Origin of the sequence: Streptomyces sp. JJ36 (assembly GCF_021696945.1) — a bacterium.
In the GTDB taxonomy this organism is placed as follows: Bacteria; Actinomycetota; Actinomycetes; order Streptomycetales; family Streptomycetaceae; genus Streptomyces.
This window is the reverse complement of sequence record NZ_JACYHE010000004.1, coordinates 1-57,671: the sequence shown is the minus strand read 5'-3', so window position 1 is coordinate 57,671 and position 57,671 is coordinate 1. Positions and strand designations below refer to the sequence as shown.

42 protein-coding genes and 5 pseudogenes (1 of these 47 running past the window's edge) are annotated in these 57,671 nt (G+C 73.5%); 22 read left to right on the top strand and 25 right to left on the bottom strand.

What is annotated here, in order from left to right; genetic code table 11:
- Positions 1 to 74, top strand: the final stretch of a protein-coding gene (locus tag HOY81_RS02705) for an alkyl hydroperoxide reductase (protein WP_237317644.1). The gene continues 460 nt to the left of window position 1, outside the view; the window shows 74 of its 534 coding nt (coding positions 461–534); the start codon falls outside the window, past its left edge; the stop codon is at positions 72 to 74.
- Between the two features lie 270 nt (positions 75 to 344).
- Here HOY81_RS02705 and HOY81_RS02700 read toward each other — a convergent pair whose 3' ends face one another.
- From HOY81_RS02700 to HOY81_RS02680, 5 genes are all read right to left on the bottom strand, one after another.
- Positions 345 to 2,783, bottom strand: coding sequence for a SpoIIE family protein phosphatase (locus tag HOY81_RS02700; RefSeq protein WP_237317642.1), 2,439 nt, complete (start codon positions 2,781 to 2,783; stop codon positions 345 to 347).
- Between the two features lie 63 nt (positions 2,784 to 2,846).
- Positions 2,847 to 3,527 (bottom strand): class I SAM-dependent methyltransferase, encoded by a 681-nt coding sequence (locus HOY81_RS02695; RefSeq protein WP_237317640.1) that lies wholly within the window; start codon positions 3,525 to 3,527, stop codon positions 2,847 to 2,849.
- Between the two features lie 154 nt (positions 3,528 to 3,681).
- Complete coding sequence (locus HOY81_RS02690; protein ID WP_237317638.1) at positions 3,682 to 4,428, bottom strand: DUF402 domain-containing protein; 747 nt, start codon at positions 4,426 to 4,428, stop codon at positions 3,682 to 3,684.
- A 186-nt stretch (positions 4,429 to 4,614) separates the two neighbouring features.
- Complete coding sequence (locus tag HOY81_RS02685; protein WP_237317635.1) at positions 4,615 to 6,045, bottom strand: aspartate ammonia-lyase; 1,431 nt, start codon at positions 6,043 to 6,045, stop codon at positions 4,615 to 4,617.
- A 1,335-nt stretch (positions 6,046 to 7,380) separates the two neighbouring features.
- On the bottom strand, positions 7,381 to 9,075 hold the full coding sequence (locus HOY81_RS02680) for a fumarate hydratase (protein ID WP_237317634.1): 1,695 nt from the start codon (positions 9,073 to 9,075) through the stop codon (positions 7,381 to 7,383).
- 275 nt (positions 9,076 to 9,350) lie between these two features.
- On the opposite strand from HOY81_RS02680, the gene HOY81_RS02675 reads away from it, so the two are divergent.
- Positions 9,351 to 10,103 carry a DUF1707 domain-containing protein gene (locus tag HOY81_RS02675; RefSeq protein ID WP_237317631.1) on the top strand — a complete coding sequence of 251 codons (753 nt, stop codon included), beginning with the start codon at positions 9,351 to 9,353 and terminating at the stop codon, positions 10,101 to 10,103.
- A 196-nt stretch (positions 10,104 to 10,299) separates the two neighbouring features.
- Positions 10,300 to 10,662 (top strand): WhiB family transcriptional regulator, encoded by a 363-nt coding sequence (locus HOY81_RS02670; RefSeq protein ID WP_237317628.1) that lies wholly within the window; start codon positions 10,300 to 10,302, stop codon positions 10,660 to 10,662.
- 164 nt (positions 10,663 to 10,826) lie between these two features.
- Here HOY81_RS02670 and HOY81_RS02665 read toward each other — a convergent pair whose 3' ends face one another.
- From HOY81_RS02665 to HOY81_RS02645, 5 genes are all read right to left on the bottom strand, one after another.
- A complete protein-coding gene (locus HOY81_RS02665) occupies positions 10,827 to 11,735 on the bottom strand; it encodes a DMT family transporter (RefSeq protein WP_237317626.1) in 909 nt (302 codons plus the stop codon).
- A gap of 39 nt (positions 11,736 to 11,774) precedes the next feature.
- Positions 11,775 to 13,058 (bottom strand): glycosyltransferase, encoded by a 1,284-nt coding sequence (locus HOY81_RS02660; protein ID WP_237317624.1) that lies wholly within the window; start codon positions 13,056 to 13,058, stop codon positions 11,775 to 11,777.
- Positions 13,055 to 14,020 carry an SDR family oxidoreductase gene (locus HOY81_RS02655; RefSeq protein WP_237317622.1) on the bottom strand — a complete coding sequence of 322 codons (966 nt, stop codon included), beginning with the start codon at positions 14,018 to 14,020 and terminating at the stop codon, positions 13,055 to 13,057. The genes HOY81_RS02660 and HOY81_RS02655 overlap by 4 nt, the downstream gene beginning before the upstream one ends.
- Before the next feature lie 226 nt (positions 14,021 to 14,246).
- Positions 14,247 to 15,113: an SDR family oxidoreductase gene (locus tag HOY81_RS02650; RefSeq protein WP_237317620.1), complete on the bottom strand. Its 867-nt coding sequence runs from the start codon at positions 15,111 to 15,113 to the stop codon at positions 14,247 to 14,249.
- A gap of 142 nt (positions 15,114 to 15,255) precedes the next feature.
- On the bottom strand, positions 15,256 to 16,773 hold the full coding sequence (locus tag HOY81_RS02645; RefSeq protein ID WP_237317618.1) for a PLP-dependent aminotransferase family protein: 1,518 nt from the start codon (positions 16,771 to 16,773) through the stop codon (positions 15,256 to 15,258).
- Between the two features lie 172 nt (positions 16,774 to 16,945).
- Between HOY81_RS02645 and HOY81_RS02640 the strand changes: the two genes are divergently transcribed.
- The 6 genes and pseudogenes from HOY81_RS02640 to HOY81_RS02615 all read left to right on the top strand — a co-directional run bounded on the left by HOY81_RS02640 (position 16,946) and on the right by HOY81_RS02615 (position 21,818).
- The gene (locus HOY81_RS02640) at positions 16,946 to 17,758 is read left to right on the top strand and encodes a methyltransferase domain-containing protein (protein WP_237317616.1); all 813 of its coding nucleotides are present in this window, start codon (positions 16,946 to 16,948) and stop codon (positions 17,756 to 17,758) included.
- Between the two features lie 1,178 nt (positions 17,759 to 18,936).
- Positions 18,937 to 19,530: an RNA polymerase sigma factor gene (locus tag HOY81_RS02635; protein WP_237317614.1), complete on the top strand. Its 594-nt coding sequence runs from the start codon at positions 18,937 to 18,939 to the stop codon at positions 19,528 to 19,530.
- Complete coding sequence (locus HOY81_RS02630) at positions 19,527 to 20,207, top strand: response regulator transcription factor (protein ID WP_237317612.1); 681 nt, start codon at positions 19,527 to 19,529, stop codon at positions 20,205 to 20,207. Before HOY81_RS02635 ends, HOY81_RS02630 begins: the two co-directional genes overlap by 4 nt.
- Before the next feature lie 49 nt (positions 20,208 to 20,256).
- The gene (locus HOY81_RS02625) at positions 20,257 to 20,493 is read left to right on the top strand and encodes a hypothetical protein (protein ID WP_237317610.1); all 237 of its coding nucleotides are present in this window, start codon (positions 20,257 to 20,259) and stop codon (positions 20,491 to 20,493) included.
- Positions 20,494 to 20,587: 94 nt separating this feature from the next.
- Positions 20,588 to 20,815: pseudogene (locus tag HOY81_RS02620) on the top strand (Uma2 family endonuclease); the annotation flags it as partial.
- A 50-nt stretch (positions 20,816 to 20,865) separates the two neighbouring features.
- Positions 20,866 to 21,818, top strand: a pseudogene (locus HOY81_RS02615) (IS481 family transposase).
- Between the two features lie 64 nt (positions 21,819 to 21,882).
- Here the strand turns inward: HOY81_RS02615 and HOY81_RS02610 are convergent.
- A pseudogene (locus HOY81_RS02610) lies at positions 21,883 to 22,478 on the bottom strand (hypothetical protein); the annotation flags it as partial.
- A gap of 207 nt (positions 22,479 to 22,685) precedes the next feature.
- Here HOY81_RS02610 and HOY81_RS02605 point away from each other — a divergent pair.
- Complete coding sequence (locus tag HOY81_RS02605; protein ID WP_237317805.1) at positions 22,686 to 23,084, top strand: hypothetical protein; 399 nt, start codon at positions 22,686 to 22,688, stop codon at positions 23,082 to 23,084.
- A gap of 104 nt (positions 23,085 to 23,188) precedes the next feature.
- On the opposite strand, the pseudogene HOY81_RS02600 reads toward HOY81_RS02605, so the two are convergent.
- The 5 genes and pseudogenes from HOY81_RS02600 to ychF all read right to left on the bottom strand — a co-directional run bounded on the left by HOY81_RS02600 (position 23,189) and on the right by ychF (position 30,367).
- A pseudogene (locus HOY81_RS02600) lies at positions 23,189 to 23,937 on the bottom strand (transposase).
- Positions 23,938 to 23,983: 46 nt separating this feature from the next.
- A pseudogene (locus HOY81_RS02595) lies at positions 23,984 to 24,766 on the bottom strand (IS5 family transposase).
- A gap of 129 nt (positions 24,767 to 24,895) precedes the next feature.
- The gene (locus HOY81_RS02590; RefSeq protein WP_272892269.1) at positions 24,896 to 27,313 is read right to left on the bottom strand and encodes a DEAD/DEAH box helicase; all 2,418 of its coding nucleotides are present in this window, start codon (positions 27,311 to 27,313) and stop codon (positions 24,896 to 24,898) included.
- A 50-nt stretch (positions 27,314 to 27,363) separates the two neighbouring features.
- The gene (locus HOY81_RS02585; RefSeq protein ID WP_237317606.1) at positions 27,364 to 28,974 is read right to left on the bottom strand and encodes a site-specific DNA-methyltransferase; all 1,611 of its coding nucleotides are present in this window, start codon (positions 28,972 to 28,974) and stop codon (positions 27,364 to 27,366) included.
- 304 nt (positions 28,975 to 29,278) lie between these two features.
- Complete coding sequence (ychF, locus tag HOY81_RS02580; RefSeq protein WP_237317604.1) at positions 29,279 to 30,367, bottom strand: redox-regulated ATPase YchF; 1,089 nt, start codon at positions 30,365 to 30,367, stop codon at positions 29,279 to 29,281.
- Positions 30,368 to 30,783: 416 nt separating this feature from the next.
- Between ychF and HOY81_RS02575 the strand changes: the two genes are divergently transcribed.
- Positions 30,784 to 31,236: a DUF6542 domain-containing protein gene (locus tag HOY81_RS02575; RefSeq protein ID WP_237317601.1), complete on the top strand. Its 453-nt coding sequence runs from the start codon at positions 30,784 to 30,786 to the stop codon at positions 31,234 to 31,236.
- 12 nt (positions 31,237 to 31,248) lie between these two features.
- On the opposite strand, the gene HOY81_RS02570 is transcribed toward HOY81_RS02575, so the two are convergent.
- Positions 31,249 to 32,241, bottom strand: a complete 993-nt coding sequence (locus HOY81_RS02570) for a 4-hydroxy-3-methylbut-2-enyl diphosphate reductase (protein ID WP_237317599.1) — start codon at positions 32,239 to 32,241, stop codon at positions 31,249 to 31,251.
- Positions 32,242 to 32,508: 267 nt separating this feature from the next.
- Between HOY81_RS02570 and xseA the strand changes: the two genes are divergently transcribed.
- The 3 genes from xseA (at position 32,509) to HOY81_RS02555 (ending at position 34,740) form a co-directional block, all read left to right on the top strand.
- Entirely contained in the window at positions 32,509 to 33,723 is a 1,215-nt protein-coding gene (xseA, locus tag HOY81_RS02565; protein ID WP_237317597.1) for an exodeoxyribonuclease VII large subunit, read from the top strand.
- A 9-nt stretch (positions 33,724 to 33,732) separates the two neighbouring features.
- Positions 33,733 to 34,011, top strand: coding sequence for an exodeoxyribonuclease VII small subunit (locus tag HOY81_RS02560; RefSeq protein WP_237317595.1), 279 nt, complete (start codon positions 33,733 to 33,735; stop codon positions 34,009 to 34,011).
- Between the two features lie 135 nt (positions 34,012 to 34,146).
- Positions 34,147 to 34,740: a malonic semialdehyde reductase gene (locus HOY81_RS02555; protein ID WP_237317593.1), complete on the top strand. Its 594-nt coding sequence runs from the start codon at positions 34,147 to 34,149 to the stop codon at positions 34,738 to 34,740.
- Between the two features lie 72 nt (positions 34,741 to 34,812).
- Here HOY81_RS02555 and HOY81_RS02550 read toward each other — a convergent pair whose 3' ends face one another.
- Positions 34,813 to 35,415 carry a DUF4245 domain-containing protein gene (locus HOY81_RS02550; RefSeq protein WP_237317591.1) on the bottom strand — a complete coding sequence of 201 codons (603 nt, stop codon included), beginning with the start codon at positions 35,413 to 35,415 and terminating at the stop codon, positions 34,813 to 34,815.
- A gap of 196 nt (positions 35,416 to 35,611) precedes the next feature.
- On the opposite strand from HOY81_RS02550, the gene glpX reads away from it, so the two are divergent.
- From glpX to HOY81_RS02525, 5 genes are all read left to right on the top strand, one after another.
- Positions 35,612 to 36,646, top strand: a complete 1,035-nt coding sequence (gene glpX, locus HOY81_RS02545) for a class II fructose-bisphosphatase (RefSeq protein ID WP_237317589.1) — start codon at positions 35,612 to 35,614, stop codon at positions 36,644 to 36,646.
- Between the two features lie 176 nt (positions 36,647 to 36,822).
- Positions 36,823 to 37,575, top strand: a complete 753-nt coding sequence (locus HOY81_RS02540) for a GntR family transcriptional regulator (protein ID WP_237317587.1) — start codon at positions 36,823 to 36,825, stop codon at positions 37,573 to 37,575.
- Positions 37,576 to 37,669: 94 nt separating this feature from the next.
- Complete coding sequence (locus HOY81_RS02535; RefSeq protein ID WP_237317585.1) at positions 37,670 to 37,873, top strand: SPOR domain-containing protein; 204 nt, start codon at positions 37,670 to 37,672, stop codon at positions 37,871 to 37,873.
- 89 nt (positions 37,874 to 37,962) lie between these two features.
- Entirely contained in the window at positions 37,963 to 40,581 is a 2,619-nt protein-coding gene (locus HOY81_RS02530) for a SpoIIE family protein phosphatase (RefSeq protein ID WP_237317583.1), read from the top strand.
- Between the two features lie 171 nt (positions 40,582 to 40,752).
- Positions 40,753 to 42,606: an ATP-binding SpoIIE family protein phosphatase gene (locus HOY81_RS02525; RefSeq protein ID WP_237317581.1), complete on the top strand. Its 1,854-nt coding sequence runs from the start codon at positions 40,753 to 40,755 to the stop codon at positions 42,604 to 42,606.
- A gap of 121 nt (positions 42,607 to 42,727) precedes the next feature.
- On the opposite strand, the gene HOY81_RS02520 is transcribed toward HOY81_RS02525, so the two are convergent.
- The gene (locus HOY81_RS02520; RefSeq protein ID WP_237317578.1) at positions 42,728 to 44,512 is read right to left on the bottom strand and encodes a serine hydrolase domain-containing protein; all 1,785 of its coding nucleotides are present in this window, start codon (positions 44,510 to 44,512) and stop codon (positions 42,728 to 42,730) included.
- 237 nt (positions 44,513 to 44,749) lie between these two features.
- On the bottom strand, positions 44,750 to 45,739 hold the full coding sequence (locus tag HOY81_RS02515; RefSeq protein ID WP_237317576.1) for a formylglycine-generating enzyme family protein: 990 nt from the start codon (positions 45,737 to 45,739) through the stop codon (positions 44,750 to 44,752).
- 340 nt (positions 45,740 to 46,079) lie between these two features.
- On the opposite strand from HOY81_RS02515, the gene HOY81_RS02510 reads away from it, so the two are divergent.
- Positions 46,080 to 48,200 (top strand): glycosyltransferase, encoded by a 2,121-nt coding sequence (locus HOY81_RS02510; RefSeq protein WP_237317573.1) that lies wholly within the window; start codon positions 46,080 to 46,082, stop codon positions 48,198 to 48,200.
- A gap of 113 nt (positions 48,201 to 48,313) precedes the next feature.
- Here the strand turns inward: HOY81_RS02510 and HOY81_RS02505 are convergent, their stop codons facing one another.
- From HOY81_RS02505 to HOY81_RS02490, 4 genes are all read right to left on the bottom strand, one after another.
- Positions 48,314 to 49,180, bottom strand: coding sequence for a succinate dehydrogenase/fumarate reductase iron-sulfur subunit (locus HOY81_RS02505; protein WP_237317803.1), 867 nt, complete (start codon positions 49,178 to 49,180; stop codon positions 48,314 to 48,316).
- Between the two features lie 152 nt (positions 49,181 to 49,332).
- Positions 49,333 to 51,273, bottom strand: coding sequence for a fumarate reductase/succinate dehydrogenase flavoprotein subunit (locus HOY81_RS02500; RefSeq protein ID WP_237317571.1), 1,941 nt, complete (start codon positions 51,271 to 51,273; stop codon positions 49,333 to 49,335).
- 58 nt (positions 51,274 to 51,331) lie between these two features.
- Positions 51,332 to 52,183 carry a hypothetical protein gene (locus tag HOY81_RS02495; protein WP_237317570.1) on the bottom strand — a complete coding sequence of 284 codons (852 nt, stop codon included), beginning with the start codon at positions 52,181 to 52,183 and terminating at the stop codon, positions 51,332 to 51,334.
- 180 nt (positions 52,184 to 52,363) lie between these two features.
- Positions 52,364 to 52,657, bottom strand: a complete 294-nt coding sequence (locus HOY81_RS02490; RefSeq protein ID WP_237317801.1) for a hypothetical protein — start codon at positions 52,655 to 52,657, stop codon at positions 52,364 to 52,366.
- A gap of 574 nt (positions 52,658 to 53,231) precedes the next feature.
- On the opposite strand from HOY81_RS02490, the gene HOY81_RS02485 reads away from it, so the two are divergent.
- Positions 53,232 to 53,987, top strand: a complete 756-nt coding sequence (locus HOY81_RS02485) for a dihydrofolate reductase family protein (RefSeq protein WP_237317568.1) — start codon at positions 53,232 to 53,234, stop codon at positions 53,985 to 53,987.
- Between the two features lie 345 nt (positions 53,988 to 54,332).
- On the opposite strand, the gene HOY81_RS02480 is transcribed toward HOY81_RS02485, so the two are convergent.
- Positions 54,333 to 54,671: a hypothetical protein gene (locus HOY81_RS02480; RefSeq protein WP_237317566.1), complete on the bottom strand. Its 339-nt coding sequence runs from the start codon at positions 54,669 to 54,671 to the stop codon at positions 54,333 to 54,335.
- Between the two features lie 438 nt (positions 54,672 to 55,109).
- Here HOY81_RS02480 and HOY81_RS02475 point away from each other — a divergent pair, with 438 nt between their 5' ends.
- Positions 55,110 to 57,653 (top strand): ABC transporter substrate-binding protein, encoded by a 2,544-nt coding sequence (locus HOY81_RS02475; protein WP_237317564.1) that lies wholly within the window; start codon positions 55,110 to 55,112, stop codon positions 57,651 to 57,653.
- Positions 57,654 to 57,671: the final 18 nt, after the last annotated feature.

The window sequence follows — 57,671 nt, the reverse complement described above, 5'->3', positions numbered from 1 at the left end:
AGGCGTTCAAGATCGCCTCGGTGATCCAGGCCGTGGCCACCACGCTGGACGCGGAGGCGGCGCTGGAGGGCTGACCGCACCGGCCGCCGGTGCCACGGTGCCGGCGGTGCCACGGTGCCGGTGCGGACCCGTCGTACCCGCGGCCCGCACCGGCCCGCACGCCACGCGACGGGGCGCGCTCCCGGGAGACCCGGGAAGCGCGCCCCTCGTACGTGTCGGTGCGTCCGGCTCCGAACCCCTGACGTCCCCGTCTCCGGTATCCGTACGTCCGGCTTCGGGCGCCTGACGTCCGTGCTCTGACGTCCGTGCGCCCGCCTGCCGCGCGGCCCGTGCCGGTGGGGGCGTCACTCGCCCTCGGACGGCCCCGGGGGAAGCGAGAGCTCGAACCACACCACCTTGCCGGTGGAGAGCCGGGTCGCGCCCCAGCGCCGGGCGATCCGGTTGACCAGGTACAGCCCGCGGCCGCCCTCGTCCGTCGCCCGCGCCTGCCGCAGCCGCGGGAGCTGCGGCACGTCGTCCCCGACCTCGCAGCGCAGCCGGTCCGTCCGCAGCAGCCGCAGCGTTATCGGCCGCTCCGCGTACCGCACCGCATTGGTGACCACCTCGCTCACCAGCAGCTCCAGCGAGTCCGACAGCTCGTCCAGCCCCCACCGGGACAGCGCCCGCCGCACCAGGCGGCGCGCCTGCCCGGCGGTCTGCGCGCGCGGATCCAGATACCAGTACGCCACATCGCTCGGCGCGATCCCGTCGAAGCGGGCGGCCAGCAGGGCGATGTCGTCGTCGCGGTCGCCCGGCCCCAGGATGTCCAGCACCTCGTCGCAGAGCGGCTCCAGCGGAGGCGCGGTGCCGGGACGGGTGAGCCGGGCCGTCTCGGTCAGCTTCTCCTTCAGGAACTCGATGCCCGTCCACACGTCCCGCTGCCGGGACTCCACCAGCCCGTCGGTGTAGAGCAGCAGGGTCGCACCCGCCGGCGCGTCCAGCTCCACCGCCTCGAAGTCCACGCCGCCCACGCCGATCGGTGCGCCGGCCGGTATGCGCAGCACCTCGGCCCGTCCGCCCCGGTGCAGCATCACCGGCGGCGGATGCCCGGCGTTGGCCACCACGATGCGGTGCGCGACCGGGTCGTAGACCGCGTACAGGCAGGTCGCCATCCGGTCGCTGCCCAGCCGCTGCGCCTGCTCGTCCAGGTGGTGCAGCACCTCCTGGGGCGGCAGGTCGAGCCCGGCCAGGGTCTGCGCGGTCGTCCGGAGCTGACCCATGATCGCCGCGGAGGTCATGGAGTGGCCCATCACGTCGCCCACCACCAGCGCCACCCGGCTCCCCGGCAGCGGGATCGCGTCATACCAGTCGCCGCCCACCCGCGCGGTCTCGGCCGCCGGCAGATACCGGCTGGCCAGGGTGCAGCCGGTGGGCTGCGGCAGCGCGTCCGGAAGCATGGTGCGCTGCAGCTCGTCGGCGATGTACGCCTCGCGCCCGTAGAGCACCGCCTTGTCCACGCCCAGCGCGGTGTGCGTGGCGAGCTGGGCGGCGATCAGCAGGTCGTCCTGTTCGAAGCAGGTGCGCTCGGGCCGGCGCAGAAAGACCGCCGCGCCGATCACCCGGCGGCGGCCGCGCAGCGGGGCGAGTATCGCCCGGTACCCCTCGGGCACCTGGCAGCCGGGGCCGAGCAGCTCGGGCAGCGCCTCGCTGGCCGCGTCGCTGTCGGCGAAGACCGGCCGGACACCGCGGAGCACCTCCGCCAGCGGACCGCCCGCCCGCACCTCCACATGCTCGGCCGCGCCCTCCGCCGTGCCCCCCAGCAGCGGCAGCCGCCCGCCCGGGCGCTGCTCCTCCGGGATGCGGTCGCTGCGACGCAGCCGCAGCACCACCGGGTTGGCCGGGCGCTCGTCGCCCACCGGCAACGGGTCCCGCAGATAGACCAGGATGGCGTCGCAGTACGCCGGCACGCTCGCCCGGCACAGGCCCAGGACCGTCTCGTCCAGGTCGACGCCGCGCGCGACCCGGCGGGTCGCCGCTCCGACGAAGCGCAGCCGGTCCCCGCCACGCCGCTCGCGCTCCGCGCGTTCCCCGGCCTCCGGGTCCGCGGCCCGCTCGGTGACCGGACCGGCGACGGGCTCGGCGGCCGGACCCGCGCCGGGGCCGGCCGCGGCGTCCGCCGGGCCGCCGGTGCCGGGGGCCCCGTCTGCCGGACCGGCCGCACCGGGGCCGGCGGGTCCGGACGGAGCGCCCGTGCCGTCGGGTCCGTCGGGCCCGTCGTGCCGCTCGGCCTCCTGGGGCCGGCCGGAACCCTCGGGCTGCCCGGGGCCGGTGGTCGCGCCCGTCGCGGCAGCCGCCGTCGCCGGGTCGTCGCTGCCGGGCTGGTGCGGGCGGTGGCGCACCGCGTCCTCCTCGTCGACCGGTTCGCCGTCCGCCGTCCGGCCCGCGGCGTCGTGCCGCGGGGAACCCGCGGCATCGCCCGTACCCGGCCCGCCGGTGGGCCGGGCGTCCGGCGGTCCCGACGCCGTACGGGACGGGCCGGTCTGCGGACCGCGGCGACGGGCCGGCCCGCGGGCGGCGTGCCGGTCCGGGCCGGTGGCGTCGTCCGGGCGCCGTCTGCTCACCTCGCCGGACGCGCCCGCTCCGGACGCGTCGGCGCGGGACCCCCGCCCGTTCTCCCGCGCGGGGCCGTCGGCGGTGTGCTCACGCGGGTCCGGCACCGCGGCGTGCGTCGCCTCCTCGGGCGCCGCCGCACGCGGCCTCTCGGTCTCCGCTCTGCTCGCCGCAGGCGATTCGTGCTCCGTCACGCGTTGGGTTTCCGTCCGTCCGGGGCTGCGCGTTCCTCGCGCCCAGCGATCGTGGCTCGCCGGCTAGGGGCGTCGCCGGCAGTGCAGGAAGAGCTGGATCTCGGGTGGTACGTCCGTGCTGGCCGGAGCGTAGGCATACGAGTCCTCCCCGGCGATCTCGAATCCCGCGTCACTCACGACCCGGCGCAGGTCATCCCGTAGGTAGCCGGATACCCGGATCGTGTTACCCAGGAACGGTATCGAGAAATCGTTCACATCCGCCTCCACCATGCCCAGCGCGAGCGGCGCGCCCGGGCGAAGCTGACGGTGCAGCATCTCCAGGGCGTGGGGAATCTCCGCCTGCGGCAGCATCAGCAGCGAGAAGAAGGCCGCGACGCCGTCGAACGGACCGAGCGCGTGCCGCTCCAGGTCCGCGATGTCCATGCGGTGGAACTCCGCCTCGGGCACGTACTCCCGGGCGAGCGCCAGCATGCCGGGGGAGAGGTCGATGCCGGTGACCCGGCAGCCGGCCGTCACGAGCTGGCGCGCCGTCGGCAGGCCGGTGCCGCAGCCCAGGTCCAGCACGTGCGCGCCCGGAGCGAGCTGTGCGGTCAGCCATGCGCCCGCGGCGAGCTGGCCCTCCTTGTGCGGAAAGGCCTCGTCGTAGCGGTCCCCGATGGCGTCGAAGGCCTCCGCCTGCCCGGTCCGGTCGATCGCCGCCCGGTCGTAGCCCTCGTACGCGTCCTTCCGGTCCGTGCCGCTCACGTCCGGCCTCCTCTCTCGCCACCCGCCAAGTCCCCGGGAGCGGAGGGGAGTTGCGTCACACCTGGGGGTGCGGAGGTTGATCCTACGTTTTCTCCAGGGGGGCACAGCAAGAGGTCCGCACCGGTTGTGGCACGCACGTGACCGACCAGGTGTGTCATGGCAGTCCTTCCCGGTGCGGCGCCTCCCCGTCGCGGGGCGACGGAGCGCGGTCCCAGTCCTCCGGAAGCCGTGGCACCGGCCACCGCGGGTCGGGGCGCCAGTGCTCCCAGCCGTCCGCGAACGGCGACCCCCAGGCACGGATCTCGGCGACCGCCTGCCGTCCCGCCGCCCGTACGCGCGCGGCCTGGGCCGGGTCCATCAGCCCCGCCCGCTGCGCCTGCGCGAACTCGTCCTCGTCGCGCCACTCCCAGCGTCCGTCCGGGAAGACCGCGATGTCCAGGAAGTGGTCCTCCGAGTCGACGCCGCCCGCCCAGCGGAGACGCGGCTCCTCCAGATTCACGTAGAAGTTCTTGAAGCACCACCCGTGGTCCCAGAAGAGCCACACCGACCAGGGCCGGCCCGGACTCGCCAGCTTCAGCACGCCGGTGCCCGACCAGCGGGACCGGGCCGTGGTGCGGGGCTTGGTGTAGCGGGTGGCCAGCGGTTCCAGATGCACCGGCGTGCCGTCCGCGAGCTGGGGCTTCACACAGACCGTGCCCGGCGCCATCCAGACGGCCAGCAGCTCCGGGGTGTCCCGCACCACGGTCACCGGGCGGCAGATGTGCGGGTGCCCGGCGCCGTTCGCCCGGTAGCGCCAGAGGATGTGCGCCCCCGGCGCCCATCGGCCGGCGCGCCCGGCACCCGCACCGTGCCGGGCGTGGCCGGTGTCGCCCGTACGGGGGTCTGCCGGTTCCGCTGTCATGCGCAAAGCGTAGATGGCTGCCTACAGCCTCGCCGTGACCCGTGCCGCACGGCACCCGTTCGGGTGGGGCGCGGGGGCGCGCGTCACCCGCGTCCGTCCAGGTCTCGCCGGTGGGCGGGAACGGCGGCTCCGGCGGTGGCTCAGGTGGCGGTCCGGGCGGCGGTTCGGGTGGCGCCGGGTGGTGGCTCAGGGGTGGGTCATGCGCAGCACGTCGAGGGCCTCGTCGAGCTGCTCCAGGGTCAGGTCCCCGCGTTCCACGTGCCCGGCGTCGAGCACGGCCTGCCGGATGGTGGTGCGCTCGGCCAGCGCCCGCTTCGCCACCCGGGCGGCGTTCTCGTACCCGAGGTACCGGTTCAGCGGCGTCACCACGGACGGCGACGACTCGGCGTACTCACGGGCGCGCTCGGCGTTCGCGGTGATGCCGTCCACCGTGCGGTCGGCCAGCAGGCGCGCCGCGTTCCCCAGCAGCCGGACCGACTCCAGCAGGTTCTTGCCCATGACCGGCAGCATCACGTTGAGCTCGAAGTTGCCCGACGCCCCGGCCGCGGCGACCGTCGCGTCGTACCCCGTCACCTGGGCGCACACCATGAGCACGGCCTCGGGCACCACCGGGTTCACCTTGCCCGGCATGATCGAGGAGCCCGGCTGGAGGTCCGGCAGCGCGATCTCCGCCAGCCCGGTGCGCGGGCCGGAGGACATCCAGCGCAGGTCGTTGCAGATCTTGGTCAGGCCGACGGCGATCGTCCGGAGCTGTCCGGAGGTCTCCACCAGGCCGTCCCGGGCGCCCTGCGCCTCGAAGTGGTCGCGGGCCTCGGTCAGCGGCAGGCCGGTACTGCGGGCCACCTCGGCGATCACGCGGTCCGCGAAGCCCGGCGGCGTGTTGATCCCCGTGCCCACGGCCGTCCCGCCCAGCGGCAGCTCCGCCAGCCGCGGCAGGGCGTCCCGCAGCCGCTCCACGCCGTGCCGGACCTGCGTCGCGTAGCCCCCGAACTCCTGGCCCAGGGTCACCGGGGTGGCGTCCATCAGATGGGTGCGGCCGGACTTCACCACCTCGGCGAACTCCTCCGCCTTCCGGGACAGCGCCGCCGCCAGGTGCTCCAGCGCGGGGATCAGGTCGCGGGTGACCGCGGCGGTGGCGGCGATGTGGATGGAGGAGGGGAAGACGTCGTTGGACGACTGGCTCGCGTTCACGTGGTCGTTGGGGTGCACGGGAGCGCCCAGGCGCTCCGTCGCCAGGGTGGCCACGACCTCGTTCATGTTCATGTTCGAGGAGGTGCCGGACCCGGTCTGGAAGACGTCCACGGGGAAGTGCGCGTCCCAGCGGCCCTCGGCCACCTCCTCCGCGGCTGCCCGTACGGCCTCCGCCAGCTCCCCGTCCAGCACCCCGAGCTCGGCGTTGACCACCGCCGCGGCCGCCTTGATCCGCGCCAGCGCCTCGATGTGCGCGCGCTCCAGCCGCTGGCCGCTGAGCGGGAAGTTCTCCACGGCCCGCTGCGTCTGGGCCCGCCACTTCGCGTCCGCGGGGACACGGACCTCGCCCATCGAGTCCCGCTCGATCCGGTACTCCTCCCGGTGGTCCTCGCTGCCGGAGCCGATTCCCTCGCCGGTCTCGGTCATGGTCCCTACCTCCTGCGGTCGGTCGCCGGGTGTGGTGGGTGGGCTGCGTGGGCGGTGCGGTGTCGTCGGTGGTGCGGTGTCGTGGGGAGGTGTTGTCGGGGGCGGTGCGGGTGAGCCTCGGGGGACGCTACGTGGACGATACAAGGTGTGCCGGGCCACGGGGCGCCACCTGCGCGGCGGGGGTGGTGGCGGGTGCGTTGCCGGGTGCGGGGCTCGTTCTGTTGCTGTCACTGATGGGCGGGCTACGGGGGGGGGAGGGGTGCCTTGCCGGGGCGCGTTCATGCCGCGGGCGCGGGTGGCGTGGTGGGCCGGCGTTCACCCGCCTGTGACGGGGCCGGGCGGCGGGGCGGTCGGTAGCCGGTGACGGGGTTGCCGTGGCGGGCTGCTGCCGCGCGGTGGTTCCGGTTTCGTCGTCTCGCTCCGCTCGTTGCACGTGCGTGGCACTGCGGGGTCCGGCTGCGGGCCGTTCCGGAGTGGGGGTACGCCGGGGCCACCAGGCGGTAGGCCGGGCGGGTCCTCGGGGTGGCCTCGCGGGTGCCGGCTTCCGCCACCCGGCCCGGGGCAGTGAGGTCCGGGCGTCCGGCGTGCGGCCTGCCGGGCGCGCCCCATGGCCTGGCAGGCCGGCGAGGGGCCGGATCGGGGGCAGCCTGAGTTCTTTCGCAGAGTCGGGCTTCCGGCGCTCGGCCCGGGGCCGGTGAGCGCCGGCGTCCGGCGCGCGACCTGCGGGGCGTGCCACGGCCCGGGGCCGGGCTGGCGGGCCCGGGCCCGGTGTAAGGGCTGCCAGTGGGCGCCGCCCCTGACGATTTCCGGATGATCTTGTACTGGTGCACGCTTTTGACAAAAATCGGCCCGAATCTGTCAAAAGCGTGGACCAGTACATGATCACGACGCGGGCCGGCCTCCGGCGCCCCGATCGGCCGCGCGGGCAGCCGCCCGCACCCCCGCCGGGCCCGACCCGGTCCCTCGGGTCTCCGGCGCGACCCGGCCATCGGCGTACCCCCACTCCGGAACGGCCCGCAGCCGGACCCCGCAGTGCCACGCACGGGGAACGAGCGGAGCGAGAAGACGATGCCTCAGGCACCGCGCGGCAGCAGCCCGCCAGGGCACCCCCGTCACCGGCTACCGGCCGCCCCGCCGCCCGGCCCCGTCACAGGCGGGTGAACGCCGGCCCACCACGCCACCCGCGCCCGCGGCATGAGCGCGCCCCGGCGAGGCACCTCTCCCCTCGTAGCCCGCCACGCAGTGACCCCAGCCCGGCAAGTACCCGCAGCCGCCCCTTCGGGGAGACTGCCCCGGGCGTGGGCGCTCCGGGGCGTGGGCGCCCGGTACGGGCCTTCAGCCCTGCGGGCCCACCGGGATCGAGGTGACGAAGGGCTGGGCCGGGCCGGGGTCGGTGAAGAAGTCGTTGCCCTTGTCGTCCACCACGATGAACGCCGGGAAGTCCTCCACCTCGATCTTCCAGACCGCCTCCATCCCCAGCTCGGCGTACTCCAGGACCTCCACCTTCTTGATGCAGTCCTGGGCCAGCCGGGCGGCCGGGCCGCCGATGGAGCCGAGGTAGAAGCCGCCGTGTGTCTTGCAGGCGTCGGTGACCTGCTTGCTGCGGTTGCCCTTGGCGAGCATCACGAAGGACCCGCCGGCCGCCTGGAACTGTTCGACGTAGGCGTCCATGCGGCCGGCCGTGGTGGGCCCGAAGGAGCCGGAGGCGTAGCCCTCGGGGGTCTTGGCGGGGCCCGCGTAGTAGACCGCGTGGTCGCGGAGGTACTGCGGCATCTCCTCGCCCGCGTCCAGCCGCTCCTTGATCTTGGCGTGGGCGATGTCGCGGGCGACGACGAGCGGCCCGGTGAGCGAGAGCCGGGTCTTCACCGGGTGTTTGGACAGCTCGCTGCGGATCTCGGCCATGGGGCGGGTCAGGTCGATCCGTACGACGTCCTCGTCCTCGGCGAGGTCCTCCTCCGTGGTTTCCGGGAGGAAGCGGGCCGGGTCCTTCTCGAGCTGCTCCAGGAAGACGCCTTCCGAAGTGATCTTCGCCCGGGCCTGCCGGTCGGCCGAGCAGGAGACGGCGATCGCGACCGGGCAGGAGGCGCCGTGCCGGGGCAGCCGCACCACGCGCACGTCGTGGCAGAAGTACTTGCCGCCGAACTGCGCCCCGATGCCGATCCGCTGGGTCAGCTCGAACACCTGCTGCTCCAGTTCGGTGTCCCGGAAGCCGTGCCCGGCGGGGGAGCCCTCGGCCGGCAGCGCGTCGAGGTAGTGGGCGGAGGCGTACTTGGCGGTCTTCAGCGCGTACTCGGCGCTGGTGCCGCCGACGACCACCGCAAGGTGGTAGGGCGGGCAGGCGGCGGTGCCCAGGGAGCGGATCTTCTCCTCCAGGAACGCCATCATCGACGCCTCGTTGAGTACCGCCTTCGTCTCCTGGTAGAGGAAGGACTTGTTGGCGCTGCCGCCGCCCTTGGCCATGAAGAGGAAGGAGTACGCGTCGCCGTCGGCGGCGTAGAGCTCGATCTGCGCCGGGAGGTTGGTGCCGGTGTTCTTCTCCTCCCACATGGTCAGCGGCGCCATCTGGGAGTAGCGCAGGTTGAGCGTGGTGTAGGCGTCGTGGATGCCGCGGGAGAGGGCCTCCTCGTCGCGGCCGGCGGTGAGGACGTTCTGGCCGCGCTTGCCCATCACGATGGCGGTGCCGGTGTCCTGGCACATGGGGAGCACCCCGGCCGCCGCGATGTTGGCGTTCTTCAGCAGGTCCAGCGCGACGAAGCGGTCGTTCGGGCTGGCCTCGGGGTCGTCCAGGATGCGGCGGAGCTGGGCGAGGTGCGCCGGGCGCAGATAGTGCGAGATGTCCTGCATGGCCTCGGCGGCGAGCGTGCGCAGCGCCTCCGGCTCCACCTGGAGGAAGGTCCGGCCGCCTGCCTCGACGGTGCGCACGCCCTCGGAGGTCACCAGCCGGTACGGCGTCTCGTCGGCGCCGAGCGGCAGCAGGTCCGTGTAGTGGAACTCGGGGCCGGAGCCGGACGGGCGGGGGCTGGAGGCCATGGGTCCTCTTCCTCTCGACGGTGAGCGCGCCTCACAGGGTAGAGCGCCCGGGGCCCCGGCCTGCCGCGGGGCCGCCCCGGGCGGCCCCGCGGCAGGCCGGGTGCGACCGGGACCCGTCGGATGAGGCCCGGGGCGGCCGGGAGCCGGGCGGCCGGCGGGCGCTGCTGCCGGAGGCCGCGGTTCCGGAGGCCCGCGGTCCGGAGTCCGGGAAGAGCCTGCGGAGAAGGCCCTGCGGGGGTAGTCGCGATCTATCGCGTTTGGGTAGGGTGAGGGGCGTGACCGACTCACCGCTCGAGAAGAAGACTTCCCTCGAGAAGCCCGCCCGTCAGCCCGCCGGGGAGCCCGGGCCGCAGCGCGAGCAGTCCGGACGGCAGCCCGCCACCCGGCCGGCGGCCGAGGCCGAGGTCCGCGCCTCGGACGCGGACCGGGACCGCGTCGCGGACATCCTGCGGGAGGCCCTCGCCGAGGGCCGGCTGAACGCCGAGGAGCATTCCGAGCGGCTCGACGCCGTCTATGCGGCGAAGACCATGGGCGAGCTGGAGCCCCTGGTGCGGGACCTGCCGCACACCCGCCCGGGCGCGGAGCCGGCCGGGCAGCGCTGGGCGTACGCCGCGCCGGCGCAGCACGACGGCTCGGTGGACCACGCGATCGCGATCTTCAGCGGCGCCACCCGCAAGGGGCGCTGGCGCGTCGGCCGCAAGACGTTCGCGTTCGCCTGCTTCGGCGGGGTGGACATCGACCTCACCGAGGCGGTCTTCGAGCACCGGGAGATCGTGATCAACGCCATGGCGATCTTCGGCGGGGTGGACGTCAAGGTGCCGGAGAACGTCTCCCTGCGCGGCCGCGGCACCGGCATCTTCGGCGGCTTCGAGGTGCGTTCCCACGAGTCGGAGGACGCGGGCGCGCCGGTCGTGGTGATCAAGGGAGCGGCGGTCTTCGGCGGGGTGGAGGCCAAGCCGAAGCGCGGCAAGCGCCTGCGCGACCTCCGCAAGCGGCACGGCGGGGACCCGCACGGCGGCTGTCACTGACCCGTGTCCTGCGGGAGCGGTGGGAAAGCTGTGGCCCAAGCTCCAGCACCGTGTGCATAAGCGTGCGCACAGCGGGTAGGGCTGGTGCATCGTCTCTCGTACGGCGAGCAGCGCGACGTGCCGTGCGCAGCAAGACGGGTGAAGGTGCATCTGACGACAGATCGACCAGCCGTAGCCGTTGCGTCAGGAGTAGACCGTGCTGCAAACGCCGCATCAGTCCCTGCAGGCCGCCGCCGCGCCCGCCCCCCGGCCGCGAGTGCGCGACGACCAGGCGGGCCCCTGGCACTCGGAGGCCGTGTGCCGCCGGGACGAGGCGGGACTCTTCTTCGCTCCCTCCAAGGAGCCGACGGCGGCCCGGCTCTCCCGGGAGCAGGCGGCGAAGCGGGTCTGTGCGCGGTGTCCGGTGCTGATCGAGTGCCGTGAGCACGCGCTGGTGCAGCCGGAGCCGTACGGCGTCTGGGGCGGGCTGACGGCCGCCGAGCGGCGGGTCGTGCTCGCCCGCCGCCGTCGCGCGGCGGCAGGGGGCGAGCCCGGCGCTTCGGTGCGCCGCATCGCCTGAGCCGCACGGTCCGCCACCGGTCCGGTCCGCGGTCCGCTCCCGGGCGGGCCCCGAGCCGGGGCCGGCCCGGTCCTGATCCGGCGGGGAGGCCGCCGTTGCGGCGGGGCCCGTGGCCCCGCCGCAACGGCGCCCGCGCCCAGGTGCGGGTCCCCGCCGCTCACTGGTCAGGAACGGTCCGTGGGCCAGTGCACCTCGGCGTTGCGCTCGCGCTGGTGGAGGGCGGCCAGCAGCGGAGAGGTGTCCAGCAGCACGATGCCGGCGAAGAGCAGCGCCACGCCGACCGCGGCGACGGGCAGGGCCACCCAGCCCGTCTGCACGCTCTCCCCGAAGAGCCCGATGCCGAATCCGATGGCCACCGCCGGTTCGGCGGCGTCGAAGACCGGGACGCTGGCGGCCAGCGGCCCGGCCTGGAAGGCGCTCTGGATGAGCAGCAGCCCGGTGATGCTGGCCGCCACCATCAGATAGGTCTGCCAGGCGGTGAAGAGCACCCCGGGCCCCTCGTCCAGCAGGTCGATGGTGGCGTCCAGCAGGACCGACTGGGTGCCCATCACCAGCCCCCCGGCGAGCGCGAGCAGCGAGGCCCGGGGGGCCTCGCCGACGTGGCGGCTGGCCGCCAGCACGGTCAGCACCAGGCCGCCCATCACCGACAGGCTGAGCAGCCAGCCCGTGGTGCCGGCGCGCGGGTCGCCGCCCTGCGGCTGTGCGGCGTACAGCGCCGCCGTGAGGCCGACGGTGACCGCCCCCACCCCCAGCCACTCCCGGCGGCCCAGCCGCATGCGGTGCAGCCGGGCGGAGAGCGGGATGGCGAAGATCAGTTCGGTCACGATCAGCGGCTGGACGAGGGAGAGCGGCCCGTGAGCCAGGGCGACGCCCTGGAAGACGTACGCCAGCACCGCCAGCCCGATGCCGGTCAGCCACACCGGCTGCCGGGCCAGGTGCAGCAGCAGTTGGTAGGAGAGCGACTCGCGCTCGGGGCGGGCGGCGGCCGAGTGCTGCTGCAGCACGCCGGCCAGGGCGAAGCAGCTCCCGGCCGCCAGCGAGGCGGGGACCGCGATCAGCAGGGTGTCACTCACGTGTGTGGTCCACAGGGGTAGACGAGGGCGGCAGCGGGGTCACGGGCGCGGCGATGGGGCCACGGGCGGGAGGAGGACGGGCGGGGTCACCGCCCGCCAGACCGGAAGCAGGTCCTCCGTCAGCACCTCCGTCCAGGTGCGGAGCCGCTCCCGGCCGGTCGCCGCGGCGCGCTCGGCGATCGCGGCCCGCAGCGCCGGATCGTCCACCAGCCGTCCCAGGGCCGCGGCCCAGCCGCCGGCGGTGTCGTCCTCCACCACCACCCCGTCCGCGCCGGGCGCGGCGAGCCACCGTACGGTCCGTGCGCCGGCGGGCAGCACCACCGGGAGCCCGCAGGCCAGCGCCTCCCCGACGACGTTCCCGACGGTCTCGCTGCGGGAGGGGAAGGCCAGCACGTCGCTGGCCGCGTAGGCGAGCGCCAGCTCCTCCTGGGGGAGCACGCCGAGCAGGGTGGCCGCCGTGCCCAGGCGGTCCGCCACCCGCGAGGCGTCCGGCCCGTCCCCGGCGACCAGGAGCTGCACCCGCCTGCCGCGGGCCAGCAGGCGCCGCACCGCCTCGGTCAGCAGCAGCACCCGTTTCGAGGCGTCGGCGCGGCCGGCGAAGAGCACCAGCGTGCGCCCCGGCGGCACGTCGTGGCGACGCAGGAAGGCGGCCCGCGCCGACGCGTCGGCGTGGAAGCGGCCCCGGTCCACGCCCCGCCCCAGCAGCGAGACCCGGTGGGCGCCCACCACCGAGGCGAGCTCGGCGCGTTGCTCCGGCTCGGCCACCAGGGTGTGGTCGCAGGCCCGCAGCAGCCGGTCCCGGCGGCGCCGCAGCACCGTGCCCGCCAGCCGCCCGGCGGCCGCGCTCCGGCCGCCCAGGAAGGCGGTCGCCAGCTCCGGCACGTCGGTGTGGACGGAGGCCACCAGGCCCGCCCGGCTGGACCGCCGCAGCCGGACGGCGGTCCCGGCGAAGGCGAAGAGGTGCGTCAGGTGCCAGACGTCGTGCTGCTGCCGGAGCCGGCGGGCGAGCAGCGGGCGCCACGGGGCCAGGTCGGAGGCGTCGACCCCGCCGTGCCGGGTCAGCGGCGCCGTGCTGACCACCGGCCGCAGCGCCACGAAGCGCACCGCGGGGGAGAGCGGGTGCAGCCCGGGCCGCGGCCCCAGTACGTAGACCGTCAGGTCCACGCCCAGCTCGTCCGGTTCCAGCTCGGCGGCGGCCTCGGCGAGCCGCTCCCAGCACTTCACCTGGCCGCCCGCGTGCGGGGTGCGCATCAGCTCCATGAGCACCGCGACGGAGGGCGTACGGGCGCCGGGGCGCCGCACGCCCGGCTCGGGTGCGTTCACGAGCGCGCCCCCGGGGCCGCCCGGCCGTCACCCGGCGCGTCCCGGTCTCGCGTGGTGGGTCCGCCGGTGCCCGGCGCGCGGGAGCCGGGCCCGCCGGTTCCCGGTCCGCCGTCCCCCGGCCCGTCGTCGCCCGGCCCGCCGTCACCCGGCCCGCGGGTGGTCGCCTCTCCGGCGCGGGACGCGTGCCGCGGGGTGCTCTGCCGCCGCACCAGCCGGTGCAGCAGCTCCGGGCTCACGGCGCCGAGCAGGTCCAGCACCCGGTAGTGCCGCGGTACGCAGCGCTGCAGCCGGGGCCGGTCGAGGAGCCGCACCACCGCGCGGGCCACCCGCTCCGGCGGCACCAGCCGCCGCTCCACCCGGCCGCGCAGCGCCTCCAGTTCCGTACGGCGGAAGTACGCGGTGTCCACCAGGCCCGGGTGGACGACGCTGAAGCGCACGCCGGCCGGCCCGTACTCGGCGGCGAGGCTCTCGGTGAGCGCGGTGAGCGCGGACTTCGCGGCCACGTAGCCGCTGTGGCCCCACGGGCCCATCTTGGTGGAGATGGAGGCCACGTTGACCACGTGACCCGTGCCTCGTGCCCGCATCGACGGCAGGACGGAGCGGATCGCCGCCGCCGGGCCGAAGTAGTGCACCTGCATCAGGGCGTGCAGGGTGTCCGGCTCGGTCTCCAGGAACGTCTCGTACTGGCCGTGGCCCGCGCAGTTCACCAGGGCGTCGACCGGGCCGGCGCGCGCGGTCACCTCCGCGAGGCGCGGTGCCACCTCGGCCTCGCGGGACAGGTCGAGCGGGAGCGGCAGGCTGGGGGCGTGGCGGCCGAGCTCGTCCGCGAGTTCCTCCAGCCGGCCGGACCGGCGCGCCACGAGGACGGTGGGGAAGCCGCGCCGGGCGAGCGCGCGAGCCGTCGCCTCCCCGATCCCGCTCGAGCTGCCGGTGACGATGGCCAGCCCTCGGTTCCGTGCCATCCGCCCAGCACAGCAGAGCCCACGCCCCGGGCGGCCGATTCCCCCGAACAAGGGCGCGTTGCGGCGAGCGCGCGGCCCGTCCGCGCCGGGCGCGCGCTCTGGGGCGCCGGCGCCCCTCGTACGGACCGCGGCCCGCGACGTACGGGCTGCGGCCCGCGACCGCCGGGGGCTCCCCGTCCGGCAGGCTCCGCCCGGCTCGCCGTGCCGCGGCGGCCGGGGCGCCCGCCTACCCCGCGTGCTCACGGCGCCGCCGGGTCGGCTTGGCCACCAGCCGGTGCGCCGCCGCCTTCACCCGGTCCGGCAGCACCGCACCGGCGGCCCCCTGCAGCCGGGTCGCCGGTGACCCGGCGATCACCTTGCCGCGGCCCGCCATCAGCGCCTGGTAGCCCTGCCGGGCCACCAGCCGGGGGTCGTCCTTCGGCGCCCGCCCGAGCGGGGTGTCCGCCATCCCGGCGCGCCGGAAGAAGTCCGTATCCGTCGGGCCCGGCATCAGCGAGGTCACGGTCACCCCGGTGCCCCGCAGCTCCTCCGCGAGGGCCTGCGCGAACGACTGGAGGAAGGATTTGGAGGCGTTGTAGACGGACTGGAAGGAGCCCGGCATGGTGCTCGCCACCGAGGAGGTGATCAGCACCCGACCCGCGCCGCGCTCCACCATGCCCGGCAGCAGCCGGTGGGCGAGGTGCACGGTCCCGGAGACGTTGAGGTCGATCACCCGTGCCTGGTCCGCCAGCTCGGTGTCCAGAAAGGCGCCGCCCTGCCCCACCCCGGCGTTCAGCACCAGCACGTCCACCGGGCGGCCGGTCGCCCGTACCGCCGCGCAGAGCTTCTCCACCCCGTCGTAGGTGGCCAGGTCGGCCGGCACGGCCTCGGCGTCCGCCCCGCCCGCCCGTACGGTGGCGGTCGCGAGGTCCAGGGACGTGTTGCCGGAGCCCCCGGCGGCTCCCGGGGCCGCCGCGGCGCCCGCGGCGGCGTCCTCGTGGTCCTCGGCGTTCAGTATCAGGTCGTGGCCGTGCGCGGCGAGCACGCCCGCGAGCTCCAGGCCGATGCCGCGGGAGGCGCCGGTGACGACCGCGAGGGGCCGCTGTGCGTTCATGCCCGGCGGGTGTCCCGCGGTCGGCCGTCCACACCTTTCCTGCGGTCCGGCCCCGGGGCGTGCCGCTCACCCCGTGCCTGCGGCCCCGTGCCCGGTCCCGTGGTCTTCCCGTGCCCTGCGGCTCGCTCCCGGGCCCTGCCGCTCACCCCGTGCCGCGAAGCCGGCGCACCTCCTCGCCGAGCACGGCGACGCCCTCCGCGAGGACCGCGGGCGTCCGCGCGGCGTACCCCAGCACCAGACCCGGCGGGTGCGGGCGCTGGGCGTGCCAGGAGAGCGGGTGCACCGTGACGCCCCGGGCGAGCGCCGCCGCGGCCACCGCGGTGTCGTCGAGGTGCGAGCAGTCCCCGGGCCCTCCCGCGGGCCCCTCGAAGGTGACCATGAGGTGCAGACCCGCCGCCGCGCCGTGTACCCGGGCGCCCGGCAGGTGCCGGCGCACCGCCGCGATCACGGCGTCCCGGCGGCGCCGGTGGCGGCCGCGCAGCGTCCTCAGGTGGCGCTCCAGCCCACCGGAGTCCATCAGCCGCGCCAGGACGAGCTGCGGCAGCGCCGCGCTGCCCAGATCCGCGTACCGCTTGGCCTCGATCAGCGCCTCCCGGTGCCCGGCCGGCGGCAGGATCCAGCCGATCCGCAGCGCGGGCGCCAGCAGCTTGGAGACGCTGCCGGTGTAGCAGACCCGCTCGGCGAGGAGCGAGCGCAGCGCGGGCACCGGCGGCCGGTCGTAGCGGTGCTCGGCGTCGTAGTCGTCCTCGACGACCAGTCCGCCCTCGCCGGCCCAGCGCAGCAGCTCCCGCCGCCGTTCCCCGCCGAGCACCACCCCGGTCGGGAACTGGTGCGCCGGGGTCAGCACCACCGCGGGTGCCCCCGAAGACCGCAGGGCGTCCACCCGTACGCCCTCGCCGTCCACCGGGACCGGCGGCGTGTCCAGCCCCCAGTGCCGCAGGTGCTGGCGGGTGCCCAGCGAACCAGGGTCCTCGACCGCCGCGGCCCCGGTGCCGTCGTCCCGCAGGACCTGCGCGATCAGGCCCAGCGCCTGGGCCACCCCGGCGACGATCAGCACCTCGTCCGGGTCCGCGCGGATCCCGCGGTTCCGGGCCAGCCAGCGGGAGACCGCCCGGCGCAGGGTCTCGCTGCCGCGCGGGTCGCCGTAGCCCAGGTCGGGCGCCGAGAGGCCGTCCAGCACCGCCCGTTCGGCGCGCAGCCACGCCGTGCGGGGGAACGCGGAGAGGTCGGGCAGACCCGGTGAGAGGTCGATGCGGGCCGGCACCGCACGCAGCCGGTCGAAGACGTCGGCGCCCGGCGGCCCGTCGAACACCGGGGACCGGGCGGACGCCGCCGGCCGCTCGGCGGGCGGCGGCTGTGGCGGCGGCGCGGCGACCACCACGGTGCCGTTCCGGCCCCGGCCCGCGACGTGCCCGTCCTCGGTCAGCCGCTGGTACGCCTCGGTGACCACGCCCCGGGACACCTGGAGCTCGCCGGCCAGCACCCGGGTGGCCGGCAGCCGGCTCCCCACCGGGAGCCGGCCGTCCGCGATGGCCGCCCGTAGCCGCCGCGCCAGCCACTCGGCGAGGCCGCCGCGCGGCGCCTCCTCGGCGCGGAGCTGGAGGAAGTCGGAGCCCGGAACTTTGGACCTCTGAAAGGCCTCCGGATTGGACCTGTCCACTGGTCCAGAGTACGGCCAGGATCGAGCGCACGGCCCCGGCACCGGGGCCGCCCGGCGGGCGCGACCTTTCGGGAGCGCTTCGGGGACGAGACGGCTTCGGCACGGCTGCGCTTCGGCGGCGCTCCGAGGGCCGGTTCCGCCGGTCGGTGACGTGGTGAGGAGACGGAGAGCGATGACGGTCGACTACGTGCACGGGTACTCGGCGCACGAGACCCGCCGCCTCGGCGACCAGGCGGACACCCTGGCCGCCCTGCTGCACGAGGGCACCGCCTACCCGGCGGGCAGCCGGGTGCTGGAGGCCGGCTGCGGGGTGGGCGCGCAGACGGTGCACCTGCTGGACTCCAGCCCCGGAGCGCGGCTGGTCGCGGTCGACCGCTCCGCGGACTCCCTGACCGCCGCCCGCGCCCGGGTGGCCGCCCGGCACCCCGGGGCAGCGGTGGAGTGGCACCGGGCCGACCTCCACGCGCTGCCGTTCGGGGACGGGGAGTTCGACCACGTCTTCGTCTGCTTCGTGCTGGAGCATCTGCCGGACCCGCTGCGTACGCTCACCCTGCTCCGCCGGGTGCTGCGCCCCGGCGGCACGCTCACCGTGATCGAGGGCGATCACGGCTCCGCCTTCTTCCACCCCGACAGCCCGTACGCCCGGGCCGCGATCGACCACCAGGCGCGGTTGCAGGCCGACGTCGGGGGCGACGCGTACACCGGCCGCCGGCTGTCCCCGCTGCTGGCCGGAGCCGGCTACGCGGACATCACGGTGACCCCCTGCCCGGTCTACGCCGACCGGACGCGCCCCGGGCTGGTGGAGGGGTTCACCCGGCGCACCTTCATCGCCGCAATCGAGTCGGTCGGCGCCTCCGCGGTGGCCGCCGGGTTGTCCACGGCGGCCGACTTCGCACGGGGCATCGCGGACCTGCGCCGCACCGCAGGGCCCGACGGGACCTTCCACTACACCTTCTTCAAGGCCCGCGCCACGGTCCCGGGGTGAGGGGACGCCTGCGCGGCTGGGGTGGCGGGGGTCTTCGTCCGGGTGCGGGACCAGTCCGTGGTCGCGGTCACTGCTTGGCGGGCTACGGGGGCAGGGGTGGTGGGTGGCGGGCTCGTTCAGGCTGCCGGCGCGGGTGGCGTGGTGGGCTGGGGTTCACCCGTCTGTGAGGGGGCCGGGCGGCGGGGCGGTCGGTAGCCGGTGACGGGCGCACCGTGGCGGGCTGCTGCCGCGCGGTGCCTGAGGTTTCGTCTTCTCGCTCCGCTCGTGTCACGTGCGTGGCGCTGCGGGGTTCGTCTGCGGGCCGTTCCGGAGTGGGGGTGCGCATGATCGCGGCCTACGGGGGCGGGTCGGGCGTTCGCCCTGTCGCCCGGCGACGGGCTGCGGGTCGGACTCCACGGCGTGGCGGGCGGGCGCCGTGTCCGGCAAGGGCCTTCGGGCCGGGGGTAAGGGGCGCCATTGGGTACCACCTCTGATGAATCCCCGGTGATCTTGTACGGGTCCACATAAAGCCCAGAATGCGGCCCGAATTTGGGCTTTATGTGGACCAGTACAAGATCGTCATAGGCGCCACCCACTACCACCCCTTACATTCGGTACCGAATGAGGCCACCCGGCCCCCGAGAGGGTGCCTCGGGCACTCGGCGCGGCCCATCGGGCGCGCGCCGCGACCCGGGCAGCCTGTGGCGCAGCCCGGCCGCCCCCAGGCACCCGGCCACGCGCACCCCCACTCCGGAACGGCCCGCAGACGGACGAGGACGGGCCACCGGCGTGACACGAGCGGAGCGAGAAGACGAAACCTCAGGCACAGCGCGGCAGCAGCCCGCCACGGTGCGCCCGTCACCGGCTGCCGCCCGCCCCGCCGCCCGGCCCCGTCACAGGCGGGTGAACCCCAGCCGGCCACGCCACCCGCGCCGGCAGCCTGAACGGGCCCGGCACCCACCACCTCTCCCCTCGTAGCCGGCCAAGCAGTGACCACGGCCCACCACGCAGTCGCACTCGGCCGGGGCCTGCCACTCCTCCCGCCGCGCTGCCGTGTTCCCGCGCCGCTCCTCCCGCCGCGCTGCCGTGTTCCCGCTGTGACATGCCTCACGCCCCCGGGCTCGAACAAATCTGTAACCAGAGGTGGCCCTTCGGGCAATAACGGGTGACGCCATGGTGAAGGAAGGACGGTGAGGCAGATGCGCGAGACGACATGCGTCCCTGCCCCGGGGAGGGACCGCCAGTTCGGAACGGCCGTGGGGGAGGCCCGTTCACCCGGCGAGGGATGGCCCGGCGACGGCCTGGAGGACGTCATCCACGATGCCCTGCTGATCGAGCTGTCCCGGAACGACCCAGGCTGTTTCGCCGAGTTCTACGACCGCCGTGCGCCGGAGATCCACCGGTACGCCGAGTTCCGGCTCGGCCCGGAACTGGTGGACGACGTGGTCGCGGAGACCTTCCTCCGCGGCTTCCGTGCGCGGCACGGCTACGACGCCGGCCGGTGTGCCGCCCGGCCCTGGCTGTACGGGATCGCCGGCCGGGTGATCGGGGGGCACCGGCGTCGTGAGGCGGTGCGCTACCGCGCGCTGCGGTCGACCTCCGCGGACCCGGCGACCCGCCGGCTGGCCGGCGCACTCGGCGGGCTGCGCCGGAGGGACCGGGACGTGCTGCTGCTCAGCGACTGGGCCGGGCTCGCGCTGCCGGAGGTGGCGACGGCCCTGCGGGTGCCCGTACGAAGGGCGCAGACGGCGCTGGAGCGCGCGTACCACCGTCTCGAGGGGGAGCCGGCGTGATACGTGTGCTGCTGGTCGAGGACGACGAGGCGACCGGCGAGGCGCTCTCCACCCTGCTCCGCGGGGAGGGGTTCGAGGTGGACGGAGCCAGCACCGGCCGGGACGGCCTGCGCCGCTTCCAGGACGACGGCGCCGACCTGATCCTGCTGGACTGGATGCTCCCGGAGATCTCCGGGCTGGACGTCTGCCGGACGGTGCGTCAGGAGTCCAACGTCCCGATCATCATGGTCACCGGCAAGGACAGCGAGATCGACAAGGTGGTCGCGCTCGAGGTGGGCGCCGACGACTACGTCGTGAAGCCGTACTCCTCACGCGAGCTCATCGCCCGGATGCGAGCGGTGGTGCGGGGCCGGAGGAACGCCGGCCCCCCGCCCTCCAGAGTGCTGGAGTCCGGTCCCGTGCGGATGGACCTGGAGCAGCGCCAGGTCACGGTCTCCGGGGAGGAGGTCCCGCTGCCGCTCCGCGAGTACGAGCTTCTGGGGCACCTGCTGCGCCACGCCGGCCGGGTGACCACCAAGCGGCAGATCGCGGACGGGCTCTGGGGGGTGCACAACAAGGGCGTCGGCAGGTCGATCGACGTCCACATCCGGCGGCTCCGGATGAAGATCGAGCCCGACCCCAAGCGCCCCCGGCATCTGCTGACGGTGCGCGGCGTCGGGTACAAGTTCCAGTCCTGAGCAGGCCCGGTCCCCGAAGCTCCCAGCCCTGAGGAAGGTGTCCGGCGAGATGACCTCCGAGACCTCCGGCGACGCGTCCGCGGACGGGGCGCGGCTGATCCGTTCCGCGCGGGCGGACCGCGCCCTGCCGCGGCCCGCCCGGCTCGCGCTGCCCCGCAGCCTCCTGACGGCCGCCATCGCGGCGGAGCAGGCCAAGCCCCCGGCGCCCGGCGGCGCCGGGCGCCCCCGCCGGTTCCGTCTGCTCCGGCTGCCCCGTCTGCCGTCCCTGCTCCGCCGCCTCCGCTGACGACCCGCCCGCAGCCCGCCCGCCTCCCGCGGGCGGGCCCGGCGCCGGGCCCGCATGCGTGGTTTGTGTCGCTCCGAGTGGCTATCGTTGAGCTATGACCGCACTGCCCGACTGGATGCGCCCGCCGCGCCCCGAAGGCTGGTTCGCGGAGGACCTGGACCGTCTCCCCGAGGCACCCCGCCACACGGAACTGATCGACGGAGCGCTCGTCTTCATGATGTCGCCGCAGCGGTCCTGGCACGGCCGCCTCGTCACCGGCCTGACGACCGCGCTCATGGCCGAGGCGCCGGAGGGTTTCGAGGTGGAGCGGGAGATGACGATCCTGATTCCGGTGTGGATTGCGACGTCTACACCGATGATCAGGAGGCCCTCGTGTCCCACCGTAACGCGCCGCTGACCCCGACCGGCCGGTTGCGTCTGGCCCGCTGTGTCGTGGACGACGGATGGCCGCTGCGACGGGCCGCCGAGCGGTTCCAGGTCGCCCACACCACCGCCGCCCGGTGGGCCGGCCGCTACCGGCAGCACGGCGAAGCCGGTATGCACGACCGCTCCAGCAAGCCACGTCACTGCCCACTGCAGACCCCGCCGGCAACGGAAGCACAGGTGGTGCGGATGCGTCGCGAGCACCGCATCGGTCCGCTGCGTTTGGCAGCCCGCACCGGTCTCGCCGCTTCCACCTGCCACCGCATCCTCTCCCGGCACGGCCTGCCACCACTGGCCATGCTGGACCGCGCCACCGCGAACCCGTACGGCGCTTCGAGCGCACCCGCCCCGGCGAACTGGTCCACATCGACGTCAAGAAACTCGGCCGTATCCCCGAGGTGGCGACCCTCGGCCGCTCCGCCGGGACCGCGAACAAGGACCGCCGTAACGGAGCCGGATACGCCTTCCTGCACACCGCGCTGGACGACCACTCCCGCCTGGCATACACCGAAGACCTGCCCGACGAGCGGGCCGGCACCTGCGCCGGCTTCCTGACCCGTGCGACGGCCTGGTTCGCCGCCCAGGGCGTCACCGTCGAACGCGTACTGACCGACAACGCCTGGTCCTACACCAAGACCACCTGGCGCCGGACCTGCCGCGAACTGGGCCTATCCCCACGCTGGACACGACCGTGGAGGCCACAGACGAACGGCAAGGTCGCACGCTTCCACCGCACCCTGCTCGAGGAATGGGCCTACCATCAGCCCTACACCTCAGAAACAGAGCGCCAGGCAGCCTTCCCCGACTGGCTGGACTGGTACAACTACCACCGACCCCACACCGGCATCAGCGGCAACGTGCCAGCCAGCCGCGTCACCAACCTGTCCGGACAACACACCTAGGCGCCGCGTGAAGTCCTCGCGAAGCGCTTGCAGCACCTTCGTCAGGACGCCGGCCTCACCGGGAAGTCGGCGCGGTCATGTTGGCCCAGTTCAGGTCCGCGTGCGCCCGGCGCCCACCGCTCAACGGTCGTGTCGAAATCACCCGAGAACGCGCTGCGGATGGACTCGCTGACGAGGGTCTGCGTCATGGTGACGGTGTCCGGCGTGGCAACGCGCCTCGTGTGCTGAGCCGCAAGCGCTTCCAGTGAGGCGTTGAACGCCTGCCACCACTCATCCGACAGCTTCGGCGCCTCGCTCAGCACAGCGGTGCCGATAGACGCTCCCGGCAGGAGCTCGGTCTCGTCGGCACGCCACATCACCGGCTCACCCGCGTCCCGGCACACCACACGCCCACCCCTGCCATGCGGGCTGAGCAATCCCTTCCAGACGTGCGGCGCACTCGGTACCGTTCCACCCCTGAACGCTGATCTTGTCGAGCCCACGCCTCTCGACACGCACCCACGTAGCACGATCCGTCCGCGCCCCGACCGAGCGGCGCTTACGGACAACCGCATCCCGGTCCAAGCGGGCCTGAAGGGTCCGCTCCACTCGGTCGAGAACGTCGCCAACCGGTTCAACTCGCAAGTCGACGGCACGCGCCGAAGGTACCGAGAGCGTCATGTGGGCGACCGTAGCACTGGGACAACTTGCACAGGCTCATCTTGGCCACACCCGTCGCTGCATCCACTACCCCGGTACATCCGACTGTCGGTCCACCCCACCCTTCTACCCCTTTGCCTGGATACCTGGACACCTGGAACCTGGACGGGTATGGTCGTGTGCGCCGAACCCGATCCGACTACCCGGCCCACAGGAGGGACCTTGACCATGCGCTTCATCGAGGTTGACGACGAGGTGTACGCGCTGCTCGTGAAGGAGGCGCGGCCCCTGGAGGACACCGCGAACAGCGTGCTGCGCCGCAAATACGGCCTGGATAGCGAGACTTCCGACCCGGCGGACACGAACCATCGGAAGTCGACCCTCGCTCCCCTCGTAGACGCTGGCCAGCTGTCGAAAGGACAGCGGCTTATATGGCGGCGTCGCAACCTCGGCGAAGAGCACGTCGCGTTCGTAACGGAAGAAGGCAAGATGCGTCTGCAGGACGGCTCCGTTCACGACAGCCCTTCTGGCGCCTGTAGGGCTTCCGCCGGCATTTCCGTCAATGGTTGGTCTGCCTGGTGCACCGACGACGGGACGGCCCTGCACGTGCTGAAGGCCAGGATCTGACGGAACCAGCCTCGGCGCGTCCACCTTTTGGCAGAGCAGGACACCTCGCAAGGGTTGTCCCGTAATTGATATCGAGTCTGCTTGCTGACCTGTGGTGTTGCCGGTCAGCCGGCGAGGACCAGGTTGTGGAGGCGGGCGATACCAAGCATTGCGTGGTGCACGCCGTCGCCTTTGAGCCGGCAATCGTGGAGGATCTTCCAGCCCTTCATGCGGGCGAAAGGTGTGCTCGACGCGGGTCCGGACCTTGCTGTGGGACTCGTTGTGTTCCTCCTTCCAGCCCGGCAATTCGGCCTGGCCCGCCTCGCGGCGGTGCGGGATGGCCAGGCCGGTTCCTCGGTAGCCGCCGTCGGCGATGACCGTGGTGCGGCCGACGGCATCCTTGGCCCCGGACACCTCCCACGCCTTGCAGTCGTTGCGGTTGCCGGGAGCGGGCCGGCCGACAGCGACGACCAGGCGGGTGTTGGCGTCGATGACGACCTGGTGGTTGGTGGAGTACCGGTAGTTCTTCGACTGCTTGGCCACGGTGTGGCCCCGGGTCAGCACGGTGTCCTTGCGGAACCGCTTGCGCGGTTACAGCGCGAGCAACGGGCCCAGGTGGTCGACGACCCGGCCCGCGGCGGACTTGGAGATACCGAACAGCGGGGCGAGCTGCCGCAGGGTGAGGTTGGTGCGCCAGTAGGCGGCGACCAGCACGACCCGGTCCTTTAGTGGATGGCTCCACGGCCGGCCCTTGGGGACTGGGTCCGCGCCCTCCCGCCGCAAGGCGGGTGATGAGCTTGCCGAACTGACGCGGGCTCAGCCCGATGAACGGGGCTATCAAGGAGGGCTCCGACGCCGTGATCACACAAGCCACAGCGAGTCATCTCACGTCTGACCGGCACTTAGGGCTCGTAACACGATCATGATCGTGCCTTGTTGAGGCGTCGCCAGCAGATGAGGCTGCAGGCAAGGGAGACGAGAGCGTCGTGGAGGCCGAGGCGTCGTTCCCAGCGGACGGCCAGGCGCTTGAAGTGGTGCAGCAGCGAGAAGGTTTGCTCGACGACATAGCGGAACTTGCCCAGGCCCTGGATGTTCGGGGCGCCCTTGCGGGAGATCACCGGCCAAATCCGGCGTCAGCGCAGCTCGCGCCGGTTGGGGTCGCTGTCGTAGCCCTTGTCGCCGAGCAGGGCCTGGGGTCGGCGGCGCGGTCGGCCGGGTCTGCCGGCCACGGGCGGGAGCCCGTCGACCAGGGCGAAGGTCTGGGTGACGTCGTTGAAGGGGGTGCCGTTGCCGTCGCAGGTCAGGTGGTGCTTACTGCCCGCCTTCCCGCGGTCGACCGGCGACGGGCCTGTGGCCTCGCCCCCTTTTTCGCGCGGATGTGGGAGGCATCCACGCAGGCTCGTGACCAATCAAGTTCGCCGGCCGCATGCAGCTTCGCGAGCAGGAGGCGGTGCAGCTGGTCGAAGACTCCGGCCTCGTGCCATCGGTTCAGCCGCCGCCAGCAGGTCTGGCCCGATCCGAAACCGAGCTCCAGCGGGAGTTGCTGCCAGGTGACGCCTGGTGTAGAGCACGAACAGGATGCCCTGCAAGCATCGCCGGTCGTCCACCGGACGCGGCCCCGGCGACCGCTCGGGCCACGGCGGCAGCAACGGTTCGATCAGCTCCCACAACTCGTCGTCCACGATCCACGGTTTGTTGCTCACACATCCACGAACGGCCGAATCGGCACGCCGAACACGGCGACCAGCCACACATCACAAGATCGTGTTACGAGCTCTTAGAACCCGCGACGGGCCCCAGAATTGGCGGGCCCTTGCGGTAGTTCAGTCGTCCTATCCCCGGGCGCCTGTGATCGTCAGAAGGGTGTCCCAACTGTTTGCCTGGCTCAGGTGCTCTTCCGTGGCGAAGAGGTACTTCCACACGCCGAACTGTCCGAGGTCCGTGACTTCCTTCGCCCATACCTTGGCCGCTTCCTTCTTGTCCAGGACCTGTTGACTGGACGCCTCGGCGTCGGACTTGCCCTCGACGACCCAGTGCACGCCCTCCTTGTCGATAGCGATGAAGTCCGCGAAGTACCGAGACCCGCTGTTGAGCTGGATGAATGTCTCTCCGCGCGATGGGAGCCTCAACCACCACTCAATCTTGGGACTCACGTCCATGAGGTTCGCGAGCTTGACCTCGGTCGACCGTGCGTCGAAGTACACGACAGGGAGAATCGAGCAGTCCCAGCCTGTGTAACCCATACCCTTGATCACCCTGTCGGTGATCTGCATCTTCGACATCGTCTGTCCGGGCCACGGTTGGGCAAGGGGCGGAAGACTTACCGTCACGAACTCGTGCTCGGTCTGGGCGAGCTTCTGCCTGAAACTGGAGACCACGAGCCTGTCCAACTGGCTCAGGGCAAGCTTCGCCCTGGCCTCCTCCCACGGCGTGCCGTCCTCCTCATCCGCCTTGATCGCCGCGCCGAGGAACGCGCCCACGATGCGGTTGGCGTGTTCGACCTCGTCGTGCGTGAGCTTCAGCTGCGGCAGATTAAGAATCCGATCTTCCAGGTCCTCCCTGATCTTCGAGATCGGCCACTTGCGCTGCGTCGCGACGCCCGACTTCTGAACTTCGGTCTGGACCGATGACACCTGGCCGTCCAGCCCCCGCTCCGGGGTCAGCGCGACCTTCTTCAGCTCCACCTCTATTTCGTGGCTGAACTTCTTCCCCTCCGATGCCACGGCTTCGGAGCTGACGAAGGCCAAGCTGTACGTGTCCGGCTTCTCCAGTAGACGCCTGCTCGGGAACTTGATGACCGGAGATCCGTCCGCAGGCTTCATAATCTGCGGGATCTGCTTCTTCTCCGCCCCAGCTTCGGCGAGTCGATGCTCCATGTCGGCCATACCGAGGAAGACGGTGTCGGGTACATCGCTGTCGAAACCGCCCTCTCTGACAGAAGCTTCGCCCGTGAAGGCGATCATTCCCTGAGTCTCGGTCTCAGAGTGCGAAGGCTGGGGAACCGCACCACCAGCCGCAGCAGTCTGCCCACCCGGGGCCCCCAGCGTAGCCCTATGCAGGAGAGCGTTCTCCAGAAGGGAGTCCTTCGAGGCCAGCAGCCGCCGGTACGACTCATGAGCGATGATGTCGACGCTGTCGATCATCGAGTAGCCAACACGCTCCCCGTAAGGAAGACGCAGGCCGCGGCCGAGGATCTGTTCCGTGAGGGTCTCAGAGGCGAGAGTCCGAAGCGCCACGATGACGCTGATGTTCTTGACGTCCCACCCTTCCTTGAGCATGTTCACCGAGACCACGGCCCGAACGGGGGAGTCCGGGCTCTCGATGCCAGCGAGGGCTTCGAGCGCGTCCTCCTTGCTGCCTGACGTGATCTGCAAGACGGCTCCTGGCTCACCAATGAAGCCTGGGCCCGCCAAAGTGTCGGCAACTTCCGTCGCCTCCTCGATGCTCTGGCAGACCACGAATAGAACAGGGTTGACCATGGGGCGCCCGTTGTTCTCGGCCCACTCCCGGGTGGTCTCTTCCTTTACCTTGCGTAGATGACAGGCGTCAGCAAGCTGAGTCCGAGCGTCAGTGTGTCCGTCTTCGCGGTAGACGATGACCGGAACCTTGACGAGCTGATCGGCGATTGCCTCGGCAAGCGAGTACTCGAAGACGATCCTGCCGGGAACCTTCCGGTCCGTCTCGTCAGGGGTGGCAGTTAGGCCCACAAGAGCCCGGGGTTCGAGGTCCCGGACCGCTTTGTGGAACTTCTTCGCGTCACTCCGGTACACGTGATGCTCGTCGGCGATGACGACCAAGTCATCGGCCGTGCGCAGGTGGTCATACAGGGCGGTCCCGATGAACTCATCGGTCATGTGCGCCGTGCGCGACGTCTTTGCTGTCGGCTTCGTAAGCAGCTGTACGTTGAAGATGAAGACCTTCAGTGCGTCCGGATCGTGCAGTGCGTCGCCAACGCGGCCCCCCGCATAGTTCTCGGGAGTGATGACAATGGGCTCATAGTTGGCGCCCGGCACGAACTTCGGGCTACCAGGGTCGAAGTTAGCAACCGTCTTCCTCTGGATGGTCCGGCCCGGAGTGACGACCAGGATGTTGCGAACACCCTGGTCAGCGAGATAGTCGATCAGAGCCCGGCAGATGTACGTCTTGCCTACGCCAGTCGCCAGGTCGCACACGACCTCCCGCCCGTCCCCCGACTGGATCTCCTCGACGACCTTGGCCACGGCGCGACGGTTGGGGTCCCGCAGTTCCATGCGGGTAGCCAGGTCCTCGATCGCCGCTTGGTCGTATGTGAGTGACCAGCTCAACGCAGTACACGTCCCTTCATATCCAACAGGTCCTGGGGAGCCTTCTTGATGCGCGACCCGGGGCTGAGGTTCTCTAGAAGGCTTGCCGCCTCGCGCAGGTAACTCTTGGCCACGATGAGAACCCTCTCGTTCTCGCTCAGGGCCTCTACAACCGACCGGACTGTGCTCTCGGAGACAAGCCCGTCGACCACTGCAAGACGCTGCCGCCCCTTCCGGCCGACGAACGGCGGCTCAGCGCCCTCCTCCAGTTCGAAGCCGGAGATCTGTGCACAGGCAGCTTCAGCGAAGGCGTCGCCAATCACCCACGGGGCGAGGAGCACTCGGTTACCCATGCGCTTGTACATGGAGGGGGCGACTTCGAGATACCGGAAACCTCCGCCCTTCTCCCACCCGGCCGACTCGGTGATTCCTCCTGAGTCCTCACCGTTAACGACCTTCTCAAGCCTGTGGCGAACGAAGCTCTCGACAGTCTCTGCCTCTCGCTCCACCGTTACCCACCTCCGCCCCAGCTTGTGGGCAGTGGCGGCCGTGGTTCCTGACCCGCCGAAGCAGTCGAGGACGATGTCTCCGGGGTCACTCGCAATCGTGATGACCTGCCGGAGAAGGCGCTCGGGCTTCGGAGTAGCGAAGACGTCACCCACGAGAGCGCGGACTTCCTCTTTGCCGTTTCGGACGAAGCCCACCTCTTCCGGGTGCCAGACAGAAGATGGGACACGCCCTTGCTTCACTTCACTGAGGTAGCGCTTCAGGTATGGTCGGCTCTTTCCGTCCGGACCCCAGTAGATTCGCCCCTCCCCGTCCAGTCGCTTCAGCTCCTCTTCAGAGACGCGCCAATAGCTTCCTGAAGGAGGACCAGGGATCTTTCGGCCGCTAGGGGTCACGACAGGGTAGGTCCCCTTCGAGTAGTAATTACGGGCTGCGAGGTCACCGCGCCGCCACGGTCCGCGGGGATCGTTGTCTGGGTTGGTATACGCAGAGTCCATGGCCTCCGTACGAGGAAGCTTGTTGAAGGTCAACGCATCGATGTTCTTGGCGAACACCAAGATCGAGTCATGGTCGCCCGAGAGGTACTGCGCCGTGTTACGGGGATCATTGCGACGCTTCCAGATGATCGTTGTGATGAAGTTCCGCCGGCCGAACACTTCGTCCATGAGCACCTTGCAGTAAGCCATCTCCGCATCGTCGAGATGCACCCAGACGCTTCCAGAATCGGCCAGAAGATCGCGGATGAGCAGCAGGCGATCACGCATCATTGTGAGCCAGACGGAATGCTCAAGCCCATCGTCGTAGTGCTCGAAAGCCTGCCCTGTGTTGAAGGGCGGATCGATGTACACGAGCTTGACCCTGCCGCGGTACTCGTCCGCGAACTCAGGGAGTCTCGTGAGCGCTCTGAGGGCGTCTCCGCTGTCCCCCATGATCAGCAGGTTGTCCTCAGCCCGCTGGAGGTCGTCATGCACCTCTCCGGAGGTCGCGACATCGCGGAGGAGGCGCGTCTCGGTCACGCGGAGGTCATCCCGGTCGACCCACTCGTACCCGCCGTCCTGGGCGCTGATGAGTGACTTGTCCTTATTGATCCAGGACAGACTGAGACGCCCCGAGGTGCCCATGTTTTTCCTCCAGCTGTCGTGACAATGGGAAGCGTACCGGCGGGGACTGACAACGAGTGGCACTCGCCATCCAACCTTCTTCCCCGGTCGCTTGGTTGCTACGAATCCACCGCATCCTCACGCTGCGCCAACACCTCGAAGAGTCAGCACCAAATCAGCACGGGAGGGTGGAGAGGGGTGATGAGCGGTGCCTACAAGTCAGCACCAAGTCAGCACGGGCATGGAAAGGGGGCCTGTCCCCGAAGAGTCAGACCCCATCTGACCTGCATGTTTGCCAGATCGGTCACGCCATGCTAGTAATCCGCTACATGTTGAAGCGGAACTCCACGACGTCGCCGTCCTGCATGACGTAGTCCTTGCCCTCCATGCGGGCCTTGCCCTTGGCGCGGGCCTCGGCGACGGAGCCGGCGGCGACGAGCTCGTCGTAGGAGATGACCTCGGCCTTGATGAAGCCCTTCTGGAAGTCGGTGTGGATCACGCCGGCCGCCTCCGGGGCGGTGGCGCCCTTCTTGATCGTCCAGGCGCGGGCCTCCTTGGGCCCGGCGGTGAGGTAGGTCTGCAGGCCCAGGGTGTGGAAGCCGACCCGGGCGAGGGTGGCGAGGCCGGGCTCCTCCTGGCCGACGGTCTGGAGGAGCTCGACGGCTTCTTCCTCGTCCAGCTCGGCGAGGTCCGCCTCCAGCTTGGCGTTGAGGAAGACCGCCTCGGCGGGTGCGACGAGCGCGCGCTGCTCCTCCTTGAAGGACTCGTCCGTCAGCTCGTCCTCGTCGACGTTGAAGACGTAGATGAAGGGCTTGGTGGTGAGCAGGTGCAGCTCGTGCAGCGGGGCGGCGGCCTCGGTGCCCTGGGCGATGCCCGCGGAGAAGAGGGTGCGGCCCTCCTCCAGCAGGGCTTGCGCCTCCTGCACGGCCTTGAGCAGCGGCTGCTTGTCCTTCTTGACCCGGGCCTCCTTCTCCAGCCGGGGGAGGACCTTCTCGATGGTCTGGAGGTCGGCGAGGATCAGCTCGGTGTTGATCGTCTCGATGTCGTCCTTGGGCGCGATCCTGCCGTCCACATGGACCACGTTCTCGTCCTGGAAGGCGCGGATCACCTGGCAGATCGCGTCGGACTCGCGGATGTTGTGGAGGAACTTGTTGCCCAGCCCCTCGCCCTTGCTGGCGCCGCGCACGATGCCCGCGATGTCGACGAAGTCGACGGTCGCGGGGAGCACCTTCTGGGAGTCGAAGAGCCCGGCCAGCTTCTCCAGCCGCTTGTCGGGGAGGCCGACCACTCCGACGTGCGGGTCGATGGTGGCGAACGGATAGTTGGCCGCCAGCACGTCGTTCTTGGTCAGGGCGTTGAACAGCGTCGACTTGCCGACGTTCGGCAGGCCGACGATTCCGATCGTGAGCGACACGTGGCGACTTCCCGTAGCGAGTGACTGGTGGGGCGGACGGGCCCGCGACGGCGGACCGACCCCCCAGTCTACGGCCGTCCCCGCCCCGGCCGGGCGCGTGGCCCGGTGCCCTCCTCGAACTGGGGAACGGGCCGGGCCGGCGGGGCGTGTTCATGCCCGGGACGGGCGGACGGGCGGCCTAAGTTGGGGGCGTGGAGCAGCACAGGGCGCGTATGTTCCGGCACGGAGAGCCGCAGGGCGTGCCCGCGGCGAGACGGCCGCGGCAGGTGCGGCACCCGCGCCCGGGGTACGGGGCCCGGGCGTCCCGGCGCACCGCGACGCCCGGCGGCGGGTCCGGTGGCGGGCCCGGCTCCCGTCCGGGGCCCGGTCCCGGTCCGGGCGAGCGGCGGAGCGCCGCGGAGCGGGTCGCCGCCCGCGTGCCCGGGCGCGGGCGGGCGGTGGCGCGGCTGCCGCAGCCGCGGCTGACCGGGCTGGGCGCGGGCCTGCTGGCGGTGCTGCTGATGATGCTGCTCGGCGCGCTGGACGCGCTGCTGTTCGCGGGGCACGCACCGGCGTACGGGGTGATGTTCCTGCTGGTCAGCGCGGCGACGGCGCTCTGGGTGCGGCCCGCGGACCTGGTGGCGGCCCCGGTGGCGGCACCGCTGGCCTTCACGGCGGGGCTGTTCTTCATCCTCCGGACCGAAGGCTTCGGGGACCTGCTGATGGGTTTGTTCACCGGTCTCTCGGTGCTCGCCGGCTGGGTGTACGGCGGCACGCTGCTGGCCGGCGTGATCGTGCTGGTGCGCCGGGTACGTCTCGTCGCCCGGCGGCGGGCGGCCGGGCGCGCGGACGCCGCCCGCGGCCCGGCGGAGGGGCCACGGGCGCGTTAGGCCGGAGCCCGGTCAGCGGGCCTTCTCGGCCGCCTCCGACCGCAGGTCCCGGCGCAGCTCCTTCGGCAGCGAGAACTGCATGTGCTCCTCGACCGGCTGCACCAGTTCGACGTCCTCCCAGCCGCGCTCCTGCAGCCACTCCAGCACGCCCTCGACCAGCACGTCCGGGACGGAGGCGCCGGAGGAGAGGCCGACGGTGGTCACGCCCTCGAGCCAGGCTTCGTCGATCTCGCCGGCGTTGTCCACCAGGTGGCCGTCCCGGGCGCCGGCCGTGAGGGCGGTCTCGACGAGGCGGACGGAGTTCGAGGAGTTCTTCGAGCCGACGACCAGCACCAGGTCGGACTCGGCGGCGACCTTCTTGATGGCGGTCTGGCGGTTCTGCGTGGCGTAGCAGATGTCGTCGCTGGGCGGGCTCAGCAGGTTCGGGTAGCGGTCCTGGAGCGCGTCGACGGTCTCCATGGTCTCGTCCACGGAGAGGGTGGTCTGGGAGAGCCACACCACCTTCTCCGGGTCGCGGACCTGGACGTTCCGCACGTCCTCCGGGCCGTCGACCAGAGTGATGTGCTCGGGCGCCTCGCCGCTGGTGCCGATGACCTCCTCGTGGCCCTCGTGGCCGATGAGGAGGATGTCGTAGTCCTCCTTGGCGTAGCGCACCGCCTCCTTGTGCACCTTGGTGACCAGGGGGCAGGTGGCGTCGATGGTGGCGAGCTTGCCGCGCTCGGCCTCGCGGTGGACCTCGGGCGCCACGCCGTGCGCGGAGAAGATCACGATCTCGCCCTCGGGGACCTCCTCCGTCTCCTCGACGAAGATCGCCCCCTTCCGCTCCAGCGTCTGCACGACGTACTTGTTGTGCACGATCTCGTGGCGGACATAGATCGGGGGGCCGTACTGCTCCAGGGCCTTCTCGACCGCGATCACTGCGCGGTCGACGCCCGCGCAGTAGCCGCGGGGGGCGGCGAGCAGGACGCGGCGCTTCTCGGACGTGCGCGAGGGCGTTGCAGTCATGGCTCCCATCGTACGGGCCGTGTCACGGCCCGCAGCGGTGGTGCGGGGCACGGGCGGTGTGCACGAACGGGCGTGCGTCAGGGGCCGGGCACGCCCCCGGGCGCCACCGCGCCGGGCACGGCCGTGGAAGGGGGCCCGTGCGGGGGATGCGGCGTCCTGCGGACGGGGGAGCGCCGCCGGCGCGCGGCGGCCCCAGGACCGTGGCCCGCCCCCGGGCCGGCGGCCCGGCGGGGGTGTGGTGTCGGCCGGGGCGGCTAGCCTCCTCGTATGGCGCTGCACACGTCCCCCGAGGCCCCCGTCCCGGTCGCCAAGGTCTCCCAGCTCGTCGGCGAGTGGATCCACCGGCTGGGCGCGGTCTGGGTGGAGGGGCAGATCACCCAGCTCAACCGGCGGTCCCGCAGGAGCTGGGTCTATCTCACGCTCCGCGACCCGTCCCACGAGGTGTCGCTGAACGTGGTCTGCCCGCCGGACGTCTTCGAGCGGGCCGGGGACGGCGTGCTCCAGGGCACCCGGGTGGTGGTGCTGGGCAAGCCCTCGTGGTACGCGCCGCGCGGCACTCTCTCGCTGCGTGCCGCGGACATCCGCCCGGTCGGGGTGGGCGAGCTGCTGGTGCGGCTGGAGCAGCTCAAGCGCACGCTGGGCGCCGAGGGCCTGTTCGACGCCGAGCGCAAGCGGCCGCTGCCGTTCCTGCCGCGGCGCATCGGGCTGGTGACGGGCCGGGCCTCGGACGCCGAGCGGGACGTGCTGCGGAACGCCGCGCTGCGCTGGCCGGCCGTCCGGTTCGAGGTGCGGCAGGTGGCGGTGCAGGGCGTGCACGCCGTGCCGCAGGTGATCGAGGCGGTGCGGGAGCTGGACGCGCTGCCCGGGGTGGACCTGATCATCGTGGCGCGCGGCGGCGGCAGCCTGGAGGACCTGCTGCCCTTCTCCGACGAGGGCCTGGTGCGGGCGGTGGCGGCCTGCCGTACGCCGGTGGTCTCGGCGATCGGGCACGAGCGGGACGCACCGCTGCTGGACCTGGTGGCGGATCTGCGCGCCTCGACGCCCACCGACGCGGCGAAGCGGACGGTGCCGGACGTCGGGGAGGAGCACGAGCGGGTGCGGGCGCTGCAGGAGCGGGCGTGGCGGGCGGTGACCGGGACGCTGGACCGGGAGGAGCGCGGGCTGGCGGAGGTGCGCAGCCGTCCGGTGCTGGCCGATCCGCACGCGCTGCTGGCGGACCGCGAGGAGGACGTCGAGGGGCTGCTGGGGCGGGTGCGGCGCACCTTCGGGCACCGGCTGGACCGCGGGGAGGACGAGCTGCGGCACACCCGGGCCCGGGTGGTCGCGCTGTCGCCCGCGGCCACCCTGGAGCGCGGGTACGCGGTGCTGCAGCGGGCGGACGGCGGTGTGGTGCGCAAGCCGGCGGAGGTGGCGCCGGGGGAGGCGCTGCGGGCGCGGGTGGCGGAGGGGGAGTTCGGTGTCACCGTCGGTCCGGAGACATAGCCTGGGGGCATGACGGATGAATCCACGCTGAGCTACGAGCAGGCGCGCGGCGAGCTGGTCGAGGTGGTGCAGCGGCTGGAGGCGGGCGGCTCCACGCTGGAGGAGTCGCTGGCGCTGTGGGAGCGCGGCGAGGAGCTGGCGCGGATCTGCCGGGAGTGGCTGGAGGGCGCCCGGGCCCGGCTGGACGCGGTCCTGGCGGCCGAGGACGGCGAGGGCGCCGAGGAGGAGGGCGGAGAGCCCGGGGAGGGCGCCGGAGCGCCCGGGGACGCCGGCGAGCAGGCGGGCTGACGCCCGATCGGGGTCGCCGTCCTCCGGGAGGCGGCGGGCGCCCGGCGCGCCCGAGGTTTGGTTGAAGCGTGAATCACCTGCTGGCTAGGGTGGTCGTGCCGATGTGAACTACTTTGCAGTGAGGTGCATCACCCCATGGCGCTCGCCCTCGATCCCGCCGCGCAGGACCTGCTCTTCCGCGAGGCCCATACGGCCAACTCCTTCACCGACGAGCCGGTGACCGAGGACCAGGTCCGCGCGATCTACGACCTGGTGAAGCTGGCGCCGACGGCCTTCAACCAGTCCCCGCTCCGCGTCACTCTGGTCCGCAGTGCCGAGGCCCGCGAGCGGCTGGTGCGGCACCTTGCCGAGGGCAACCGGGAGAAGACCGCCGCCGCCCCGCTGGTCGCCATCCTCTCCGTGGACCTGGACTTCCACGAGCGGCTGCCGGAGCTCTTCCCCGCGATGCCGCAGCTCAAGGACGCCGTCTTCGCGGAGCCGGAGGCCCGCGAGCCGGCCGGCACCTTCAACGCCTCGCTCCAGGCCGGCTACTTCCTGCTCGGCGTGCGGGCCGCGGGACTGGCCGCCGGCCCGATGACCGGCTTCGACGCGGAGGGCGTGAACAAGGAGTTCTTCGGCGACGGCCGGCAGAAGGCCCTGGTCGTGGTCAACATGGGCAAGCCGGGCCCGGACGCCTACCGCCCGCGCAGCCCGCGGCTGGACTATTCCGAGGTGGTCACCACGCTCTGAGCCCGTTCCGCTCCCCCGGTCCCCCGCGGGGCGCGCCGCGGGGGACGCCGGCGACCCCGGAGCCGCCGGACGTCACGCGGTCGCCGGGGCCGCCGTCGGGGAGGCCGGGGGAGACGTCGTCCCCGTGCCGCTCTCCAGCGCGGCGGCCAGCTCCGCGAGCTGTGCGAACGAGGCCGTGCCGGTGACCACCGTGGTGAACCCGGGCTCCTCGCGCACCAGCGCGTCGTACTTCCTGCCCTCGTAACGCACCCACTCCGCGCCGTCGATGCGCTGTGTCCTCCCGGTGCGCTCCGCGCCGAAGGTCACGTCGCTGATGTACGGGCCGGGGCGGGCGTCGCTCTGCTCCACGGCCGCGTACTCCTCGCCGGGCGTCAGAAAGCCCAGGTGCCAGGCGGCGCCGTCCGGGCCGCCGCCCTCGTAGTGCACCGAGGTGGGCCGCCAGTCCCGGGGGAGCCCCTCCGGGGCGGCCACGGGGTACGGCGCCGCACGCCGGGCCGTGTTGACCTCCACCCGGTAGTCCACCCGCCGCGCGCCGTCGCCCTGGTCCTCGTCGTGTGGGACGAACTGGTAGATCACCCCGGCGGCGAGGAGGATCACCGCCAGCGAGAGCACCATGTCCCGCACCGTCTGGGTGCCGCGCTTCTTGTCTGCTGCCACGCCCCCATCGTCGCCCATGCCCGTTCCGCCCCGGTCCGCGGCCCCCGGTGGCCCCGGGGGCGGGCCCCTGCGGGACCGGCGCGGCACGGGTCCCGGGCCCGCCGGGGTGCCACCTGCTCAAACGTGGGCCAGGCTGCTCACCGGGGCGGCCCCTGGGTAGAGTCGAGGAAACCCTCGCTCTTACGGCCGTCGCCGTACAGAAAGGTGCGTACCGATGACCGAACACCACCACCTGCCCTCGCAGCTCGAGCCCGGTCCGGAGGCGCCCGACCGCAACCTCGCGCTGGAACTCGTACGGGTCACCGAGGCCGGAGCCATGGCCTCCGGCCGCTGGGTCGGCCGTGGCGACAAGAACGGCGCGGACGGCGCGGCGGTCAAGGCGATGCGCACGCTGATCTCCACCGTGGCGATGAACGGCGTGGTCGTCATCGGCGAGGGGGAGAAGGACGAGGCCCCGATGCTCTTCAACGGTGAGCGGGTCGGCGACGGGCACGGTGCGGAGTGCGACGTCGCGGTGGACCCGGTCGACGGCACGACGCTGACGGCCAAGGGGATGGGCAACGCGGTCTCGGTGCTGGCGGTGGCCGAGCGCGGTGCCATGTTCGACCCGTCCGCGGTCTTCTACATGGACAAGCTGGTCACCGGCCCGGAGGCGGCCGAGTTCGTGGACATCAACGCCCCGGCCTCGGTCAACGTGCGGCGGGTCGCCAAGGCCAAGGGCTGTGCGCCTGAGGACGTCACGGTGGTGGTGCTCGACCGGCCGCGGCACGACGGGATCGTCCGTGAGGTCCGGGAGTCCGGGGCGCGCATCAAGTTCATCTCGGACGGCGACGTGGCCGGGGCCATCATGGCGGTCCGTGAGGGGACCGGCGTCGACCTGCTGCTCGGTGTCGGCGGCACCCCGGAGGGCATCATCGCGGCCTGCGCGATCAAGTGCCTGGGCGGGACGCTGCAGGGCCGGCTGTGGCCGAAGGACGACGCGGAGCGGCAGCGGGCGCTGGACGCGGGGCACGACCTGGACCGGGTGCTGCAGACCGACGATCTGGTGGCGGGCGAGAACGTGTTCTTCGTGGCCACCGGCATCACCGACGGGGACCTGCTGCGCGGGGTGCGCTACCGGGCGGAGACGGCCTACACCCAGTCCCTGGTGATGCGGTCGAAGTCGGGCACGATCCGGCAGATCGACTCCACGCACCAGCTCTCCAAGCTGCGGGCCTACAGCGCGGTGGACTTCGACCGGGCGCGCTGAGCGGGCGGCGCCGGCGGGTGGTGGCGTCGGTGGGCCGGTGGCGCGGCGGGCCCGCGGGCGCCCGCCGCCGCTGAGCAGCGCGTCATCACATCGAGTGAGGCATGGGGCATGGTATTGCGCTCGGCCACCCTGGGTTGTCAAGCTGTTGCAGACTGTCAGCCTGTTGGGAGGGGCCCGTGTCATTCGGTGAGCAGCCCGCGTATCTGCGCGTCGCCGGCGATCTCCGGCAGAAGATTGTCGACGGCAAGCTGCCGCCGCACACCCGGCTCCCGTCCCAGGCCCGCATCCGCGAGCAGTACGGGGTCTCGGACACGGTGGCGCTGGAGGCGCGCAAGGTCCTGATGGCGGAGGGGCTGGTCGAGGGCCGCTCCGGCTCGGGCACGTATGTGCGGGAGCACCCGGTGCCGCGCCGGGTGCTCCGCACCGGATACCGCACGCCCGGGGATGTCGGCCTGTTCCGCCAGGAGCAGGCCGACGACGGCGCCAAGGGGACCTGGGAGGCGTACAGCGAGCAGGAGGACGCCGCCCCGGCGACGGCCGAGCGGCTGCGCATCGGTGCCGGTGGCCGGGTGATGCGCACCCGGTATCTCTTCCGCTCGGAGGGGGAGCCCATGATGCTCTCCACCTCCTGGGAGCCGCTGGCCCTCACCGGGCGCACCCCCGTGATGCTGCCCGAGGAGGGGCCGCTGGGCGGTCGCGGCGTGGTGGAGCGGATGGCCGCCATCGACATCGTGGTGGACAACGTGGTGGAGGAGGTCCGTGCCCGTCCGGGGCTCGCCGAGGAGACGACGGCGCTGGGCGGGGTGCCGGGGCACGCCGTGCTGGTGGTGGAGCGCACCTTCTTCGCCGGCGGCTGCCCGGTGGAGACGGCCGATGTGGTGGTCGCGGCCGACCGCTTCCGATTGAGCTACCACCTCCCGGTGAAATAGCTGGGACGTCTGAGGCGAACATCTGGCCGAAAGTGTGTGCCCTTTGTGTCATCCCGAATGCGGTACGTAAGGGTAACCGCGTAGGCTCCGGCATATGCGGAATGTGAGCGGCGAAGGGGGCGCCGTGCTCCCCTGGCTCCTGATACGCCAGGACGGACACGGCAACCGCTATCGCGTGGGGAGCTTCGCCACCCGGGCGGAGGCCCAGCAGATCGCGGAGCGGCTCGGGGGGCGTCCGGGGGTCGGGGACAGCTATCTGGTGGAGCGCCGGGATGCCGGGAGCGGTGTCCGCGGCTGACCGCGTGCAGAATCGGGTATGTGGGTTATTAGTCCCACTTGACGGGAACGTTCCGGTCAAGCGGCTACCCGATCAGGGACGTGGACGGCGTGGCAGAGACCTCGGAACCGGCGGGCGCGGCGGCCGACGGGAGGGCGAGGGCCCGCGCACGGCTCGACGGAGGGGGCCCCGCCGGGGACACGGCGCCGTCCGCTCTGCTGGACGTGCTGGACCTCGGCGTCGTCCTGCTCGACCTGCGGGGGCGCATCCTGCTGTGGAGCCCGTCCGCCGAGGAGATCCTCGGCTGGCCGCCCGGGGACGTCACCGGCCGCCGTCTGGAGACCCTGCTCCTCCCGGAGGACGAGACCCCGTCCGAGCAGGCCTGGCGCCTGCACGACGCACTGCGCGCCGAGCGCCGGTGGCACGGGGTGCTCCGCGCCCGCCACCGGGCGGGCCACCCGGTGCAGGTCGAGACCCGCGCCTTCCTGCTCTCCGACCGCCACGGCTTCTCCTACGTGCTGGCCAGCGTCGCCGAGGCCGGGCGACTGCGCGCCGTCGACCAGGACCTCGCCGCCCTGGAGGCGCTCTTCAGCTCCAACGCGCTGGGCCTCGCCCTCTTCGACACCGAGCTGCGCTATGTGCGCATCAACGAGGCGCTGGCCCGGCTCAACGGCCTCCCGGTGCACGAGCACCTCGGCAAGACCGTCTTCGACACCCTGCCCCGGTCCATGGCCGAGGAGATCTACCGCTGCCAGCAGAAGGTGCTGCGCACCGGCCGCTCCCTCATCGACGTGCTGACCGCGCCCGACGGCTACGGCTCCCGGTCCGTCGCCTACGGCCGGCTCACCGACGAGGCGGGGCGGCCCCTGGGCGTGAGCTGTGCCGTGATGGACATCACCGAACGCCGGGACGCCCTGGACAAGGTGGAGCGCTCGCGGCAGCGTCTCGCCCTGCTCGACCACGTCGGCGTCGCCCTCGGCGACCGGCTGGACGTGCGGCGCATCTCCCAGGCCCTGGCCACCGCCCTGGTGCCCCGCTTCTCCGACTACTCCGGCGTCATGCTGCTCGGCGCCGTCGCCTACGGCGGCGAACTCCCCGGTGACAAGGTGCTCTCCGGCACCCCGCTGCTCCAGCTCGGCGTCGCCGCGAAGGACCGAGGCCCCGCGGTGCGGAGGATGCTCCGGGTGGGGCAGGACATCGCCTTCGAGACCGGCTCGTTTTTCGGCCAGACCCTGGCCACCGGGGAGCCCCATCTCATCGTCACCCAGGAGGAGTTGCGGGCCGCCACCTATCCCGGCGACCCGAAGGTGCAGGCCGCCCTCGACCTGGGTATCCACTCGCTGATGGTGGTGCCGCTGCGGGCCCGCGGCATCGTCCTCGGGCTCCTGGTGATCAGCCGCGCCGCCGGGCGCGATCCGTTCGACCGGGACGATCTCGCGCTGCTCACCGAGATCGCCGACCGGGCCGGCACCTCGCTGGACAACGCGCGCCTCTACGCCCGCGAGCGCGAGGGCGCGCTGATGCTGCAACGCAGCCTGCTGCCCCAGCAGGTGCCCTCGCCGACCGGGGTGCGGGTCGCGTACCGCTATGTGCCGGGCAGCAGCGGTGCGGAGGTCGGCGGCGACTGGTTCGACGTGATCCCGCTGGCCGGCGGCCGGGTCGCCTTCGTGGTCGGCGACGTCACCGGGCACGGGCTGCGCGCCGCCGCCACCATGGGCCGGCTCCGTACGGCCGTACGGACACTGGCGGGCCTCGACCTGCCGCCCGACGAACTGCTGCGCCGGGTCAACGACCTCGCCGACGACCTGGCCCCCGGCCCCGACGACCCGCTGCTCGCCACCGTCGTCTACGCCGTCTACGACCCCTCCACCGGCCGCTGCGCGCTCGCCCGGGCCGGTCACGTCCCGCCGCTGCTCATCACCCCACGGGCGCACGAGGGTCGCCGCGCCCGGCCGCTGGAGACGCCGTCCGGAGCGCCGCTCGGGGTGGGCGGCGTGTCCTTCGAGGCCGTCGAACTCGACGTGCCGGAGGGTTCGGTGCTGGTCCTCTACACCGACGGGCTGATCGAGAACCGCGGGGAGGACATCACCGACGGCGTCGACCGCCTCTGCGCCGTACTGGAACGGGAGACGCACGGCGCCCTGGAGGAGGCCTGCGACGCCGCCCTGACCACCCTCTCCCCACAGGACGGCGGCGGTGAGGGCACCGGGTCCGACGGCGGCGACGGCGACGACGGCGACGGCGGCGACGGCGCGGGCGCGGCCGACACCGTCGAGCTGGCGGCCGGGCACCCCGCGCCGCTGGAACCCGCCGACGACGCGGCGCTGCTGATGGCCCAGCTCGGCGGACTCCCCGAGGGCAGCGCCGCCTCCTGGACGTTCTCCGCGGAGAGCTACGCCGTGCGCCGCGCCCGTGCCGCCGTCCGCGACGCGCTGCGCGAGTGGGGGCTGACCCCGCTCGCCGACACCACGGAGCTGCTCGTCAGCGAGCTGGTGACCAACTCGCTGCGCTACGCCCACGGCCCGATCGGCGTCCGCATGGTGCGCGGCTCCTCGCTGCTCGTCGAGGTCTCCGACCCGCTGCCCGAGCCGCCGCGGGCCCGGATCGCCACCGAGGAGGACGAGGGCGGCCGCGGCATCCAGCTCGTCGCCCGCGAATCCCGCCGCTGGGGGACCCGGCACGGGCCGATGGGGAAAACGGTCTGGTTCGAGCTCGCTCTGCCTGGTTAGGAGAGAGAAGGACCCTGACGACGGCAGGGCGCACGCACGACGGTGTGAGAACGCACGGTTTTTGTCCGGAGCTGCAGAAAAACGGGCAGGGACCGGTACGGGCATGTCGCAGCGGGCCACGGCCTGCGACACTGCCGGTACCGGCGCACACCGGAACGGGAAGGGGCGGCATTGAGCGATATCCCAGTCGAGGCGGCGGCGGGCAAGCCGGATGACGTACGCCGGGCGCTGGCGCTGCTGAACGCGGCGGGGGCGCGCATCGGGAACTCCCTCGATCTGGAGACCACGGCCCGCGAGCTGCTGGATGTCGCCGTACCGCAGTTCTGCGACCTCGCCTCCGTGGACCTCTACCAGCATGTGCTGGTCGGCGACGAGCCGCCCGCCACCGGTACCCACGACGGCGGCGGCGAGCTGCGCCGGGTCGCCTTCGCCAGCGCGGTCTCCGACGCCCCGCTCGCGGTCCCCTCGGACGACGGCGCGGAGACCAGCCCCATCTCCGTGGGCTCCACCCACTGTTACGCGATACGTTCCGCGGGCGCCGAGGCCCTGCGCACGGCACGGGTCCAGCACATCAGCGGTCAGGACGGCTCGGTGCCCGCGCAGTTCGGCGCCGTCGTGCAGTCCACCCTCGCGGTGCCGATGGTGGCCCGCGAACGGGTGCTGGGCGTCGCGCAGTTCTCCCGGGCCAAGGGCAGCGAGCCCTTCGGCGAGCGGGACGGCGCGCTCGCCGCCGAACTCGCCGCCCGCGCCGCCGTCTGCCTGGACAACGCCCGGCTCTACCGCCGGGAGCACGAGCGCGCCCTCATCCTGCAGCGCAGCCTGCTGCCGCCCGGCGACCCCGAGGCCGCCGGGCTGGACATCGCCTGCCGGTATCTCCCCGGTTTCCCCGCCACCGAGGTGGGCGGGGACTGGTTCGACGTCATCCAGCTTCCCGGCCACCGCACCGCGCTGGTGGTGGGTGACGTGATGGGCCGCGGGCTGCGCGCCGCCGTCGCCATGGGGGAGCTGCGCACGGCCGTACGGACGCTGGCGCTGCTCGACCTGGAGCCGGCCGAGGTGCTCTCCGCGCTCGACGAGATCGCCCGCGGGCTCGGCGCCTCACCGGAACAGAGCCGCGGCCGCTCCGCGCGGGCCCCGCGCACCGGCGCCGACGACCTCTCCGAGGTCTACCTGGCGACCTGTGCCTACGCCGTCTACGACCCGGTGACCCGGCGCTGCACCTTCGCCAACGCCGGCCATCTGCCGCCCGTGCTGCGCGAGCCGGACCCCCGGCGGGATCCGGCCTCCGGCGACCCGGACGCCGACGAGGGAGGCGCGCTGCTGCTGGAGGTCCCCAAGGGGGTGCCGCTGGGCGTCGGCGGTGAGCCGTTCGAGCAGATCGAGGTGGACCTGCCCGACGGGGCGCTGCTCGCCCTCTACACCGACGGCCTGGTGGAGTCCCGCGACCACCCGCTGGACGAGGGCCTGGACCGCTTCCGCACCGCCCTCGGGCACGCCCCGCAGGGGCTGGAGGACGTCGCCGACCGGGTGCTCGCCGAACTCAACGTGCACCACGGCGCGGACGACATCGCGCTGCTGGTCGCCCGCGTGCAGGGGCTGCCCGCCGACTCCGTCGGCGACTGGCGGCTGGCGCCGGAGCCGCAGTCGGTCTCCCGGGCCCGCGAGCTGGCCCGTGAGCAGTTGCACGCCTGGGACCTGGACATGCTGGCCGACACCGCCGAGCTGCTGGTGAGCGAGCTGGTCACCAACGCCCTGCGGCACGGCCAGGGCGAGATCCGGCTGCGGTTGCTGCTGGACCGCACCCTGGTCTGCGAGGTCTGGGACGCCGGGCTCGTGCAGCCCCGGCGGCGCCGGGCCCGCGCCACCGACGAGGGCGGACGCGGGCTCCAGCTCGTCCAGTTGCTGAGCGACGGGTGGGGCAGCCGGCGGACCCCGCACGGCAAGACGGTCTGGTTCGAACTGCCGTTGCCGGACGGGGAGACCAAGCCGGCCGACCCCACCGAGGCGCTGCTCAGCCTGTTCTGACCCGGTTTCCGTCGCCGGACCGGCGGTTCTCCGGCGGATCTTCCGGCGGGGCTGTCCGGACGGGACCCGTGCGGATCTCCCGGCGGCTTCCGGTACGGCCGGGGGTGCCGCCGGGTCCCGGTCAGTTGCGGGACTCGGCCCAGCCCTCGGCCCGGATGCGGGCGTTGTCCCGGGGGCGCAGGCTGAGGAAGACCGGGCGCGGCCCCGCCAGCACCCGGATGTCCTGCACGTACACGCCGCGCCCCTGGTACGCCGGGTCGGTCGCGTAGCGCCAGCGCACCCCGGTCACCCCGTCCGGCAGCGCCACCCGTACGTCCGTCCAGCGGCGCCGGGCGAAGCCGGAGAAGGTGCCGGTGGTGTGCCAGCGGTGCCGGTCCTGCCGCAGCTCCAGGGGTACCGCCTGCCAGGTGGTGCCGCCGTCGGTGGTGGCCTGCACGGTGCAGACGTCGCTCGCCTCGGTGTCGTACCAGAGCCGGAAGCGCAGCCCGGCGTCCCGCCGTACGGGCTCCGCCAGCGGCACCCGCAGGGTGGCCGTGGCGCCGTCCGCCTGCCCGGAGAACCAGGCGCTGCGGCCCACCCGCGGACGCACCGGCAGCGCGCGGGCGAGGCGGCGGGCCGGGGCGCGCCGGTAGTCGCTGACGGTGCCCCACTCCCGGGTCGGGTGCACCCGGTTGGTCAGCAGCACGAAGAGGGTGCCGGAGAGCGGGTCGCCGACCAGGCAGGTGCCGGTGTAGCCGGTGTGCCCGAAGGACACCGGGGAGGTGAGGGCGTCCATGTACCAGCGCTGGTCGAGCTGCCAGCCCAGTCCGCGGGCGGCGCCGCCGCCGAGGTGCGCGTTGTGGTTGGTGAGCATGGTCCGCACGGTGTCCTCGCGGAGCAGCCGGGTCCCGGCGTGGACGCCGCCGTTCAGCACGGTCTGCCCGAAGACGGCCATGTCCGCGGCGGTGGAGAAGATCCCGGCGTGGCCCGCGACGCCGCCCAGGTACCAGGCGTTCTCGTCGTGCACCGTGCCCCGCACCATGCCGCGGCCGGTCCACGGCTGGTACTCGGTGGCGGCGATCCGGTGGAGCCGGCCGGCGGGCGGGTTGTAGCCGGTGTCCCGCATGCCCAGCGGCCCGGTGATCAGCTCGGCGACCAGGGCGTCCAGGCCCTTTCCGGCGATCTCCTCGGCGACCCGGCCCGCGGTGATGAGGTTCAGGTCGGAGTAGGCGTACGCCGTGCCCGGCCCGGAGACCAGCGGCTCGGCGTAGACCGCCGCGAGGCGCGCCTCCCGGTCGGCGTACCCGGCGAGGCTGATCCAGGGCTTCATGCCCGAGGTGTGGGTCAGAAGCTGACGCACCGTGATGGGTGCCTTGGCGGGGTCCGCCGCGGCGAACGGCGGCAGGTACCGGGCCACGGGGGCGGAGAGGTCGAGGTCCCCGCGCTCGGCGAGGATCGTCAGCACCACCGAGGTGAAGAGCTTGGAGACCGAGGCCATGTCGAAGACGGTGTCGGGGCGCATCGGCTCCCACTGCTCGCGAGGCAGCTCGACGGCCTGCGCGGCGTCGGCGTCCCACCGCTCGTAGCGCAGTGCGTGCCCGTGGGCGGCGTGCTCGGCGATCACGCCGTCGCGGGCGGCGAGCAGCACGAAGCCGGGGTGGGACGGGTGCGGGCGGTCTGGGCCCGGCCGGGTGTACTCCGCGGCCGCCGGGACCACCCCGGCCAGCTGCTCCGGCAGCAGGCCCGCCTGGTGTGCGCTGCCCGGGCGCAGGGTGCGGGGGCGGAAGCGGAGGTCCGCGGCGGTGACGGTCGGCGGGCCGCCGCGGGCGGGCGCCGGCGCGGCCCCGGCGGGTACGGCCGTGCCGAGCGGGGAGGCGGCCGCGGCGGTGCCGGCGGCCAGGGTTCCCAGGAACTGTCGACGTCTCATCTGCCACCCGTCTGTGTGCCGTTGCGGACTCGGCGGCAGCGTAGGGCGCCGGCGGGCCGCTGTGACCCACCCCGCGCCGTTGCCGTTGGGCGGACCTCTGGCGGCGGCCGGCCGGGGCCCCCGGCCGGTGGCGGGCCGTCTCCCCGCCCCCGCCGCGCAGGGCCCCGGGCTCCGGGGAGGAGACCACCCCGGCGGCCCGTCGGGCTCTCCCTTCGGGCCCGGTCCTTCCGGGCCGGGTCAGGGTGACGCCGTGTGCGGTGCGGCGGCGACGCGGAAGCCGGTGTTCCCGCTGGAGCTGTCCGGGGTGTTCCCCATCCGCGCCGAGGTGCGGTACCGCAGGCAGTAGGACTCGTGGCACAGGTGCGAGCCGCCGCGCAGCACCCGCGCCTCGCCGGCCGGCGGCCCGGCCGGGTTCACCCGGGGCCCGCGCTTGTGGAAGCCGGGGCTGAACCAGTCGGCGCACCACTCCCACACGTTCCCGGTCATGTTGTACAGCCCGTGGCCGTTGGGCGGGAAGGCGTCCACCGGGCAGGTGCCCGGGTACCCGTCGGCGGCGGTGTTGCGGTCCGGGAAGGAGCCGCGCCAGATGTTCATGCGGTACGCACCGCCGGGGTCGCGCTCCGCGCCCCAGGGGTAGGGCTGTCCCTCCAGCCCGCCGCGGGCTGCGTACTCCCACTCGGCCTCGGTGGGCAGCCGGGCGCCGGCCCAGGCGCAGTAGGCCAGCGCGTCGGCGTGCGAGACGTGCACCACCGGGTGCTCGGAGCGGTCCTGCAGGGCGTCCGGGCCCGGGCCCTCCGGCCGCCGCCAGTCCGCACCGAAGACCTGCCGCCACCAGGGCGTGCCCGGCACGCCCCGGGTCGGCGGGGCGCCGGGAGGCAGGAAGCCGGCGAAGACGAACGACCATCCGTACCGCTCGGCGTCCGTCACATACCCGGTGTCCCCGGCGAACGCGGCGAACTCGGCAGTGGTCACGGCCGTGGCGGCGAGCGCGAAGCCGTCCACGGTCACCTCCCGCACCGGGCCCTCGCCGTCGGCCGGGTAGGGGCCGTCCTCGCACCCCATGCGGAAGGTGCCGCCGGGCAGCTCCCGCCAGCCGCCGTACGGGGTCCGTACGCCCCCGGCGCCCCCGGGCCGCGCGTCCGCACGGGGCCCGGGCACCGCGGCCGGGCCGGAGCGCTCCGGTGCGCAGCAGGCCCGCGGCCGCGCGGTGCGGTCTCGCTCGGTCACGGGCGCCGTCCTTCGCCGGGGCAGGGGTCGGGCCCATGGTCCGTCGCCGGGGCCCGCGGCGCCAAATCCCCCGGCCCGCCTCCGCGCGGCGGCCCGGCGGCCGGCGGTCACGGCCTCTCGGGGAGGAGGGGGGACGGGGGCCGGGCCCCACAGGTTCCACAGTGTGCGAACTTTCACATTCACCGTTCCTGTGTACAACTCCTGCCCGGCTCACCGGTCACACGCTCGGCGGCCCTTCCGGACCTCCGGCGGCCGTCGCCCGACGCGTGGGGCGGACGCCACGCGCGCCGGTCCGCGCGCTGCGGACGTTCATGACCGAACCGCCTGGGGGAACACACTCGTGAAGATCGCCTTCCTGCTGTACAACGCCTACGGGATCGGCGGCACGATCCGGTCGACCAGCAACCTGTCCCGGGCACTGGGCAAGCGGCACACGGTGGAGGTCGCCAGCGTCCACCGGACCCGGGACGCGCCCCGGCTCTCCTTCGGCCCGGACGTCCGCCTCACCTCGCTCATCGACTGGCGCCGGGAGTCCGACGCCTACGACGGCGACCACCCGCACCATGCCGAGCCGAGCACGATGTTCGAGGACAGGGCGGTGAACAAGGGCCCGCTCGCCCCCTCCCGGCTCACCGACGAGCGGGTCGCGGCGTACCTGGAGGAGACCGACGCGGACGTCGTCGTCGCCACCCGCCCCGTGCTCAACGGCTACCTCGCCCGCTACGGCTCCCCGCGGCAGGTCCGGGTCGGCCAGGAGCATCTGCTGCTGCGCATGCACCCCGAGCAGCTCCGCGCGGACCAGAACGCCGCCCTCGCCGAGCTCGACGCCTTCGTCACCGTCTCCGAGGCCGACGCCGGTCACTACCGGCAGGTGCTGCCGGATGTGGACACCCGCATCCTCTCCATACCGAACTGCACCGTCCCGCTGGAGGTGACCCCGTCCACGGGCGACAGCCGGACCATCGTCGCCGCGGGCCGGCTGATCCCGGTCAAGCGTTACGACCGGCTGCTCGACGCGTTCGCCAAGGTGGCCGCGGCCCGCCCCGACTGGCAGCTTCGCCTCTACGGCCGCGGCCGCAAGAAGGCGGAGCTGCGCGAACGGATCGAGGAGCTGGGGCTGAGCGACCGGGCGCGACTCATGGGGGACGTCTCGCCCGTCGAGCCCGAGTGGGCCAAGGGAGCCGTCGCCGTCGTCTCGTCGGACTTCGAGTCCTTCGGCATGACGATCGTGGAGGCCATGCACTGCGGGGTGCCGGTGGTCGCCACCGACTGCCCGCACGGACCCGGGGAGATCATCACCCATGGCGAGAACGGCGTGCTGTCGCCGCTGGAAGGCGGCTCCGACGCGCTGGCCGACGCCCTGCTCCGCCTCATCGACGCTCCGGACGAGCGCCGCCGGCTCGCGACCGCCGGACGGCGCCGGGCCGGCGACTACGCCCCCGACGTCGTCGCCCGGCGGTACGAGGAACTGTTCGCGGCACTGGGCGCGGGAAAGCAGACCCGGCACGGGCCGGCCGCGTTCGCCCGCCGGCTCGGCGCCCGCCTGCGCCGTCCCGAGCGGGCGGTCCGGGCTGCCGTACGGCGGACGGGGGACACCGCCGGGACGGCGCCGGCGCCGCAGCCCACGGCACGCTGTGTGGTCACGAGCGACGGCGGCCTCTCCGTCACCGCCACGGTCGCCCCGCAGGCCGGGGAGGGGCCGGTGGACCTGCTGGTCCGCAAGCGCAGGGACGCACGGAAGCGCCATCTCCGGGTGCCGATGGCGCGCGACGACCGCGGCCGGTACACCGCGGAGGTCGAGCGCTCCGCGCACGTGCTGGCCGAGGGACGCTGGGACTGCTACGTCGTACCCGGCGGGCAGGACGCCGCCCGGGACAGCCGAGTCGAGGCCACGGCGGTCGAGCAGGCCGCGCTGCTGACCCTGCCCCCGGTCGTGGACCGGGACGGGGTGACGGCGTGGATCCCGTACACCACCAGCGACGGCTTCCTGGCCGTCCGGGCCTGGCGGCGCCCGGCACACGCGGAGGTCGAAGAGGTGCACCTGGGCGAGCACGAGGTGTCCGTGACGGCCGCTCTGCTCGCCGGCCCCCCGCTGGAGGAGGGCGCCCGGGCGGTGGCCGTCTCCCGCACGGACGACGCGTACGACGTCGAGATGGCGCTGAGGCCGCTGGGCGACGGCCGGTTCGAGTGCCGGCTGCCGGTCTCGGCGGCGGTCTCCCGCCACCACGCCGCACAGAGCCTCTGGGACCTGCGGCTGCTCCCCGAGGGCGGCGACGACGCGGTACCCCTGGGCCGCCTCACCGGGGACGTCGTGGACCGGAAGAGCACGGACGTCCTGCCGGCGGCCGAGCGCACCCACCACGCACGCGGTCCGGTGCGCGTCCGCCCGTATTTCGCGCACGACAACTCCCTGGCGCTCAGCGCGCGGGACCTCTCCGGAGGGCCCGGGGAACCCGCCTAGCCCGGCCGCTCCGTGCTGCCCGGACGCCCCGCGCCGCCCGGACGCCCCGGGCAGCGCGGACCACGGCCGGGGCCCCGCGGACCGCGGGACCCCGGCCGTGGTCCGCCGCGTGCTCACCGCCGGCGGCGGATCTTGTCGCCCAGCCACACCAGGGGGTCGTACTTGCGGTCGGCCGCGCGCTCCTTCATCGGGATCAGCGCGTTGTCGGTGATCGCGATGTTCTCCGGGCAGACCTCGGTGCAGCACTTGGTGATGTTGCAGTAGCCGAGCCCGTGCTCGTCCTTGGCCGAGGTCCTGCGGTCCAGCCCCTGCTCCTCGGCGGAGTCCAGCGGATGCATGTCCAGTTCGGCGATGCGCATCAGGTAGCGGGGCCCGGCGAAGGCCTGCTTGTTCTCCTCGTGGTCCCGCACCACATGGCAGGTGTTCTGGCAGAGGAAGCACTCGATGCACTTGCGGAACTCCTGCGAGCGGCCCACGTCCTCCTGCTGCATCCGGTACTCGCCCGGCTGCAGGTCCCGGGGCGGCACGAAGGACGGGATCTCCCGCGCCTTCGTGTAGTTGAAGGAGACGTCCGTCACCAGGTCCCGGACGACCGGGAAGGCACGCAGCGGCGTCACCGTGATGGTGTCGGTGGGCGCGAAGACCGACATCCGGGTCATGCACAGCAGCCGCGGCCGCCCGTTGACCTCGGCGCTGCACGAGCCGCACTTGCCCGCCTTGCAGTTCCAGCGCACCGCCAGGTCGGGCGCCTGGGTGGCCTGGAGCCGGTGGATGATGTCGAGGACCACCTCGCCCTCGTGCACCTCCACCGTGTAGTCCTCCAGCGCGCCGCGCTCCGGATCGCCGCGCCACACCCGGAAGTGCGCGTCGTAGCGGGTGCCGTCCGCGCCGGCGGCCGGGGCGGGCGCGGGCCCGCCCAGCCGCTCCCGGGTCGGCGGTCCGCCCGCCGGGGGCTGGACGCCGGTGGGCGCCGCTCCCATGCCCTGGGCGGAGCCGTCGGTGGTCTCGTCCTGCTCCGAGACGCCGGGCGTCTCCTCCGGGTCCGGTGTCCGGCCCGCGTCCGCACCCGGCTGCCGGGACCCCTCGGGCTCGGGCGGCCCCGCCGCGTCGCTCGTCGTGCCGCTCGTGCTGCTCACTCGGTCGTCAGCTCCTCGTCCGTCAGGTACTTGATCAGCTCCTCCTTCTCGAAGAGCTCCAGCAGGTCCGGGCGGATCGGCGGCATGTCGCGGCGCCGCAGGGAGATGTGACCGAGCCCGTCCGCCTCGTCCGCGAGCGTGCACACCAGGTTGGAGCGCCGCCAGGTGCGGTCCATCTCCGGGTAGTCGTCCCGGGTGTGGCCGCCGCGGGACTCCGTGCGCTGCAGCGCCGCGCGCGCCACGCACTCGCTGACCAGCAGCATGTTCCGCAGGTCGAGCGCCAGGTGCCAGCCCGGGTTGAACTGCCGGTGGCCCTCCACCCCGGCGCGGCGCGCCCGTGCGCGCAGCTCCCCGAGCCGTTCGAGGGCCCGGGACATCTCCTCGCCCCGCCGGATGATGCCGACGAGGTCGTTCATGGACTGCTGGAGCTCCTGGTGGAGGGTGTACGGGTTCTCCGCGGTGGCGCCCGCGGTCAGCTCCTCGGCGCTGAACGGGCGCAGGGCCTCCGCGGCGGCCCGGTCGATCTGGTCCTCCGGCACCGGGACCCGCTCGTCCGCGGCCGGGCCCGCCGCGTACCGGGCGGCGTGCAGCCCGGCCCGCCGCCCGAAGACCAGCAGGTCGGAGAGGGAGTTGCCGCCCAGCCGGTTGGAGCCGTGCATCCCGCCGGCCACCTCCCCGGCGGCGAACAGGCCGGGCACGCCGGTGGCCTCGGCGGTGTCCGGGTCGACCTCCACCCCGCCCATCACGTAGTGGCAGGTCGGCCCGACCTCCATGGGCTCCGCGGTGATGTCGACGTCCGCCAGCTCCTTGAACTGGTGGTGCATCGAGGGCAGCCGCCGCGTGATGACCTCGGCCGGCATCCGGGTCGAGACGTCCAGGTAGACCCCGCCGTGCGGGGTGCCGCGGCCGGCCTTCACCTCGGCGTTGATGGCGCGGGCCACCTCGTCCCGGGGCAGCAGCTCGGGCGGGCGACGGTGCCGGTCCGGGTCCTCGTACCAGCCGTCCGCCTCCTCCTCGGACTCGGCGTACTTCTCCTTGAAGACGTCCGGGACGTAGTCGAACATGAACCGCTTGCCCTCGGAGTTCCGCAGCACCCCGCCGTCGCCGCGCACCGACTCGGTGACGAGGATGCCCTTCACCGACGGCGGCCAGACCATGCCCGTGGGGTGGAACTGCACGAACTCCATGTTGATCAGCGAGGCCCCGGCGAGCAGCGCCAGCGCGTGCCCGTCCCCGGTGTACTCCCAGGAGTTCGAGGTGACCTTGAAGGACTTGCCGATCCCGCCGGTGGCCAGCACCACGGCCGGCGCCTCCAGGACGAAGAAGCGGCCGGACTCGCGCTCGTAGCAGAAGGCGCCGCTCACCCGGGCGCCGCCCGCGCCGGAGCCGCCGCCGGGTTCGGTGAGCACCCGGGTGACCGTGCACTCCTGGAAGACCTTCAGCCGTGCCTCGTAGTCGCCGGACTCGGCGAAGTCCTCCTGCTGGAGCGAGACGATCTTCTGCTGGAGGGTGCGGATCAGCTCCAGCCCGGTCCGGTCGCCGACATGGGCGAGGCGCGGGTACTCGTGCCCGCCGAAGTTGCGCTGGGAGATCTTCCCCTTCGCGGTGCGGTCGAAGAGCGCCCCCCAGGTCTCCAGCTCCCAGACCCGCTCCGGGGCCTCCTTGGCGTGCAGCTCGGCCATCCGCCAGTTGTTGAGGAACTTGCCGCCGCGCATGGTGTCGCGGAAGTGGACCTGCCAGTTGTCTCCCTCGTTGACGTTGCCCATGCTGGCCGCGATGCCGCCCTCGGCCATCACGGTGTGCGCCTTGCCGAAGAGCGACTTGCAGATCACCGCGGTCCGCAGGCCCTGCTCGCGGGCCTCGATCGCGGCCCGCAGCCCGGCGCCGCCGGCGCCGACGATCACCACGTCCCACTGCTGACGTTCGACTTGCGTCATCGTTGAGTGCTTCCCTCTCGCGTGTGTGGCGCGGGTGCGGCGTCCGCCGTACGCGCCGTCAGAAGAACCGCGGGTCGTCGAACGCCCCGATGGCCAGCAGGTACACGTACAGATCCGCCAGCGCGACGCTGATCAGCGAGGCCCAGGCGAGTGCCATGTGCCGGGCGTTGAGCTTCCCCACCCAGCTCCACATGCGGTACCGCACCGGGTGCCGGGAGAAGTGCTTGAGGCGTCCGCCGACGATGTGCCGGCACGAGTGGCAGGAGAGGGTGTAGAGCCAGATCAGCACGATGTTGGCGAGGAACACCAGGGTGCCCAGGCCCATGTGGCCCCACTCGTACTCCGCGTTCCGGAAGGCGAGCAGGGTGTCGTAGGACAGGATCAGCGCGACCAGCAGCGCGGCGTAGAAGAAGTACCGGTGCAGGTTCTGCAGGATCAGCGGGAACCGGGTCTCGCCGGAGTACGTCCGGTGCGGCTCGGCCACCGCGCAGGCCGGGGGCGAGGCCCAGAAGGCGCGGTAGTACGCCTTGCGGTAGTAGTAGCAGGTGAGCCGGAAGCCCAGCGGGAAGATCAGGATGATCAGCGCGGGCGAGAGGCCGTACCAGTTGCCGACGATCTCCCAGTTGGGGCCGGACTCCATCGGCACGCAGTTCTCCGCCAGGCACGGCGAGTAGAACGGCGAGACGTAGGGCGCGGCGTAGTAGTCGGCGTTGGCGAAGGCCCGCCAGGTCGAGTAGACGACGAAGGCGAGCAGCCCGAGAGCGGTGGCCGCCGGGGGCAGCCACCAGCGGTCCACGCGCAGATGGCCCTCGGTGAGCGCGGCGCGCCCGGGCGCGGTGCGTACGCCCCCGGGCGCGGGGTGGTGGTCGGGACGGTCCGACGCGGCGGGCGGTGTGGTTCCGGTGGCCAAGGTGACTCCGTCGGGGATGGGTTCCGCGGCCGGGAGTGACGGGTCCCGGGCGCGTACGGGGGTGGGTGGCGGATGCATGGGTGCGCGGGGGCGTGCACCGGGTGCGGGGCGCCGCCACGGCGATGCCGCACGCGGGCGCACGGCCTGGTCGGCGCGCGGGGCCCGCGCGGCGCGTACGCGTCAGGGTGCGCGCCGGTCCCGCGCCCCGAGCCCCTCGTCCTCCGCGTCCGTCCACAGCGACGTGTCGTACGGCGTGTCCGGGATGGTGACCATCTCCGGGCGCGGCGCCGACGCCGGCCCGGACTGCGGCGCGGCGGCGCGGAGCAGCGCCAGCGACTCCCGCAGATGCTCGGTGTCACTGCGCACCCGGCGCATCTCCAGGCCGCTGCCGACCTGCTGCTCCAGCCGGCTCACGCTGCGTGCGAGTTCGTCCAGGCAGCGCTGGACGGTGGTCATGTCGTCCTGCAAGGTCATGGTCTGCGGCACCTCCGCGGGGTGGCGGCTGGCTCGGCTCACGCGCATGCGAGTGTTCCGCGTCACACTCCGCTTGGGAAGGGTGCGTCGCCGGATTCCCCCCACCGGGTACGGAAGTGCGCCGCCCGGGTGGTCTTGCGTGTCCTCGCGACCGGTCCCCGGTGCGCCGTACGGGTGAGCACACCCCGGCGGGGCGCCACAGCCTCGACGCCCTCGAAGACCCCGGCGGCCTCGTACGCTCATCCGCCGACCCGTCCGGCGTCGATCCGCCGTCCGTGGGTGGTGCCGAGGACGGGCACCCCGACCTGTACTCCCCGGCCGGCCCGGCGACCGGCCCGGACCGGCGGGCCCCGTCCGGGCTGCGGAGGTGCACGTGAAGCGTCCGCGACGCCGCGCCGACCCGGTCGGCCACCGCCCGGACGCCGGGTCGGGGCGGCCACTCCTCGGCCCCTCCTGCGCACGGCCCGCCCGGGGGCACCGGCACGGGAGCAGCGCGGCGGGGCGGGGCCGCGGGGCGCGCCCGGCGGCCGGGGCGGCGTCCGGCGGGGCGCCGGGGACTGACAGACTCGGCGCCATGGAGCGCCTGCTGCCGACCCCCGAACGGGCACCGGCCGACGAGGCCGGGCTCGCCCACTGGCTCGCCCGTGCGTACGCCTACCCGCCGGGCTTCCATGTGCGGGCCAACATGGTGGCCTCGCTGGACGGGGCCAGCGTGTGGCGGTCACGTTCCGGCGGGCTCTCCGGCCCCGCGGACCAGGCGCTGCTCGCGGTGCTGCGGGCGCTGGCCGACGTGATCGTGGTGGGCGCCGAGACCGCCCGCCGCGAACGGTACGGCCCCGCCGAGGAGCATCCCCACCTCCTGGCGTCCCGGCTGGCGGCCGGCCGCCCCCGCACTCCGGCCCTCGCCGTCGTGAGCCGGCGCCTGGACCTGCCGCCGCCCCTGCTGGAGCAGCCCGCGCCGCCGGGCGCCGGGACCCTGGTCTTCACCACGCGCAGCGCGCCGCCGGACGCCCGCCGCGCGGTCGAGCGGCACGGCCTGGAGGTCGTGGAGGCAGGTGAGGAACGGGTCGAGGTGCACCGGATGCTGGAGGTGCTGGCCGGGCGGGGCATGCGCGCGGTGCTGACCGAGGGCGGCCCGCGGCTGCTCGCCCAGTTCCAGGCGGCCGGGGCGCTCGACGAACTCTGCCTGACCCTCTCACCGCTGGTCACCGCGGGCGACGCCCCGCGCATCCTGCGCGGCCCGGCCCTGGGGCCGGACCCGCAGCCCATGCGCCTGGAGGGACTGCTCGCGGACGACTCCTTCCTCTTCACCCGGTACGCCCCCGGGTGACGGCTGCCCGGTACGTCCCCGGGCGGCGGCTTCCCGGGATTCCACGGGGCGGCGGTTACCCGGTACGTCCCCGGGAACGGCCGGCCGTCCGTCCGTTGCGCGGGGGTGCCCGCCGTGCGCGCCTGTGGTGGCTGAGCTCGGCTCCCGAGCGCGGCGCCGCCCGGGCCCCGGCCTCTTCCCCGGCGCCGTTTCACCCGCCGCCCGCCCCCGGGCACGCGCCTGACGGGAGCGTGCCCCGGGACGCGCCTCACGGCCTCGGGACGCCGCCGGCCTACGGTCCCGGCGCTGTGACCCGGGCGCGCCACGGGACGCCGCCGCCTCCCTGCGGGGCCGCCCCGGCGCGGGTCAGCCCGCGGATCCCGGAGACGGGGAGGCGGGCTCCGTGCCCGACCGGACCCGGCAGTCGTGCTCCACCCGCTCGATCACCTGCCGCGCCTCCCGGATGCGGTCCTCCAGCCGGTCCAGCACCCAGATGCGGGCGGCCGTGCACAGCGCCGGGTTGTCGCCCAGCTCCGCCGTCTCCCCGGGCGGCAGCCAGACGCCGTGCTCGCCCCGGCGCGCCGCGATGTCGGCCGCCTCCCGCACCACCGCGTTCATGGCGCGCTGGATCTCCCGGCGCGTCTCCTCCGACCAGCGGGGGTTTCCCGCCTCCGGCTCGCCCGGCGTACCGGCCTGCTCCGTCACCCTGTCGCTCCTCGCTCGGTCGTGCTGCCCGTCGTTCTGCGCGTCCGCCCCTCGCGCGCCCGGCGGCCGCCCGGCACGCAGGGAGCGGTGCGGTCAGTCTCTCGCGGGCCACGCGCCGTACCGCGCGCGGCCGGGGGACAGCCGTTCCCGGACCACTCGGCCCGGCGGCCCAAAAACTCGCTGGGTGCGGCTGCACCGGAACACCGCCGGACCCGGACCGGAACCCGCCCCGGCAGCCCGCGCCGGAGCGCCCGGACGCGCCGGGGGACACGGACCGTCGCCGGGCCTGGGCCGGGCGGGTGAGAGGCCTTCACCGATGGACGTGTCGGCGTGCCGGGCCCGGTGGCTGCCCCTTCAGTGGGCAGTACGAGCCCCAGATGTGACGAGCCGCAGAACCCGCCCACGGTGCTCCGGCCCGTCCGCCCCGGAGGTAGCGCGATGCCAGCCGTGCCAGCCCACGACACCGCCGCCCGGCGCTGTGCCGCCGTACTCGCCGCGACGCTTCTCCTGCCCGTGGCCGCCGCGTGCAGCGGGGAGGGAGACGACGCACCGCGCGGCAGCAGCGGCGCGGCGCGTGACCTGAGGACGGTCGCGCGCGACGAGGTCGCCGAGGGCGGCACGCTGCGCTGGGCGGTCGAGGAGATGCCGGCCACCCTGAACGTCTTCCAGCCCGACGCCACCCGCGCCACCGACCGGATCGCCGGCGCGGTGCTGCCCGCGTTGTTCACCCTGGACAGCCGGGCGCGGCCGCACGTCAACACGGACTTCCTCCAGGACGCCGAGGTCACCTCCACCCGGCCGCGGCAGACCGTCGTCTACACCCTCGAGCCGGAGGCGCGGTGGAGCGACGGCCGGGCCATCGGGGTGGCCGACTTCAAGGCCCAGTGGAAGGCGCTCAAAGGCTCCGACAGCGCCTTCTGGACCGCGCGCAACGCGGGGTACGAGCAGATCGCTCAGGTCCGCAAGGGCGAGGAGCCGCACCAGGTGGAGGTGGTCTTCCGCAAGCGGTACGCCGACTGGCAGGCCCTCTTCACGCCGCTCTATCCGAAGCAGGTGATGGCCCGGGCCGAGGCCTTCAACGAGAAGGCACGGCACCGGCTGCCCGCCTACGCCGGCCCGTTCCGGGTGAAGGGGAGGATCGACCCCGAGAAGGACGACGCGGTGACGCTGGAGCGGAACCCGGAGTGGTGGGGCGACCGCGCCAAGCTGGACCGGATCGAGCTGCCCGCGGTGCCGTACGACGAGCGGGAGAAGGCGCTGGCCGCGGGGAAGCTGGACCTGGCGGATGTCGGACCGGGCCTCGCCGAGCGCATCGCCGACGCCCGCATCCACGACGGGAAGGCACGGCGGGACGGCGCCGCCCACCGGGACGCCGCGCCGGGCGACCGGCGGGAACGGCACGGGGAGGCCGCCGGCACCGGTCCGCGGGAGGCCGGTGAGGCCGCGGCGCCCGCGGGGCTGCCCCCGCGCGCCGCCGGACCGGACCGGGCGATCGCCGCGGTGCTGGAGCTGGCGTACGCGGAACGCCCCGCCGAGCCCGCCGGCGAGGAGGAGCGGGAGGACGGCGCGGCGCGGGAGAAGAACGGGGACGAGTCCGGGGACGCTTCGGCCCGGGAGGCCGGGACGAAGAGCGCGAAGAACGGCTCGAAGAAGCAGGCCGCGGAGCACGCCGCCGCGCGCGAGCGGGCCGCGGCCGCCCGGCGCAACCTGGGCGGGTACACCGTGCGCAAGGCCCTGGAGCCCGCCTACACCCAGCTCGCGCTGAACGGCGCCTCCGGCCCGCTCTCCGACGACCGGGTGCGCCGGGCCCTCGCCCGCGCGCTGGACCGGGAGGCCCTGGCGCAGCACGCCCTCGGGTCGGTGGGCCTGCCCGCGCGGCCGCTCGGCAGCCATCTCCAGGTGCGCGACCAGCACGGCTACCGCGACAACAGCGATGCGCTCGGCGGCCGGGACGTGGCCTCCGCGGAGGCGCTGCTGGCCGAGGCCGGCTGGGAGGCCGGGGTCGGCGAGGAGGAGCAGGACGAGCCGGTGGACGCGAAGAAGGGCGACGGCAAGGGCGCCGACGGCAAGCGTGACGACGGCAAGAGTGACGGCAAGGGTGACGGCAAGGGCGGCCAGGACGCCCCGGCCGACGGGCCGGGGGAAGCCGAGGAGGGCACGGACGCCCGCGCCACCGGCGCGCTGGCGGTGCCCGTCGCCCCCGCCGAAGCCGCCCGGGTCCGGGGCGTGCCGCTCAGCCTGCTGCCGCACACCGCCGCGCAGCGCGCCGGGCTGCTGGCACAGGCCGCGCACGCCTCGGCCGCGGAGGCCGGCGACGGCGAGGACGCCGGCGAGGAGGCGGACGCCGACTCCGCCGGCGAGAAGGCCGCCACCGCGCGCCGCGCCGCCGAGGACGCCCGGGAGCGGGCCGAGGAGATGCGGCTGCTCTCCGGCGGCCGGGCGGCGGCCGTACGGATGAAGGAGGGCCAGCCGCTCGCCCTGCGCTTCCTGGTCCCCGCCGGACCCGGTACGGAGGGCCTGCAGCAGACCGGCACGCACATCGTCCGGATGCTCAACGAGATCGGGGTCCGCACCGAGGTGAAGCTGATCAAGGACGAGAGCTGGTTCCGGGACCACATCGCCTCCGGCGACTACGACCTGGCCCTCTACTCCTGGCCCGCCAGCGCCTTCCCGGCGACCGACGCCCGGCCGATCTTCGCCAAGCCGGTGCCCGCGCCGGACGGCTCGCTGGTCGTCGAGCAGAACTGGACCCGCGTCGGCACGGACCGCATCGACCAGCTCTTCGCGGAGGCGGCCGCCGAGCTCGACGAGCAGAAGCGGGCGGACCTGCTGCGCCGGGCGGACGCCCGGATCTGGGCGGCGGCCGGCTCGGTGCCGCTCTACCAGCGGCCGCAGCTGGTGGCGGCCAAGCGGGAGCTGGCCAACGCCGGGGCGTTCGGCTTCCAGACCCCGCGCTACCAGGACATCGGCTACGTGGAGTGACGTCCTCGGGCACGGCGC

What these genes read in the sequence shown, in the direction of transcription:
- HOY81_RS02485 (WP_237317568.1), top strand. Translation starts at nt 53,232, where the DNA reads ATGGAGCGCCTGCTGCCGACCCCCGAACGGGCACCGGCCGACGAGGCC.
- HOY81_RS02475 (WP_237317564.1), top strand. Translation starts at nt 55,110, where the DNA reads ATGCCAGCCGTGCCAGCCCACGACACCGCCGCCCGGCGCTGTGCCGCC.
- HOY81_RS02625 (WP_237317610.1), top strand. Translation starts at nt 20,257, where the DNA reads ATGACCTCCGAGACCTCCGGCGACGCGTCCGCGGACGGGGCGCGGCTG.
- HOY81_RS02635 (WP_237317614.1), top strand. Translation starts at nt 18,937, where the DNA reads ATGCGCGAGACGACATGCGTCCCTGCCCCGGGGAGGGACCGCCAGTTC.
- HOY81_RS02500 (WP_237317571.1), bottom strand. Translation starts at nt 51,273, where the DNA reads ATGACGCAAGTCGAACGTCAGCAGTGGGACGTGGTGATCGTCGGCGCC.
- HOY81_RS02560 (WP_237317595.1), top strand. Translation starts at nt 33,733, where the DNA reads ATGACGGATGAATCCACGCTGAGCTACGAGCAGGCGCGCGGCGAGCTG.
- HOY81_RS02640 (WP_237317616.1), top strand. Translation starts at nt 16,946, where the DNA reads ATGACGGTCGACTACGTGCACGGGTACTCGGCGCACGAGACCCGCCGC.
- HOY81_RS02585 (WP_237317606.1), bottom strand. Translation starts at nt 28,974, where the DNA reads ATGGGCACCTCGGGGCGTCTCAGTCTGTCCTGGATCAATAAGGACAAG.
- HOY81_RS02680 (WP_237317634.1), bottom strand. Translation starts at nt 9,075, where the DNA reads ATGGCCTCCAGCCCCCGCCCGTCCGGCTCCGGCCCCGAGTTCCACTAC.
- HOY81_RS02570 (WP_237317599.1), bottom strand. Translation starts at nt 32,241, where the DNA reads ATGACTGCAACGCCCTCGCGCACGTCCGAGAAGCGCCGCGTCCTGCTC.
- HOY81_RS02655 (WP_237317622.1), bottom strand. Translation starts at nt 14,020, where the DNA reads ATGGCACGGAACCGAGGGCTGGCCATCGTCACCGGCAGCTCGAGCGGG.
- HOY81_RS02535 (WP_237317585.1), top strand. Translation starts at nt 37,670, where the DNA reads ATGCGGAATGTGAGCGGCGAAGGGGGCGCCGTGCTCCCCTGGCTCCTG.
- HOY81_RS02505 (WP_237317803.1), bottom strand. Translation starts at nt 49,180, where the DNA reads ATGGGAGCGGCGCCCACCGGCGTCCAGCCCCCGGCGGGCGGACCGCCG.
- HOY81_RS02685 (WP_237317635.1), bottom strand. Translation starts at nt 6,045, where the DNA reads ATGACCGAGACCGGCGAGGGAATCGGCTCCGGCAGCGAGGACCACCGG.
- xseA (WP_237317597.1), top strand. Translation starts at nt 32,509, where the DNA reads ATGGCGCTGCACACGTCCCCCGAGGCCCCCGTCCCGGTCGCCAAGGTC.
- HOY81_RS02650 (WP_237317620.1), bottom strand. Translation starts at nt 15,113, where the DNA reads ATGAACGCACAGCGGCCCCTCGCGGTCGTCACCGGCGCCTCCCGCGGC.
- HOY81_RS02490 (WP_237317801.1), bottom strand. Translation starts at nt 52,657, where the DNA reads ATGACCTTGCAGGACGACATGACCACCGTCCAGCGCTGCCTGGACGAA.
- HOY81_RS02550 (WP_237317591.1), bottom strand. Translation starts at nt 35,415, where the DNA reads ATGGGCGACGATGGGGGCGTGGCAGCAGACAAGAAGCGCGGCACCCAG.
- HOY81_RS02555 (WP_237317593.1), top strand. Translation starts at nt 34,147, where the DNA reads ATGGCGCTCGCCCTCGATCCCGCCGCGCAGGACCTGCTCTTCCGCGAG.
- HOY81_RS02590 (WP_272892269.1), bottom strand. Translation starts at nt 27,313, where the DNA reads ATGGAACTGCGGGACCCCAACCGTCGCGCCGTGGCCAAGGTCGTCGAG.
- HOY81_RS02690 (WP_237317638.1), bottom strand. Translation starts at nt 4,428, where the DNA reads ATGACAGCGGAACCGGCAGACCCCCGTACGGGCGACACCGGCCACGCC.
- HOY81_RS02520 (WP_237317578.1), bottom strand. Translation starts at nt 44,512, where the DNA reads ATGAGACGTCGACAGTTCCTGGGAACCCTGGCCGCCGGCACCGCCGCG.
- glpX (WP_237317589.1), top strand. Translation starts at nt 35,612, where the DNA reads ATGACCGAACACCACCACCTGCCCTCGCAGCTCGAGCCCGGTCCGGAG.
- HOY81_RS02605 (WP_237317805.1), top strand. Translation starts at nt 22,686, where the DNA reads ATGCGCTTCATCGAGGTTGACGACGAGGTGTACGCGCTGCTCGTGAAG.